This is a genomic window from Aliidiomarina minuta, from assembly GCF_003987145.1.
In the GTDB taxonomy this organism is placed as follows: Bacteria; Pseudomonadota; Gammaproteobacteria; order Enterobacterales; family Alteromonadaceae; genus Aliidiomarina; species Aliidiomarina minuta.
Map to the genome: position 1 here is coordinate 56,644 of NZ_PIPL01000001.1, position 57,671 is coordinate 114,314.

The window sequence follows — 57,671 nt, forward strand, 5'->3', positions numbered from 1 at the left end:
TGCCGGGCGCGCCAGGTCTTCTTGGTAGAGTAAGCGTCCAGAAATAAGCACTACAGTGGTGGGTGTAGCTCAGTTGGTAGAGCCCCGGATTGTGATTCCGGTTGTCGTGGGTTCGAGTCCCATCATCCACCCCATTTCCCCCAGATATATATGTCGGCGATTAGCGCAGTTTGGTAGCGCACTTGGTTTGGGTCCAAGGGGTCGCAGGTTCAAATCCTGCATCGCCGACCATTCTGCTTAACCTGCTATACCTAATCTTCCCTGTAGTTCATGTAAAAACGCCCGAACGCGTTTTGCATTAGTACCTAAATCCTGTTCTTCATTTCTTGATACACTGCGTACATCGACTACTGTAGACCGTCCGTCATGCTGTATTCGAATAACAATGTCCTGTTCAAATCCAAGCCAGCTTGTAGTATCTGAGGCTTCAATAATACCGCCGTCATTATCTACGGCAACCAGCTGCCAGCCCTTTGTCTGCACTACTTGCTGAGCTGCTCTGAAAACAGAAGCGGATGTGACGTTTGTATGAAGTGTTTGAATATCTGAATAATGCTGTCGTTGCAGTTCAGCGATCTGTTCTCCAGGGTATTCGTGAGGAACCCTTGCTTCCTGGCGACGTGAGAGCAGGGCGTCGAATTGCGGAGGGTTCTCGGTGTCGGTAGTGACATCAGAAATATGGGGTGCTTCACGGGCGTCTTGTAACGTTGTATAAGTCACATAAAAGCTAACTCCCGCAGACAGCAGGCAAAGTGCCAGTATGCCCTGCATAAAAGGCTTTCGCGGTCGTATTAGAATAGCGGCAAGTATGCCGCACAGGGCCCCGGCAACAGCGAGCACTGAGGCTAGCTGGAGCGCTTGCAGTGCTCCTTCCAGCTGTATTTGTCCAGATTGATAAAGCGGTCCGGACAGTATTGCTGTTGCGATGGCTACTATGGTTAAACATAACGCCAGAGCGAAACTTAAGGCTTTCATTCAGAATACTCCAGTAGACACCTTTTTATAAGACTAGCAGGAGTTGCTTCCGGGACTAAATATTCGGGTTAAAAGATCTTTGATTTCGTCGCTGCCCAATTCTCTTAACTGGCGCATATTCTGAACTGGGATCTGCTCGGCGTTTTTATGAGCGCGAATAGCGCGGGCCAGGGATTCTTCGCGTAAAATATGCAGAGCGGGCCAGGGCGAGCGATTCGTGTAGTTTGCCGGGTCCTGTTCCTCAGCATCGGCGAAAACGTAAGCCGGATGGAAGTTAGCCAACTGAAATACACCGCTGTACCCTTCAAGTTGTAAAATTTGCTGAGCGAATCCAGTTTGATTCAGAAAAGCATCAAAATTATCAACAAGCTGAGGCAGTATAATGAGACTGGTTTCGGTTTCAGGATTTTCATGAAGCCAGTTTAATTCCTGACTAAAAAGCTCATAAAAGCTGTTGTCGTCGTTGAAATTAAGAACTTCGTAACGAATTTTATTATTTTCCACTTCTTTGCGGGCAAAAGGGCAAATATTGAGGGGTACAATAAACTGAGCCACCCAATCACGGGTTTGCTGGGTATAAATATTCACTCGTAATCTGGCTCCAGACAAGCTGTAATATAAATGCGTTTGATAGCGATGAGAATATTATGCAAAGCTAGCTGAGTAAAGTAAGCTTGCGTAAGTGTTGAATTCTGCTTAGCTTTATAGATATCTAACAGCGTAAGTTTTAATGACAGAGGCGCATTATGAACGTTGAACAAGTGATTCAAAACCCAAGCAAATATTTTGAACATCCAGGAGAAGTTGCGACCACGCCAGGTTTGTCAGTAGAGGACAAGGTTAAGATCCTGGAAAGCTGGGAAATTGATGCAAATGAGATGTTAACGGCAGACTCTGAAAATATGCCAGATAAACGCAATGAGCAGTTAACTGATGATTTGCAGGCAATACGCACAACTTTAAGCGATTTACGCGGCAAGTAAAGGCGCGCCCAGCGCAACTGGGGAATTGAATTAGGAACTGGCATGACCACAAGAAGTAATAACTGGTCTGTGCAGACAACGTCCGCACAGGCTCTGGGCCTTATTGATCAAGGCACTAAATCTTTGGTTTTACCCACCTATAGCGCAACCACCTACCAACGAGATGCTGATAATCAGTATACCTCCGGTAATGTCTATTCGCGGGATGATAATCCAACTTATAAACCGGTTGAAGCGCTGTTAACAGAACTTGAAGAAGGCGCTGAGTCGTTACTTTTCAGCTCGGGAATGGCTGCCGCAGTTGCAGTATTTCAGGCACTTAAACCAGGTGACCATGTAATAGCGCCAAAAGTTATGTATTGGTCTTTACGAAACTGGCTGCTGGGGTTTGCCCGTGAATGGGGTTTATTGGTCGAATTGGTAGACACCACTGATTTGAAAGCTGTGGAAGCCGCCATTCAGCCTCAACAGACACGCCTGATTTGGCTGGAAACGCCGGGTAATCCTTTATGGACTGTGAGCGACATTGAAGCGATTGTCAGTTTAGCAAAAGCTGACAATATTTTATTGGCCGTCGACTCTACCTGTGCAACGCCAGTGCTCAGTAAGCCGCTGACATTGGGGGCTGATATCGTTATGCATTCAGCCACTAAGTATCTGAACGGCCACTCAGATGTGATTGCTGGTGCGTTAGTGACCAAGCGTCAGGATGACTTCTGGCAACGCATAAGAAGCCTGCGCAAACATGGCGGCGCGGTGCTTAGCCCACAGGACGCTACGCAATTATTGAGGGGCATGCGGACTTTATTTATCCGGGTGCGGGAATCCAGTAATAATGCACTGTGGCTGGCGCAACAACTGCAACAGTTGCCTCAGGTAAAGCGGGTCTGGTATCCGGGGCTGACCGATTTTCCCGGTCACGAGATCGCCTGTCGGCAAATGCCAGGAGGTTTTGGCGGTATGTTGTCTATTCAGGTTGAGGGGGGAGAACAGGCCGCTATAACAACGGCAGCTGAAACCCAACTGTGGAAACGGGCTACTTCGCTTGGTGGTGTGGAGAGTTTGATTGAGCATCGCGCCAGCGTTGAAGGGGCAGGAAGCCCGGTGCCTGATGACTTGTTGCGTTTGTCGACAGGTATCGAAAGCGCCGAAGACTTGCTTGCTGATCTTAAATCCGCTCTCGAATACGCGCATCATTAATGTTCCCAGTGCCTGCACAGCGCTTATCCCGTGAGCTGGTTATTAAGAAAAGCCGCTTTATTGCCTGGGCAGCGCCGGTAACCAGCCGCGATGAGGCGCTACAGTTACTTGCTGAGGCTCGCCGGGAATACCCTGACGCGGGTCATCATTGCTGGGCTTATGTGATTGGTAACCCACAGTCTGCTACCAGTGCCGCTATGAATGACGATGGCGAACCCTCAGGTACGGCTGGCAAACCTATTTTGAGTGTGATGCAACACAAAGGTATTGGTAACCTGGTGGTGGTAGTGATTCGCTACTTTGGCGGGGTTAAGTTGGGCGCTGGGGGACTGGTGCGGGCTTATGCAGGGGCCACTGAGAAGGTATTGTCTGAATTACCGTTAAAAACCGAGCAGCCGGTTACTGTCTGTATTCTTAATATGGACTTCTCACTTGAACAACTGCTGCGCCATTGGTTGCATACTGAGGGGGGAGAACTTCAAAAAGTCGACTATTCGGAGTCTGTGCAGTTAACGGTAGCTGTACCCAACGCCAAACTAAAAAGCCTGGAGCAATTCTGCCTGGGTTCAGGAATTGCTTTTCAGTTGTTTGCGGACGGCCTGAATGAGTGACTGAAACAGGCGCCGTTGACGGCGTAATAAGAGTAAAAATTCCGGATGCCATTGCACTCCAATCAGGAACTCTTCCTCCGGAGCTTCGATAGCCTGTACGATACCGTCAAGATCCCGACCGCTGATGATCATTCGCTGACCCACCTTATCAATACCCTGGTTATGTAAGCTATTGATACGGCACTGTCGACAGCCGAGATGCTTCTCCAGTTGAGTACGCGCCTCAACCTTCAGGGTTTTTAAAGGTAACGATGTCCAACGGTTAGAAGTCTTCTCACGTCGACTGCGTAGCTCCTGAAATAAGTTTCCACCGAGTTGCACATTTAATAGCTGAGCCCCTCGACAAATACCCAGTAATGGCATTTTATGTTCCAGTGCGTATTCAATAACCGCGCTTTCAAATTCGTCCCGTTGCTTATCATGTTTGGGTTTGACTTCTTGTTCGGCAGCATACAGCACCGGATCTATGTCGTGGCCCCCGGTAATCACAACCCCCTGGTAATCAAGACGGCTGATATTATCGCCAGGGCGCAATTGCAATGGTTGAGCTCCATACCAACGCACAATAGTTGCTACGCAAAAACGTGGCAGGAGGGCTCCCCGGGCAGGGCCGGTAATAGCTATAACGGGTTTATTTGGCATCAGTTAACCAATTGCTTCGTATTTGTTTTCGCCAGTCTCGTTTTGTTGGGGTTAGCCAGCGCTTCCAGAGTGGAGACTGAAGCCATTTTAAATAGGCGGCACAACATTCCTGCAGACGTTGTTCATCGTTGGCCAGTGCTTCTACCTGTAACCAGCCATTCCAGGCTAAATGAACTCCCCAGTCAGGCAGGTGTATCTCGCAGTTAGGAAGACGGTAATGGAAGGCGGGTCTCGACTTGATTAGTGGGTCCTGAGTATATTCACGTACCAGGTCGTCATCAATAAAGGAAAACAAAGGTAATAAGTCCAGTGCCCTGTTACGGGTTGGACTATCTTTAAGATAATCGATAATTAACGCTTTCTGATCCGGTTGATAATCAGCGGCCAGCACTTTCATCACGTATTTTCTGGGGAAAGGATCGACATAAGTGGTGATGCGTCGGGTCATGTTGATCGAAGCTTCTTCGTATAACCAGTCGTAAAGGCAGAGAAAAGCTTTGAGGTAATTAGTCAGAGTCGCTGCTTCAAGATTCGGGACTTCCGGATTAAGCTGCATACTAAAAGCATTAAGCACGCTTTCCGAAGTCCCTTTAGCACCGGCTTTGCGGAGTTTATCAATAAGTTCCTGCACTTCATCCAGTCGCTGCATTTCGATAGGAGGACTGACGAGTTCGTGTGGTACAAGGGGTTTTGAAAATAGCTTCAGCAGGCTTTCTATATCGTTGCCGATATCTCCTGACTCGCGTTTTTCTTTGCCCATCTTTTTCAACAGCTGAAAATCCAGCTCAACAATCCAGTCGCCAGCTTTATCGCCGGTAAGGGTATATTGATATCTGCTGCTGCGTTCTACCTTAAGGTTCAGATAGTCGGCAACTTCGGCGGCCAGCTGGTCAATGGACAACCCGCTCATTTCAAGTTCAACGCCGATACGTCTTGGTTGCTTGTCCATATTTAGCAATACTTCTGGCATAGCAATTTGCTCAGATTGCTTTGACATACAATGCCTCGCTAATAAATTTGTTAAATTTTAATAACTTCTGGGCGAGAGCTTAGCTCAACTTTACAAAATTGCTCGCCATAGTCGGAAAAGGCCTGGCGCCAGGAGGAACCTGGTACCTGTACCCGGGAGACTCCCATCGCAAGTAAGTCAGGCACTGAATAATAAAACCCCTGAATGCCTTCCTGCATACAACCTAAGTGTTCATCGTATCCATAAACCGTGATGCGTTGATCAACGCCGATGCGTTCAAAGAATCGAATTTCACGGCGTAAAAAGCGATCCAGGTATTGCTCGACAATATGCTGAACTCCAGGAATTAAATAACTTTGCCACTGTTGAGTCCAGCTTTCTTCAAGTGCACCCCCCGACCAGGCGACTACAGCACCTGGCTGCACTTCTTTGTTTGCTGCCGCGGTGAAAAGGTAATTTGCGCAGCTGTGCAGACATTCATTTTTGACAGAAATATCGAGTTGTTGACGATGTATCCAGCCACCGATCTGGATAGCTGCCAGCGGGTCGCCGCCGGGGCTGTCAACCTGGATACGGGTGAAAGTGTGCTCAGCGCTCAACTCACGCAGTTGCTGCACCACTTCGTTTGTAACAGGGCCATTGAGAAAAATAGATTCGCCATCAATATGTAACTGGCTCGCTGGAGTATCGTCGTAGGAACCTGAACTGCAGGCAGAGAGAAAAGCCGCGACAAAGCCAGCACACAGGAGGGGAGTACGTTTATCACCAGCTTTATCCATAGGGAGAACCTTTTTATTGTGAACAGCAAACTGCTGCTTGCTAACTTCTCGTTATTCTGTGGACTTGTCAATACTGAACTGCTGTACAAGTTTCTGGCTTAACGACTTTAGTTGCAGCTGACGCTCCATACTGTCCTCAAAAATTTGCTGATTTAAAGCAGACCATTCAGGGTGGGCACGAGCTTGTTCTAATTCTGCCGACAACTGCTTTTGTTGTTTCTCCTGGCTTTCTGGCACCTGTATTTGCAACGTCTGGATAGCTGCGTGACCTCGCTGCCTCAGCAGCTGGACAAGTTGCTTCTGGCGTTGTGCCAAAAGATGTAAAATACGGTCATCTACAGAAAGCAGGTGAAAGCCCCTGAATTTATCCTGTAGTCGTTGCCCGTAACCTTTCCAGGTTTGCCACAGGCCGCCTGCGGCGGCTCCTAAAGCAGTGCCTGCACCTAAAGTAGTGCCAACAAAAAGCAGATCGATACCAGCGCCGGCGGCCGCACCTGCCGCAGTACCTTTGCTGGCTTTAATACCAAAACGTCGTAATGTCTGCGGGTGAAAAAGATCGTCTTGCCAGCGCCCCTGACGAACGGCTAACTGGTCAAAAGTTGCGTCATCAGGGCGGAAATGAAAGAGGCGCAAAAGCCCCTGTACACAAGCGTGCTCACGTTTTCGTGTGTCGTCCTGCATAGCAGTAATTGCGGATTGCATATCACTCTTGTCAGTGCTTGCAACGCGACGGCGATAGGCAGCGCAGTCCATCAGTAATTCCGCTATAAGCATATTTGCCTGCTGCTGTTGTCGGGCCTGCGTGTCTTTATGTTCAGCAATAAAAGCCTGTAGTAATGCTTGTTGACCAGGCAGCAAGGCTTGCAGCTGACGAAAGATTTGTTCTTCACCACCTTCCGGTGGCGCTATGCTGTCGAACTCCACCCAGGCGTGCAGATTAACGTTCGCCAGCGCTTGTTGCCAGGCATGGCTATGATTCTCGGCACTGGCGGTGAAGTTAAGAACAGGCAGTAACGGACGACCACAACGAGTCATTATACTGAGTTCATCCTGAAATTTAGGTAATACAGGGTCGCGCACATCAATGACATAAAATGCGGCATGACTTTTTAGTAACTGGCGGATAACTTTGGCTTCCTGCTCAAAGCTTTGTTTTGCCTCGGGGCTATCCAGAAAACGTTGCATTTGCTGGGGACCGTCGTGCCGCGTATTTTCATTTTGCAGTTGTTGCAGGTAATCATAGAGACCAATACCATCTTCCAGTCCTGGTGTATCAAAGAGCTTTAACTGCTCTCCGCTGGCCAGTTTGAGACTGGCACTGGAGACATCCTGAGTGGTGCTCGGATTGCTTGCCACCTGACCAAATTCAGTATCATGTAACAAGGTTCGCAACAGCGAAGTTTTGCCTACGTTGGTATGGCCTACGACAGCGATAGTAAGTGCTTCATGTGGTTGCATGAGTATCACCTCCGTTGGTTACCCAATGTAGAGCCTGTTGCTCCTGTGAGTAGACCTCCAGCTGCAGTCTTTGCTGAAGCTGCTCGCTCCATGACTGACTGCGTTCAGGACGTAGTTGCGAATGATTAAGCCAGATTGCGGTGGGGCAGTAGCTACTGATTTCAGCGATGAAACGTATGCTGCCACGATCAGGTGAAAGGCGGGCGTCTACTACCACCAATACTTTTTTTACATTTCCTGCAGTAAGCTTTTGAATAAGCTCCTGTCTTTGCGCGCCACTGGCGATCATCCCCAGATTACCCACATGGTCAGGTAAATCTTTTATGCTGGGGATTTCGTGTTCAAGAGCAAGTAATAACGCCTGGCCACCTGAGTGTTGAGCTAGTTTTTGTCTACCTGCGGGTGCTGGAATGTTTCGGGGTGCCGGGTCAACGACCTGGGCCGGTTCATAACTAAGCCGGGCTTTCAGCTCTGCTATGCCCGGTAGTTGGTGATCCAGTTCTAAACGCCGCTTACGCAAGTGTCGAATGCTCTCACTGGCGCTGAGTAGTATTAGCCTGGGCAGCAGACCATAAAGCGCCAGGCAGGCCAATAGCCAGGTGGCGCTTTGACGGTGCAGCTCAAAACTCTGCTGCGTTCGTAACAGCTCTGCTGAAGGGGCTTCAATGTTGAATAATGCGGGCAAGGTATTCAGAATCTGAATCAACTGGTTGACTGCGCTTTCACTGAGCAGTGTAGTTTGCCAGGTGAATTGATACTCCTGTCCTATAAAGCGTAACCAGAGTATGAGCAGGGCCGACCCAAGCAGTACCGCCCAGAAGGCGTGGCTAATACTGGAAAAACCGGGTTTTAACAGCTGTTGACGATGACACAGGCTGATAAATGCCTGACTGACCGCGGATAATCTGCTGCTGCGAACCAGCCCATTTGCCAGCCGGAACAGAATGCCACCAACACCTTGTGTCGTATTGCTGGAGGTCAGCATGCTAATACACCAGATCAGCAACGTCAGAAAGTTAAGCGATAGCAGGATGATAAGAGCATCCAGTAAGCTTATCGCTGTATCACTTCGGGTTAGCACCGTATTGCCCAGACTTATGCCGGCAAAAACAGCGAATAAAATTAATAAACTAAGAAGCAGGGTTTTCAAGGTGGAGAAGAACTGCATTGGCTGAATTAATTCATGTTCTTCAGCTAACGAGAGGGCCCGTGTGTATATTTTATCGGCAAAACCTGCTTGTTGACGTGCTTTATTGAGGGCGCGGCTATCCGCACAAGGGCCCCAGTGAACTTCTCGTTGACGGATAACTTCAATAGTCCAGTGCTTTTGAAATGCGGAGTCTGCCATTCTGTTCACGGCCTTTTCTAAAAAGCTATTCTATAGGGCGTGTTATAACACGATTGCGGCCTTCTTTCTTAGCCTGATATAACGCCTGATCAGCATTTGCGATTAACCTGGTAGTGGTTATTTGTTTCACATCGTTTTCTAAGGGCAAGGCGCAGATGCCAACGCTAATGGTCAGTGAATTGGTAATTGTGGAACATGGATGAGTGATGGCCTGTTCTGCTAATTTAGTTTGCAGTTGTGCAAAGTCCTTTGCTGCCTGCTCGATTGTGCGGCCAGGCAAAATGATTGCGAACTCTTCTCCGCCGTAACGTCCAACCAGTTCACCACTGCGTTGAAAATGCTTTTGCAGTAAAAGGCTCAGGCTTTTTAACGCCGCGTCTCCGGTAGGATGGCCATAATGATCGTTGTACGCTTTAAACATGTCTATATCCAGCAACGCCAGACTTAAAGGGAGGCGCTGGCGTTTCGCACGACGCAGCTCCATATCGAGTGTATTATCAAAGTGGCGGCGGTTGGCGAGGCCGGTCAAGGCATCTTTTTGGGCCAGGTGTTGCAACCGTTGATTGACTGACATTAACTCTTGCCGGGTTTGTTCCAGGGACTCGAGGTAGCGCTGGCTTTGCAGCGCATTGGCTATCATTTCACCGACCAGTTTTATGCGCCGGATATCAGCTTCGCTCCACTGGCGCTGGCGGGCCACCATATCGCAGCCAACAAAACCGATAAGCTGTCCAGCTGCATACATAGCCACGCAAATCACAGACTGAATATCTTCCAGCCGGAAAAGGGCTTGTTCACTGGCTCCTGCCTCGGGGATTTTATCGACGTCGTGGATAACAAAAATGCCTTCCTGCCGAATGTGCTTAAAGAACCAGGGGAGTATGTTTTCCGTCAGATTCTGTAGTTCGTCGATATGCTGGGTAATACCTTCACGAACCCACTCGTGAGTGTTGCTTTGTTTATTAAGCTGGTTATTAAACTGGAATATGTACGTACGGTCGGCCTGACAAAATTCGCCAAGGGCTGCTAAGGTTTCGTTAATGCGCGGTTCGACATCTTTTTGCGAAGTATTAATAAATTGCGTGGATAACCTGGAAATAAGTTTATCGAATGCCAGGGTATCGCGCAGAGATATTTCTGCATTTAAAATATCTCCGGTCTCTGAGGCTTGTACAAAGAGGCGGTGATCACGGGGCTGAATACAGAGTAATCGCCATTCACCATCGGCTGTAGGTATGATTTCGCTTTGCAGGTGCAAAGGGCGGGAGTCAACCATCAGGTCTCGTCGGTTTATGTAGTCTCCGTTCATAGCTTGCTTGATAAGCGTAGCATCAAGGCATATCTTTTTGGCTGACGATGAAAGCTCGGGGTCCATTTCAAACTCGATTTTATTGAGCTGGGTTTGTAGATCCTGCTGCCCATTCAGAGATAATAATTTGTAAGCCGCCTGATTTGCCGTAGTAGCTGAAAACTGTTTCCCAGCACGGTGACATTGGTAGATAAGGCCTATGGGGAGGCGTTCGAGTAAAACCTGATAGTCACTAACCAGGAGCATGTATATTCCTTTTAAAAGCGTGTGAATTGTTATTATTTTATTAACTTTTATACTATGGTCTTAAATCTACGCGGCTACCGATAAATGTCAATTATGATGTTTAGCACAGAAAAGTTGCACAGGGTTCTCGACTACAGAGGTCTGGCTGGCTATAATGCCGCGTCAATTTTTAACGTGAGCTCATTAACGATGATCCGATGAGCCGCCATCCAAGTGATGCTGAGGTAGAATAGCAATGCAGGTTTCCGTAGAAACAACACAAGGTTTAGAGCGCCGCGCCACTATTTCTGTGCCGGCTGAAGTCATCGACAATGAAGTGAAAAAACAAGTGCAGCAGGAAGCGCGTCGTGCCCGTCTGGACGGTTTCCGCCCTGGCAAAGTTCCTGTGAGTGTTATTGAAAAGCGCTTTGGCGCGGCTATTCGTCAGGATGTTGCGGTGAAAGCCATGCAGCAGCACTATATTGAAGCCATGATGCAGGAAAAAATCAATCCGGCGGGCACTCCGAAGTTTGAGCCTAAGGTTGATGAGAAAGGTAAAGACCTCGAGTTCACCGCTATTTTTGAGGTGTACCCAGAAGTCGAACTTAAAGATCTGGAAAAAGTGGAAGTAGAAAAACCTGTTGTTGAAGTGACTGAACAGGATGTCGATAAAATGATCGACACTCTGCGTAAACAACATGCCGGCTGGAAAGAAGTGAAGCGGAAAGCTAAAAAAGAAGGCGACCGTGTAACTCTGGATTTCGTTGGCAGCATTGACGGTGAAGAATTTGAAGGCGGCAAAGCTGAAGATTTTGCACTTGAAATGGGTCAGGGTCGTATGATTCCAGGTTTTGAAGAAGGTGTTCAGGGTCTGAAAACTGGTGAAGAAAAAACCATTGAAGTCAATTTTCCGGATGACTACCATGCTGAAAACCTGAAAGGTAAAAAAGCTGAGTTCGCGCTGACTATCAAAAAGGTAGAAGAACAGGAATTACCTGAACTGACTGACGAATTTGTAGAACAGTTCGGCATCAAAGAAGGTGGTGTTCAGGCGCTGCGTGATGAAGTTCAGAAAAATATGGAACGTGAACTTAAGTCTGCAGTTAAAAACAAAGTCAAACAACAGGTAATCAAAGGCTTATTAGCCGCCAATGATGATATTGATGTACCAGCTGCTATGAAAGAGCAGGAAGTTGAAGCTTTACGCCAGCAAGCGCTGCAGCGCTTTGGTGATAATGCTCAAAACATGCCTGAGTTACCTGCAGAACTGTTTGAAGAGCAGGCTAAAGAGCGTGCTCAGATTGGTATCCTGTTAGGTGAAGTAATTCGTAGCAATGAACTTAAAGTTGATGATGAGAAAGTGAAAGAAATTATCGACATGACAGCTTCTGCTTACGAAGACCCGCAGGAAGTGATCGAGTACTACAAAACCAACGAACAGATGATGCAGCAGGTTCGCAACATGGCATTGGAAGAACAGGCAATTGAACTGATTCTTGAAAAAGCTAAAGTTAGCGACAAACCTATGCAGTTTGACGAAGTGATGAATCCTCCTCAGCAATAAGCATTTGCTCAATTTGCTGGGAATTGGTTTAATGGCTCGGGTGGGTTCACCCGAGCCATTTTTTTAAGGAGTTTTTCTTTATATGCAAAATTCGACACCAGATCCGATGGCAGCTTTAGTACCAATGGTTGTGGAGCAAACCTCCAAAGGTGAGCGCTCGTTTGACATCTACTCACGCCTGCTCAAAGAAGGCGTTATTTTCATGTGTGGACAGGTTGAAGAGCACATGGCCAACCTGATCGTGGCACAAATGCTGTTTCTGGAGTCCGAGAACCCGGAAAAAGATATTTATCTGTATATTAATTCACCAGGTGGCTCAGTCACTGCTGGTATGGCCATTTATGACACCATGCAATTTATTAAAAATGATGTGAGCACAGTCTGCATGGGGCAGGCCGCTAGCATGGGCGCGTTCCTGTTAAATGCGGGCACCAAAGGCAAGCGTTATTGTTTGCCCAACTCACGAGTTATGATTCATCAACCGCTGGGTGGTTTTCAGGGCCAGGCTTCTGACATTGAAATTCATGCACGTGAGATCCTATATATTAAAGATAAGTTGAACAGAATCCTTGCTGAGCATTCAGGGCAGGACATCGAACGGGTTGCTAAAGACACCGATCGTGACAACTTTATGAGTGCACAGGATGCGGTTGAATATGGTATCGTAGATTCAGTTCTGACCCATCGTGGTGATAAATAATTTAGTAGTGCTGGAGAGTTAAATGACAGATAAAACCAGAGGCGACAGCGATAAAGACGGTAAATCTCTTTACTGCACCTTTTGTGGCAAAAGCCAGCATGAGGTTCGTAAGTTAATCGCCGGGCCATCTGTATTCATCTGTGATGAGTGTGTAGAGCTTTGTAACGATATCCTGCGTGAGGAAATTAAAGAAATTTCTCCACAGCGGGAAGAGGATGATGTTCCTACACCGCACGATATTCGCAATCATCTGGATGAATACGTGATTGGCCAGGATCGCGCCAAACGGGTGCTATCGGTTGCGGTGTATAACCATTATAAGCGGCTGGTCAATTCAGGTATCTACGAGGACGTAGAGTTAAGTAAAAGCAATATTTTGCTGATCGGTCCTACTGGTAGTGGTAAAACGCTGTTAGCAGAAACCCTTGCTCGCTTTCTGGATGTGCCTTTTACTATGGCAGACGCAACTACACTAACCGAAGCCGGTTATGTAGGTGAAGATGTTGAAAACATTATTCAGAAGTTGCTACAAAAATGCGACTACGATCCGAAGAAAGCTGAGCGTGGCATAGTCTACATCGATGAAATAGACAAAATATCGCGTAAATCGGATAACCCGTCGATTACCCGTGATGTGTCGGGCGAAGGCGTGCAGCAAGCTTTGCTTAAGCTGATTGAGGGTACTATCGCCTCAGTTCCTCCGCAGGGTGGACGTAAGCATCCGCAGCAGGAATTTTTGCAGGTAGATACTTCGAAAATTCTGTTTGTTTGTGGCGGTGCATTCTCTGGCCTGGATAAAGTTATCGAGCAGCGTCTTGCTGTTGGCACCGGCATAGGTTTTGGTGCTCAGGTGAAGAATAAAAATGCACGCCAGGATGCTGATGTGCTGGCGCATGTAGAACCTGGGGATTTGATTAAATATGGTCTTATACCTGAGTTTATCGGGCGTCTACCGGTAGTGGCCAGCCTGACAGAGCTTGATGAAGAAGCTCTGGTGCAGATTTTACGGGAGCCGAAAAACTCACTGACGAAACAGTATTCTGCATTGTTCGCGATGGAAAATGTAGAACTGGAGTTCCGTGAGGATGCGTTGAAGGCGATAGCTGGTAAAGCTCTTGCCCGTAATACCGGTGCCCGAGGCTTACGCTCTATTGTCGAAGATATACTGCTGGGCACTATGTATGATTTGCCGTCACAGGATGATGTGACCAAAGTGGTGATTGATGAGACTGTTATTAAAGGTGAATCTGATCCTATTTTGATTTACGGTAATAACAAGAAAGATGCGCAGGCTTCTGGTGAGTAAGTAGAATTACTGAGCAGTCGTGAATAAAAAGGGCCATTTGAGGCCCTTTTTTTACGCTTGCTATTGAACTTTATCGGCCAGGCCTCATATTTAACACAGTAAAGATTAATTTGGCGCCGACATGGAGAAAACGATGACAGATAAAAGCGGCGAGCGCTTAAGCATTCCTGTGTTACCACTGCGTGATGTGGTGGTATATCCTCATATGGTTATTCCCTTATTCGTGGGTAGAGAGAAATCTATTCGCTGCCTTGATGCAGCTATGGATAAGGATAAACAGATATTTTTAGTAGCCCAGAAAGATGCCAGTGTCGATGAACCTGAAGTAGGCGATATCTACGATGTGGGTACGTTGGCCACTATCCTGCAAATGCTTAAATTGCCGGATGGCACTGTTAAGGTTTTGGTAGAGGGTAATCAACGGGCGCAGATTACGACGTATCAGGACGAAGAAGATGATTTTTTCCGTGCTGAAGTAGAACGTTTAGGTGTTGAGGCGTTAGCTGAGAAAGAAGAAGAAGTTCTGGTGCGCTCGGCAATGAATCAGTTTGAAGGTTACGTCAAGCTGAACAAAAAGATCCCACCTGAAGTGATTACTTCATTGCAGGGCATAGAAGACGCTGATCGTCTGGCTGATACCATGGCTGCGCATATGCCACTGAAACTCGGTGACAAACAAAAAGCGCTGGAAGTGATTAATGTGCGTGATCGCATTGAGTACCTGATGGCGTTGATGGAAGGCGAAATTGATATTCTCCAGGTGGAGAAGAAAATTCGTAGCCGGGTTAAGCAGCAAATGGAGAAGAGCCAGCGCGAGTATTATCTGAACGAGCAGATGAAAGCGATTCAGAAAGAGCTTGGCGAAGGTGAAGACGGAGTTGACGAATTTGAAGCTTTAGAGCAAAAAATTGAAGACGCTCAGATGCCAGAGGAAGCTCGGGACAAAACTAAAGCAGAACTGCAGAAGCTGAAGATGATGTCACCGATGTCGGCGGAAGCTACGGTAGTACGTGGTTACATTGACTGGATGACCAGTATTCCATGGACAAAACGCTCGCGGGTGAAAAAAGATTTAGCAAAAGCTGAGCAGGTATTGGATTCTGATCATTATGGTCTCGAGAAGGTCAAGGAACGCATTGTTGAATACCTTGCAGTGCAACAGCGTACCAGTAAAGTAAAAGGGCCTATTTTATGTCTGGTTGGGCCTCCTGGTGTAGGAAAGACCTCTCTGGGTCAATCAATAGCTAAGGCGACCGGGCGTAAATATGTACGCATGGCGCTGGGTGGTGTCAGAGACGAAGCTGAAATCAGAGGCCATCGCCGTACCTATATAGGTTCGATGCCTGGTAAGCTGATTCAAAAAATGGCTAAAGTCGGGGTGCGTAACCCGCTTTTCCTGCTAGATGAAATCGATAAAATTTCGTCGGACATGCGTGGCGATCCTGCATCGGCTCTGTTGGAGGTACTCGACCCAGAGCAGAATAGCAACTTCAACGACCATTACATGGAAGTTGACTATGACTTGTCTGATGTGATGTTCGTGGCCACTTCAAACAGCATGAACATTCCAGCGCCTCTGCTGGACCGTATGGAAGTTATTCGTTTGTCGGGGTATACCGAAGATGAAAAACTGAATATTGCTAAGCGACATTTGCTGGAGAAGCAAATGGAGCGCAATGGCTTACGTAAAAACGAGCTGACGATTCAGGATGACGCTATTACTGGAATCATTCGCCATTATACTCGCGAAGCCGGTGTGCGTAATCTCGAGCGGGAAATATCCAAGCTTTGTCGTAAAGCAGTGCGTAACATTCTGCTGGATAAGTCGATCAAATCAATCACCATCAGTGCTGCCGATTTGGATGACTATCTGGGTGTTCAGCGTTTTGACTTTGGTAAAGCAGAAGAGAAAAACCAGATTGGTCAGGTGACTGGACTGGCCTGGACTCAGGTGGGTGGCGAGTTACTGACTATTGAAGCCAATAACGTGCCTGGCAAGGGCAAGATGACCTTTACCGGCTCTTTAGGCGATGTCATGAAAGAGTCGATTAATACGGCCATGACAGTGGTGCGCAGTCGCTCAGAAGTACTGGGTATCGCAGAAGACTTTTATGAAAAACGCGATGTGCATGTGCATGTACCTGAGGGGGCAACTCCAAAAGATGGTCCTAGTGCTGGTATCGCCATGGTGACTGCTCTGGTGTCGTCACTTACCAGCAATCCTGTATTGTCTGATGTAGCGATGACGGGTGAAATTACACTGCGTGGTGAAGTACTGGCAATTGGTGGATTGAAAGAAAAACTGCTGGCTGCGCATCGGGGAGGGATTAAGAAAGTATTGATTCCGAAAGAAAATGAACGTGATTTGAAAGAAATCCCGGACAATATTAAGGCTGATCTGGAGATTCACCCGGTGCAATGGATAGATGATGTTTTACAGCTTGCTCTGGAGAAAAACCCGGTTACAAAGGGCTCTGGCAAGAAAAAAACGAAGAAAAACTAAGCACAACGCCGCTGTTTATCGAAAAAGTTGTTAAAAATGATGAAAAAGGCTTTTCATACGCGGCGACTGTGATAGCCTTAAGAAAGTTACTCAAACCCTTGCATAGCAAGGTACAGAGGACTTTTAGGAATCTTTAGTAAAGAATGTTTATACACTTGAACTAAAGGTATAACCTTGTTATAAACTTTTCTGGCCCATCTAATGGGTTCCATGGAACTCCATAATAACAATGTAAGGGGATGATACTGTGAACAAGTCTCAGCTTATTGACAAAATCGCAGCCGATGCTGAACTCTCAAAAGCCGCTGCAGGTCGCGCTTTGGACTCAATGATCGATGCAGTAACAGAAGCACTAAAAAGTGATGACCAGGTAGCTCTGGTTGGTTTCGGCACTTTCAGCGTTCGTGAGCGCTCAGCGCGCACTGGACGTAACCCGCAGACTGGTGAAACGATTCAGATTTCTGCAGCTAAGGTACCTTCTTTTAAAGCTGGTAAAGCGCTGAAAGACGCGGTTAATTAAGCAATAAAAAGTGTTATAGATTAGAGGCACCTGCGGGTGCCTTTAGTTTGGAGTGGTAGTTCAGTTGGTTAGAATGCCGGCCTGTCACGCCGGAGGTCGCGGGTTCAAGTCCCGTCCACTCCGCCATTTTTGTTAGCTAAAATATCACTAAGCTACGGTAATATGTTATTATCTGGCGCGGTGGCGAAGTGAAAAGCGCATCCTCACCGATGCGCTTTTTTTATAGCCGTTTTGAGTATTCACCACAGAGTGAAGCGAACTGACAAAGAGATGTGACTATGCTCGACAGGATACGTGAAGGTTCTAAAGGACCAGTAGCAAAGATAATCCTTTTTCTAATTATTCTTACCTTTGCTTTAACAGGGGTAAGTGGTTATCTGGGTGGCGGCGCCGAGGATCATGTTGCTGAAGTGAATGGCAGCAAAATCTCACGCATGGACTTTGATCGTGCGTACCAGAACGAACGCGCCCGAATGGAAGACCAGATGGGGGATTTCTTCGATACTCTGGCAGCCGATGAAAATTATATGCGCGAGTTTCGACAAGGTGTTCTTGAGCGTTTGATCGAGGAGAAGCTGGCCACTCAACTGGCGCGGGATCTCGGTTTTCGTCCAGGTCCGGACAGCATTCGCGACACTATTCGAGCTATGCCTGAATTTCAGATTGGCGGGCAATTTGATAACGACCGTTATGTGGCCCTGTTGATGAACGCTGGTTTTGAGCCGGCCGAGTTTCGTAACTACCTGGAAGGTGAGTTAGGCCGCACCATGTTAATGAGTGGTCTGGTAACCAGCGAGTTTGTTCTGCCTGACGAAATAACACAATATCAACGACTTCAGAATCAACGTCGCAGTGGCGAGTATATTCGTATTCCTGTAGATAGTTATAAAGATGATGTAGAGCTAACTGAGCAAAGCATTGAAGATTATTACTATGATAATCAGGAAAATTACGAGCGTGAAGAACGGGTACGTCTTGCTTATGTCGAGCTTGATTTTAATGAAATCATGCAGTCGATTGAGGTGAGTGAAGACGAAGCGCGTCAATATTACGAAGAAAATCCTGCACGTTTCACGCAGCCAGAACGTCGTGAAATTGCTCATATTCTGATTGAATTCGGTGATGATGAGGAAGCTGCACAGGAGCGTATTCAAAGTCTTGCTGAGCGCATCGCTGACGGCGAAGATTTTGCTGAGCTTGCCAGCACCTATTCTGACGATACTTTTAGCGGCGCTGAAGGTGGCGATCTCGGACAATTAGAGCGCGATAGCCTGGATCCGGACATTGAAGATGCTGGTTTTGCGCTTACTGAAGAAGGTCAGGTTTCTGATGTAGTTCGTTCTGATTTTGGTTTCCACCTGGTCAAGCTAACTCACTTACAGGAATCTGAGCAGGAAAGCTTTGCCGAAGCACGTGACCATATTATTGAAAACCTGCGTCATGAGCGTGCGGATACAGAGTACTTCAGACAGCAACAGGAACTGGCACGAATTAGTTTTGAAATGCCAGAAAGCCTGGAGCCTGCTGCAGAAGCGCTGGGCTTGAGCATTCAGGAAAGTGACTGGTTATCACGTCAGGGTAACGAGGAATTTAGTAGTCCAGAGTTGTTGCGCGAAGCATTCTCCGAGGATGTGACCGAGTATGAGCTGAACAGTGAATTGATAGAGCTTGAGCAACGCAGTCTGGTAGTGCGAGCGAGTGATTATGAACCTGCCACGGTAATGCCTCTGGCGGAAGTCCGAGATAGTATCGTGGAGACTCTGACTTTGCGAAAAGCTCAGGAAGAGGCGACTCGCTTTGCCAACCAGTTGCTGGAACAGTATCGGGCGGGAGAGATGCCAGCTGCGCTGAGCATGACTGAGTTTGAAAATCTGGCACGGGGTAATGCTGAATTACCTTCTGATATGCAGCGCACTCTGTTCCGCTTGCCGCCTCCTCAGGAAGGAGAAGTATCTGCGGATGTGGTGCAAATGCGCAACGGTGACGTAGCTATTGTAGCTGTTACTTCAGTTGAAGATGGTGAAGTGACTGAGCAGGGAAGGGATCAACTTCGCCAGCAACTGCAAAATCAGGCCGTACAAAGAGTTTATCAGGCTTTGGTAGATGGGTTGAAAGAACAAGCCAGTATTTCGCGTAACCTATAACCACAATTAGCTGGAAATAAAAAGCCGTAACCTGACCTGGGTTACGGCTTTTTTGTGTCTGGGTTTCGCTATCTGGCTTTCTATATTTGAGTGCTATTCGGCTGAGTACTAATCGGCCGGATAAAGAGGCGGTAGTTTAGCATCATCAGATTGTCGTTTGGACTGGTGATGCAGGCGTTGGATACTTTGCCATAACTTATCTCCTTGCTCCCAATTCAGCTCACGGCCGTTGTATAAGCATTGTTGCAGTATATGTATCTGGTGGTTTAATTCGGTATCCTGCAGTTGCCTGGCGAGACTATCCAGGTTGTTTAACTGGTTCTCTGGATGGCGACTGTTAGCCCAGTTGAGCAAGGCCTTACGTGCATCCCGGGCGTTGTTTTGTTTACACGCAAGTTTTAAGCGTTGCAAAGGTTTGCGACTGGGAGCCGGGACCTGACCGGAGCCTGCTTTCTCAGGTTTTGCTGCAGCAGATGTGCGCTGGCGCAGGTATAACCAGATGCAGCAAAGTAGTGTAATAAACCACAATGCGGCAAACAGGCTAGCTGCTGGACTCCACCAGTGCTGTGGCTGGTTAGCCGGGGTAGTATTCGTAGGTTGCTCTTCCTGGTCCAGGGGGGCAGCGTCACTACTGAATGTTTCTATATCCATAGCGCGAGGCGAGGGCACACCACCTGGTGGTGCAACGACTTCAACCTGACGTTCCGGGATACGCGCGGTTTCCTGCTCACCAGTTTCTGTATTCCACCAGTTCACCTCAATGGCGGGTAAGGTGAAGTTACCTTCTTCTGTGGCAATAATAGCTCCCCGAAAGCTCGCCTGAGCTATTCTCTCGCCCTGGGCGCTATAGCTTTCACGTTCGGTGCGTTCAGGGTAGTAACGTAGCTGAGCTGGATAGTCAGGCGATATATCTGGTAACTGTTCATCATGCACGCCCTGTGCAGTAATGGTAATGCGACGGGTGACCGGTTCTCCCAGAGTTAATTGCTTATCTTCTTCCCATTCGTCTTCTATAGCTACTTGCCGGCTGGGTAGCCAGCGGCCTTCATAACCGCTTGGCTGTGGTGCTACTTCCAATTCTATATCTGGTGCCAGAACAGTGACACTTTGTGGACGGCTGAACCCGGTAAAAGAACGCGGTTGTTGCTCTCTGACCTGACCGTCAAAACGACTTCCTTCAAGTACAAAGGAGCCACTGCGGCGGGGTGTCACAATGTAATTGCGGGTAATCACCCGGTAACGTTGGCCATCAATAATCTGCTGGCTTTCCTGATCCTGTCCCACTTGCTGAATATCTGAATTGTCGAGAGATGGGGGGCTGATACTGCCGCTTTCTAATTGATGTGCAATGTGCAGGCTAACCTTGTAGCGAATCTGCTGTTGAATATAAGGAGATGCAGTATCGACCTCGGCCGTCAGAAAAACTGGGCCCCGGCTACCAGTGTCTGCAGCCGACGGTTCTATCACTTCAATTTCAATAGCTTGCGTTCTATTGCCCTCAATTTCAAAGGAGGGGATCTGATAAGTACCGCTTTGTCGAGCGACCAGCGTAACTTGCCAGCGAGTCTGTCGACTCATTTGTCCTTGTATCAGACGAGTAGAGCGGTCAACCGAAGTTGCGCCAACTACAAAGTCCTGCATTAACGGAGCAGAGCGAAAGGCGGACTGAGGTAAGTCATCGTTAGCAGCGATAGTCAGCGTAAAAGACTCGTTCACAATGACCGGGTTTTTATCCACACTCGCGGTCACATTAATGGCCTGAGCCTGGCTCGGAAATGCCAGGCCGTAAAGGCTGAATGTCAGGAGTAATGTTAGTATTCTTACCACTGTTGCCGTGCTCCTCTAGGGGGTTGTTCTGTCTGGCGACGTTGGGCCTCGATGCGCATACGATTGCGCAACAGCGTGGCCGGATCATCAGGTATGCGACGCAATAATTGCTCAAGTTCCTCACGTTCTTCGTCTGATAAGTCATCTTCATCCGCTAGCTGAGCCTGAGCTTGCTGTAACTCTTCTTCGCTCATGCCTGGGTCATCATCAGAGGGTGCCGGTTCAGCCTGTTCTTCTTCATCGTTACCCGGCTCCGCTTCTTCTGTTGCATTTTCATCGGTATCGGCTTGCGCATCCTGTTGAGCATCGTGCTGATTATCACCCTGTTGTTCCTGCTCCTGGTTTTCCGCTTCACTGGGATCTGATTCTGCGTCGTCTTCGCCTTCACCTTCTGAGGGAGGTTGTTGTTCTTTCAGTTCATCAACTAACTGTTTGTTCTCTTCGGCTTGTTGCCAGCCAGGGCGACGTTGTAAGGCCTGGTCATAGGCGTCGCTGGCTTGTTCTAAGTCTCCGAGTTGGGCGTAGCTGTTCCCCCGGTTGTACCAGGCTTCGGCACTGTCGTCCCTGGAGAACTCCTGTATTGCAGTCTCGTATTCGCCAGCACGATAAAAAGCATTACCACGTCGCAAAGGGTCCTGGTAAAGTTCGGCAGCAGGTTCGTACTGGCCTTGTTCGTACAGAGCCTGGGCCCGTTGCTGCGTGTTTTGCAGCGAACGCATAACCGGATTTTCTGCTGCCTTGAGCGGGGGCGGTAGTAATAATAGCAAAGGTAACACTGACCAGAGTACCCCGCGGCGGCTAACGATAAGGGCCAGCGGCAATAGTAATAACGCCAGGTATGGGCCCAGATCCCGCCATTGGTGGCTATCTGCCGTGGACTCCTGGTCGCTGAGCTGTTCGTGGGCAGGTCCTTGCTCTAGCAGCCTCTGGATATCTCTGTTGTCAGCGCTTAAGCGGCTGTAGCGACCCCCTGTCTGGCGGGTGACACGGCTAAAGTAATCTGGATTTAGCTGAGCCATGACGATACGGCCCTGATTATCACGCAACATGTCACCACTTTGCAGGCGAATGGGGGCACCTTCACTTTGTCCTGCTGTTAACGCTGAAAGGCGATGTTGGTTGTTAGCGAAGAACTGATTGAGCTCCTGCATGTCATCACGGCTCATACCTGCAGATAACCAGTAAATTTCACCTTGCTGAATACCGCTGTCTTTAAGCAAACGATCGGCTTCCTGCATGGCTAACAAAGGGTAATTACCAGCGACCGGCATGATCTCGGGAGATAACCCAGGTAGCAGTGTGAGAATGTTGTTCACATCAGGAGTCAGCGGCGATATGGTAAACGCGTCACCAGCATAAGCAACAAGCCCAACCTGAGCCGCCTCAATGTTTTCCAGTAAGTCTATTGCTTTGTATTTCAGGCGTGTCAGCCGGTCGGGAGAAACGTCTGATGCGCGAGTAGATAAACTCATATCCATCACAATGACGACGCCTCTGTCGGTTTGCTGCAGTGGTACCAGGGTTTTTTCCCAGGTAGGGCCGGCGAGAGCAACCGAGGCTATAATCCATGCACTGCACACAAGAATAATAGGGCTACGGGATTTCTGCTCAGCTGGCTGCTTAACCAGTTGAGTTAATAAATGTGGGGCAATGAATTTCTGCCAACCGCTGTTATTACGCAGGTAACGGGATAACCAGGGTAGTAACAAAACGAGTACGACTATCGCCAGCAACCACAGCGGCCGTAAAAAATGAAAGTCGCTAAACACGTCGCCCTCCTGAAAGTACAGTCATACTGCATAAATGCAGTAATGCCAGGACAAAAGCTAAGGCCAGCGGCCAGTGAAATAAAGCTTTGCGCGGTCGCATTGAGTTTTCTTCGTCCTGAATCGGTTCTATTTGATCAATAAGACGATAGATTTGTTCCATCTCGGCACTGTTCCTGGCCCGGAAATACTGACCTCCACTGGCTTCGGCAATTTGATTAAGAAATACTTCATCCAAATCAGCACTGGGGTTGATACGGCGTTCGCCGAAAATACCCCTTACCACCATTTCTTCTGATCCTATACCTATGGTGTGAATTTTAACATCATGACTGGAGGCAAGATGAAGTGCTTCTTCGGCGTTAATGACGCCCGTATTTATCATGCCATCAGTTAACATGAGAACCACCTGTTCTTCTGATTCGCGCTCGGTAAAGTAACGAATACTAAGTCCTATAGCGTCGCCTAAAGCGGTACGTTGCCCTGCCAGACCAATTTGTGCTTCACGAGCGAGCTGGGCTACGGTATTTAAGTCACGGGTAATAGGTGCATATACATAGGCGCTATCAGCGTAAACAATAAGGCCGACCCGGTCTCCTTTTCTGCGTTCAATGAAGTCTGCCAGAATATGATGTGCCGCTTCCAGGCGCGTCGCTTGTCTGCCATTGAGGGTCATATCATCGGCCTGCATGCTGGCTGACAGATCCAGCGCTATCATGATTTCGCGGCGTTCTTCCTGCAGCGTCACCGGCTCGCCGACCCATTGTGGTTGAGCCAGTGCACTGAGCAGTGCCAGCCAGGTCAGAACAGGCAGTAACCATAAGCGCACTGATCCCGGTAGTTGGTGGTTTGAAGCCTGTATCAGGCGAGCGGCATTAGGCAGTGGTAAAGGGGTGCGTTGCTTACTGGCTACGGGAGTAAGATGACGTACCAGCCAGGGCAAAGGGAAAAGCAATAAAATCCACCACCAGGCAAATTCAAACACCTTTTGCCTCCTTAGGATGACCTGGGGGCAACGCATAACGTACCCACTCTTTCATTATGCTGCGGTAAGCCTCGATCTCCTGATTTTGTTGCGGCCGGTACAGAGCGTCCTGCCAGCCTTCCAGTTGCGCACTGAAGGCAGCCTGACGTTTAGCTGGCATTTGCTGAACCATAAATTCGAACCAGGCACGGCCTTGTAAAGGAGCTATTTGCTGACGTGGAAAATAAGCTAAAGCAGCGCGTTTGGTTAATAAATTAAGTTCACTTAAGCTGTTGCCGCTATGATTTATCTGTACTAAAGCTGCCCGTTTTGCGCGCAGCCGAAGGTAGCGCTTTGTCCAATAGTAAGCAATAAATATAATTGTGCTCAGGAACAGTAAAATGAGCGCCCACCAACCCCACGCAAGCGGCCACCAGCTAACCTCGGAAGCTTCTACAATATCGTGTAATGGTAGCTGCATCGACTTCATCGGCCAATCTCCTGCCACTGCAATGGAAGAGGGGTAGCTGAACTTAAAGTGAATACGGGTATCCTGGCCTGATTTAACAGCTGCAAGCGTTGGTTATACCATTGACTGGCCTTTTTAGCATATGCGTCATTAGTACTTTTTAAACCTAACCAGAACTCACGTTCAAAGTCGCCGTCCCGGGCGCTGACCTGAACCGGGGAGCTGGCTGGCAATTGCTGTTCCATGGGGTCCTGTAATAAAATAGCCTGTACCTTGTTATGGATACTTAATGCCCTCAGGGTTTCGACAGATCGGGTATTAAGTTCATGAAAATCACTCAGCAAATAAACTTCAGCACCGGTTTTAACCAGTTTTTGCAAACGCTGCAGGTTGTCATTTAAAGTCTGTGTAACAGGTTGACTGGAGAAATTCAGAGCCTGTTGATGTGATTCAACCAGACTATGAATGAAACGAAGAACACCTTTATCACGGCTTAAGGGTTTTACTTCCTGATGTTTATCATCGTTAAATATAAGCCCGCCGACACGGTCACCCCGGTAAGCAGATTGCCAGGCAATAGCGGCTGCCACGTGGGCCGCCTGCACTGATTTAAACAGCAGGCTGGAACCAAAAAGCATAGAATGACTAAAGTCAGTCATAATAAATACCGGGCGTTCTTTTTCCTCACGGAAAAGCTTCGTATGAGTTTTTCCGGTGCGAGCCGTAACGCGCCAGTCAATAGCACGAATATCATCACCATTCTGATAGTGACGTACTTCGTCAAACTCCATGCCCCGGCCTTTAAATCGACTCAGTGAAGCGCCTCCGCGACCACGGGCGGGAACCTTGCTTTTGCGGGTTCCTTGCATAGTGCGGTAACGTCTGTAGTTGAGCAACTCGGGCAAAGCTAATGTTGCTCCCTGGCTATGCATGATGCTTAGCCAGTCAGAAATACTCTGTTGCCGGGTGAATAGAGCTTTATTCATAGTTTAAGGCGCAGGAACCAGGTTGAGAATTTTGTCCAATACCTGATTAGCACTGACACCATCGGCTTCAGCCTGATAACTTAAAATAAGTCGGTGACGTAGTACGTTATAAGCGACGGCGGTTACATCATCAGGAGTAACAAAGTCACGGCCTAATAACCAGGCCCGGGCCCGGGCGCAGCGCTCCAGGGCAATAGAAGCGCGAGGGCTGACACCGTATTCTATCCAGCTGGCTAAAGTCTCGTCATAGGCAGCTGGCTGGCGGGTAGCTATTACCAGTTGCACGATATAATTTTCCACCGCAGGCTCTATATGCAGGCTCATGGTCGCCTGACGAGCGGCAAAAATGGCTTTTTGACTAAGAGGTTCTGGCATATCGCTTTCCCCCCTTATGCTTTCGTTGCGCGTTAATTGCAGTATACGTCGCTCAGTAGCTGCATCCGGATAATCCAGCACCAGATGAAGCAGAAAGCGATCCAGCTGAGCTTCAGGCAAAGGGTAGGTACCTTCCTGTTCAATAGGGTTCTGTGTCGCCATAACGGTGAATAGCGGCGGCAGTGCGTAGGTCTTTTTGCCCACCGTTATCTGTCGTTCCGCCATAGCCTCAAGTAACGCTGATTGTACTTTAGCCGGTGCCCGGTTAATTTCGTCCGCCAGTATTAAGTTATGAAATAGCGGACCTGGCTGAAATTTGAAGTCGCCGGTTTCGGGGCGATAAATATCAGTACCGGTTAGATCCGCAGGTAATAAGTCCGGAGTAAACTGGATGCGATGAAAGTTTGCTTCAATACCTTTTGCTAAAGCGTTGATGGCGCGTGTTTTAGCCAGACCTGGAGGACCTTCAACTAATAAGTGCCCATCCGCCAGTATGGCTATTAATAAATGCTCGGTTAATTCAGGCTGACCAATGACCTGACTATTTAAAAAATCGCGCAATTTGCGGAAGGCGTGCACTGCCATGCTATATCCTTATTTATTGTCGTAGTCGGTTTCTTTATCTTCTTGGAATGACTAGTCTTAAAGAAAATTCAGTCACTCTGATACCTGTTTACGCAGTTAGTTCGCGTTATAAGGCCAGTGTACAGAAAATCAATGGTTTAAATCTGTTAAATTTACAGTTAGAATCAGGTAATTTTTCGTGGTCTGACCAGTAACCGTAAAAGGGGAGTTCTATGTCAGCTTCAGCACAGTCTTTAGTTACCGCCAAAGGTGATCGTATTGCCATAGTGGCGGGTTTACGTACGCCTTTCGCTAAACAAGCTACCTATTTTCACGGTGTACCCGCACTGGATATGGGCAAAATGGTGGTTCAGGAACTTATCTCACGAACCGATCTGGATGCCGAGCTGGTACAGCAACTGGTGTTTGGTCAGGTTGTGCAAATGCCTTCAGCGCCAAATATTGCCCGGGAAATTGTATTAGGCACCACATTGCCAGTAAGCACTGACGCTTACAGTGTAAGCCGGGCCTGCGCAACCAGCTTTCAATCCGCAGCCAACATTGCCGAATCAATGCTGGCAGGTAATATTTCGGTTGGTATAGCTGGGGGGTCTGATTCTTCCTCGGTATTACCGATAGGGGTTTCCCGTAAGCTGGCTTTGGCTTTGGTTGATTTGAATAAAGCCCGTAGTACCGGGGCAAAGCTGAAAATACTTAAGCGTCTGGGTTTAAAAGATCTGATGCCGGTCCCACCAGCTATTGCTGAATATTCTACTGGACTTACCATGGGCGAGACTGCCGAGCAGATGGCAAAAAGTCATAATATAAGTCGCGAAGATCAGGATAAGCTGGCGCATCGTTCCCACAATATGGCGCATCAGGCCTGGGAAGATGGCAAGTTAGCACATGAAGTGATGGCTGCGCACGTAGCACCTTATGATGATTTCCTGGAGCGCGATAACAATATCCGCAGCGATTCGAAAGTGGAAGGTTACGCCAAACTGCGCCCTGCATTTGACCGTAAACACGGCTCAGTAACAGCGGCTAACTCGACGCCATTAACGGACGGCGCTGCGGCGGTACTGATGATGACGGAGAGCCGGGCAAAAGAACTGGGGTATAAACCTTTAGGTTATATCCGCAGTTACGCTTTTACGGCTATCGACGTATGGCAGGACATGCTGATGGGTCCTTCGTATGCAACGCCTGTCGCACTGGAACGAGCGGGTATGCAACTGGGTGATTTGGATCTGATTGAAATGCACGAAGCTTTCGCTGCTCAGACTCTGGCTAATGTGAAAATGTTTGCCAGCCAGAAGTTTGCACAGGAAAAACTGAATCGTAGCCAGGCAATTGGCGAAATTGATATGGATAAGTTTAACGTGATGGGTGGTTCTATTGCCTATGGTCATCCTTTTGCCGCTACTGGTGCGCGAATGATCACACAGACACTTAATGAATTGCAGCGTCGCGGTGGTGGGGTAGGTTTAACCACCGCCTGTGCGGCGGGTGGACTGGGTTCCGCAATGATACTGGAGACTGAATAATGAGTGAGCAAAAAGCATTTACCTTAGAAAAGCGTGACGACGGCATCGCTATTATTACTATTGATGTGCCGGGTGAAAGCATGAACACCCTGAAATCCAGTTTTGCTGATGAAGTGACTGATTTACTGGATGATATTGAAAATGATAGCAGTATTAAGGGCATCGTATTTGTCAGTGGTAAAGCTACCTCTTTTATAGCTGGTGCTGACATTCGCATGATCGCGGATTGTAGCTCGGCGGCTGACGCAGAAAGTCTGGCGCGGCAGGGACAGGCGTTATTTGACCGTGTAGAAGAACAGAAAGTACCAGTGATTGCCGCTGTGCATGGTGCCTGCCTGGGCGGAGGCCTGGAGTTAGCGCTGGCTTGTCATGGTCGGGTTATTAGTGATTCAGATAAAACCGTAATGGGATTGCCTGAAGTGCAGCTGGGTCTTTTACCTGGTTCTGGTGGTACTCAGCGTCTGCCTCGTAAGGTCGGTATTCAGCAGGGCCTGACCATGATGCTGACCGGTAAACAACTGCGTCCTAAACAAGCAAAAAAATATGGCTTAGCCAATGATGTGGTACCGCAAAGTATTTTACTGGAAGCGGCTATTGAGCTGGCAAAAAAAGGCAAACCTAAGCCTTCAAAGCCAAATCATGGCCTGGTGCAAAAAATTCTTGAAGGGCCTTTAAGTTCAGTGCTTTATAAAAAAGCGCGGGAACAGGCACAGAAAAAAGCACAGGGTAATTATCCGGCTATTGATCGCATCATAGACACTGTGTCTCATGGTATCAGCAAAGGCATGAAAGCGGGTCTTGAGCTGGAAGCCAAAAACTTCGGCGAGCTGGCGATGACGCCGGAATCGAATCAGTTGCGCAATATTTTCTTTGCTACCACTGAAATGAAAAAAGAAACCGGTGCTGATGGGGTTAAGCCAGACAAAGTTAAAAAAGCAGCGGTGTTAGGCGGCGGTCTTATGGGTGGCGGTATTGCCCATGTCAGCATTAACAAGGCGAAAGTGCCGGTACGCCTGAAAGATATTAATCAGGAAGGCATCAAGAATGCTTTGCATTATCATCATAGTCTGTTGAAACCCAAAGTTAAGCGCAAAATCATGCGCCAGGCAGAGCTTGAAAAACAAATGCTGATGCTGAGTACTACGACCGATTACAGTGGTTTTAAAGACGTCGATATCGTTAATGAAGCGGTATTTGAAGATCTGGATCTGAAGCAGAAAATGGTTTCAGATATTGAACAGAATGCCCAGAAAAGCACAATTTTCGCGACTAATACGTCTTCGTTGCCGATCACTAAAATCGCGGCTAAAGCAGAGCGTCCGGAGCTGGTCATCGGGCTGCACTATTTCTCCCCGGTCGAGAAAATGCCATTGGCAGAGATTATCACCCACCCTGGAACGTCGGATAAAACCATAGCGACGACAGTTGCTTTTGCTCGTGCCCAGGGTAAAACACCGATTGTGGTGCGTGACGGTGCTGGTTTTTATGTGAATCGTATTCTGGCTCCTTATATGAACGAAGCGGCACGTCTGTTACTGGACGGGGAGCCGATTGAGCATATTGATAAAGCGCTGGTTAAATTTGGTTTCCCGGTTGGGCCTATCACTTTGCTGGATGAGGTAGGTATTGATGTAGGTGCCAAAGTGGCTCCTATACTGGTAGATGCTTTGGGCGAACGTTTTGAGTCGCCGACAGCTTTTGACAAATTGCTGGACGACGGCCGTAAAGGTCGTAAAACTAAAAAAGGTTTTTATAAATACGAAGGCGGGAAAAAAGGCAAAGAAGTGGATAGCAGCGTTTATAAGATTCTTGACGTTTCCCCTTCGCAGCAGCTTGACCGTGAGCAGATAGTTGAGCGCACTATCTACCCGATGCTGAATGAAGCCGCCTGGTGTCTGCAGGACGATATTATCAATTCGCCACGGGATGGTGATATTGGTGCTATTTATGGGATAGGTTTCCCTCCTTTCCTGGGTGGGCCTTTCCGTTACATGGACAGTCTGGGCATAAAGCAGGTCGTGGAGAAGTTGCAGGCACTGGAAAAAGAACAGGGCGCTCGTTATGCACCTTGCGACCTGTTAGTGCAAATGGCTAAGGACAATACCCGCTTTTATTCTTAATGGGTGACTACTGATGTGAACGGCTTGTTGCTTTTAGCAAGCCGTTTATAGCGAAAGGCGCAATGTGCCGGCTCGCTGTATTCTGTATAATGGCTTTAGCGTTGCCCAAATCAGACAACAGGAGTGGTTATGATAGTACTACCCGTAGTCAGTATCCTTTCAGCCCTGTACTTTTATATACAGGCACTGAAAAACGCGATGCATCCGAAACGCTGGGGATTCTTAGGTTTGTGCCTGGGGCCTCTTGTGTGGCCTTTTTTCTCCACACATAAGCGTATGCACGAGTTGCGTCATAAAGTAGCTCAGGCGTGTTGTTTTAAGGCTTAATTCAGTCGTCTTCCGGGGTATCTTCAGTCTCCTTTATGGGTTCACAGGTTAAGAACATACTGGATGCACTTTGTAGCATGCGCTCTACTGCGAACTGAACCAGTTGCTGCAGGCTAATGCGGCTTACTTCTGCTGCCAGCTTATCAGCTAAATCAAAGTTATAGTCTTCAATGCCAATGCTTGTCCATAACCTCTGGGCGCGTATTCTCAGACTTGGATCTTTATCTTCCAGGTGGGTTAACACGCTTTGTTTAGCATCTTCCCAACTGTCATTATCTAATGTCGGTAGCTGTTCACAAAATTGCTGTATAAACTGGTCAATCGCCGACTCCATAGTCGCTAGTTCAGCATGTGGCGACTGCACGTAAAAGAGCAGACCAGGCCTTCCATTCATCGGTACATAGCTTGAGCCCACCATATACCCCAGCTGTTGCTCAGTGCGTAGCTGAGAGAAGAATCCTGGTGACACCAGGTGATTGAGTAACAGAAAGCTGGCTTTTTCTACCACAGATTGCGATTGGCCCTGACAAAATAAGGCGACCGCTTTGTCGGGGTGGGGCAGGTAGCTATAATTCAGTTCACGTTTACCGGGCTCCAATAAGCGGACTTCGCGCAACGGGCCTTGAGCGGGTTGACGCTTTAAACGTAATTTCTGGGTCACCAGACTGGTTAGGTGGCGGGCGGTTTCAACTGGCCAATCGCCGTGAATCAGCATACGTACATTCATATCTGAAAATAAAATGGGCAGCTGTTGACGGAAAAAGTCTTCCGTAATTTCAGGCATGGCAGATGCCAGCCCTTGTGCTGTGAAACAGCCTCTTTGCAGCTCCTGATTGAGGATAGTGAACAAATGATTTATTGGTTTATGTCGATTTACCGCCAGCCAGTTGTGATACAGGCTATGCTGAATAGCGTTGAAGTGCTGTTCGGCAAATTCGAAATTGGTTAACTCGCTAAGTATGCGTGATAACAACGCGGGTTGCTGCTCAGAGAAACCACTTAAATGAATACTGATACCGGACTGTTGTGGATAGAGGTTAAAGTTAATGCCGGCAATTTCGGCGTCGTAACAACGTTCATTCAGTTTGTCCAGAACCAGTTCACACCATAACCGGCTGCAGGCAAAAGCACTGCGTCTGACGGTTGCGTGAGGCAGACTTAATGACAGGTAAAGGTGCCCTTTCGGAACCCTGAATTGGGCATCCTGAAGATGCCATGCCTGTAATGACGCGACACTGGGCACTAAAGCTGGTTTATGGCGAACCGGTTCACGCAGGGGCAACGGGTTCTGGCGCTCAGGAATAAAGGGGTTTGCTGGTGGTAACCGAAGATTGCTGTTTTCGAGCGGGCTTGCATAATAGGCCAGTTTCTCTTCATCGATGTCATGAATGCTGTACGCAGTTTCATATAGTTCAGTGGTCTGGTTGACCGGTAAAGATTGATGAATGAGAGTAACTCGCGCCTTCTCTGGTTGCATGACCTGTAGCAATTCATGTGCTTTATCAATGTTCAGGTTGCGCATCAGGTAATCGCCGGTAATGCTGTGCTCTGGCTCATAATGCAGCATATTGATAGCTAGCTGAGACGCTAGATCTAAGGTTCGGATACCTTCCTGAAAACGAAACGCGAGGCCTATCATCTGCTGGCGCTCGGCATAATAATGCTTTTTTAATCCATGCTCTTTAACCAGAGCTATACCATTAAAAATAAGGCATATTACTTCATCGATCTGCTCAAGGCCGTTTTCTGTTAGCTGAATATTGAAGTTAAAGTCTTTAAAATTACTACCACTCACGCCACCGCCAGCTGACAGGGCAGTGGCCCAACCTCGTTGTCTCAATTCGGCACAGATGCTTCCCTGGCCTTCATAACCAAGAATATGGGCAAGGAAGCTGGTGGTCTTGTAGGGGTAATCGTCATTAATACTGGGAAATGGGAAAGAGAGTATTAAACGACAAGCTTGTTTTAAAGGTCGGACATGAATGCGTACACCGAGTTGTTGCTCGGTGTATAAAGGAACCTGCGGATAGTTAAGTTCTGCACCCCCTTCAGGAATAACAGAAAACCACTCTGTAGCTAATTGCTGTAACTCCGATAATGACTGAGGTCCGGCAAGAACAAGGCTTAGATGTTCAGCCTTATACCAGTCGCTAAAGAACTGTCGCAGCCTTTGCGCGGTAGTTTGCTGATCGCTATCGGCCAGAGTGTGTGCATTACCCACTGAAAATTTGGTAAACGGGTGTTCCGGGTTAGCGGTTTCTTTATGAACCTGATAAAGGCGGCGAAGCTCATCGGTCAGCTTCATTCGGTATTCAGACTCAACGGCCTGCAATTCTTTATCTATCCATTTCTGCTCGAATAGGGGGGCGATGAAAAACTGACTGAATCGGTCCAGGGCGGCAGAAAAATACTCAGGTTGGATATCAAAATAAAAACTGGTGTGCTCGGTGCCTGTCCAGGCATTGTGATGACCACCATGCTGACTAATAAAGTCGCCGTAATCAGATGGTTGTGGATATTTAGCGGTGCCCATAAAGAGCATATGCTCGAGAAAGTGAGCAAGTCCCTGCATTTCTTCAGGATCCTGAAAGTGGCCGGCATTGACACCGACTGCTGCTGCGCTATGAATGGCTTGTTCGTCATGCACTAAAATAACCCGGAGGCCGTTATCCAGCGTCAGGTACTTATAATCACGGTGATCATAAGGACTTTTTTCAGGGCGAAAATGGTCATCTGAAACGGCTGTGCCGGACATAAAAATCCTTACTTTTGAATGGAGGAATGATCATTCGGTTATAGCAGGATAAACATTAAAAACACAGCTTTAGCAGAGGGTTAGACCCTCTGCAGAGGATTGCTTATTCTGTCAGGGGCACGTCAAACTGTTCATGTTTGTCGAAGTCACCAGAGATACCTGTGAGTAAATCATTGTCGAATTGGACGGATAATTCACGGGTAACTATGTCACCCCGGCCTGGCTTAAGGCGGTACATATAAATCCAGGTATCGTCGCGGAAGCTGTCTTGCAGAACCGGACTGCCCAACACAAACTGAACCTGCTCACGAGTCATACCGACGCGCAGGTTGTCGACGTCGCGTTGCTCAATAAAGTTACCCTGTGGAATATTTATTTTATATACCCAGGGGTCAATTACTGCACAGGCAGAGATACCTAAAATAATAATACTTAAAATAACTGCTTTCATGTTTTACCACTTCATTAGACGCTTATAAGGATGATAACGAAAGCGAAAGAGCATTACTACCGCACTTCGAAGATATGTCCATACACCCGCTGATTGACTACTCGCAGTCTTAAAAGTTCTCGATCAATTACATTAACTGGCCAATAATTCCTGTGCGTTCGCCATCGCCTTCTCAGAAATCTGGTCTCCGCCTAGCAGGCGCGCTAGTTCAATGACCCGTTCGTCGCCCTGAACAGCGAGCATAGTGGTCTCTGTAGAGTCTTTAGAGTGAATTTTCTGTACACACATTTGCTGGTTTGCTTTTGCGGCTACCTGAGGTAAATGCGTTACGCAAATAACCTGGGTAGATTGACCTAAAGTACGTAATAAATTACCCACGGTCGCAGCAGTAGGACCACTGACTCCGACATCAACTTCGTCGAACATGAGGGTAGGTGTGCTTGACTGGTTCGCGGTAATTACCTGGATGGCGAGACTGATACGCGATAACTCACCTCCAGAGGCTACTTTATTTAGTGGCTGCAACGGCTGGCCAGGGTTGGTGCTGACCAGAAAGTTAATCTGTTCCATGCCCAATGCGCTGGCATGTTTGTTATCAGTATTCAGTTCCACTTTAAATTGCGCCGCTTTCATATTCAGGCCGTGCATGCTCTGACTGATACGTTTACCCAGGTCAGTTGCCGCTTTTTGCCGACTACGGGTTAGTTTTTCTGCAGTGTTCTGGAAAGCATGGGCTGCCTGTTCCAGCTCTTTATCTAAACTTTCAGCACGGGCGTTGCTATCGCTTATCTGTTGTAACTCCTGCTCCAGACTGGCTTGTAATTCTGGTAATTGTTGCGGTGCAATCTGATGTTTTTTCGCCAGTTGCATCGCTGTGGTCATGCGCCGTTCCAGCTCAGCCAGTTCTTCCGGATCAATATCAATAGCATCCTGATAATGGCGTAATTCACGCACGGCTTCTTCAACCTGCACACCGGCTTCGCTCAGCAGATTAACAATAGGCTCAAGTTGACTATCCACTGACTGCTGTTGGGCCAGTCGCTCGATAACAGTTTGCAGCAAGGAAAAAGCGTTGTTATGTTCGCCATCGTACAAAGAACTTAAGCTGAATGCGGCTTCATCACGCAAGGTACTGGCATGGGCCAGGCGACGATGATCGCTCTCTATTTGAGTAAATTCATCGGGTTGTAGTGCAAACTCTTGCAGTTCTCCAACCTGGTAGTTGAGTAACTGGCGACGTGACTGCAACTGTTCACGCTGTTCGTTTAGTTGCTTCTGTTCACGGCGCAGCAGCTGCCACTGTTGCCATTTGTCGCGGGTATCCTGAAGTAACTCATGATGCTGTGCATAACCATCAACTAACTTTAACTGGTGGTCATTGTGAGTAAGTAACTGGTGTTCGTGCTGACCATGAATGTTAACCAGTAGCTGGCCAAGAGCTTTGAGCAAATTCATCGGCACAGGCGCACCATTGATGTAGCCTTTGGAGCGTCCTTCTGCTGTGAGTGTCCGGCGCAGGATGCAGTCTTCATCGACGTCCAGCTCATGTTCGGTGAGCCAGCGTATAGCGGTCGTATTCGCATGAATATCAAAAACGGCTGTAATCTCAGCTTTATCGGCACCGGGACGAACCATTGCCGCTTCAGCTCTTGCGCCCAGACACAGACCTAAAGCATCCAGCGCTATTGATTTACCGGCACCGGTTTCACCGGTAATAGCTGTCATTCCTGCTTTTAATTCGATATTCAGATCTTTAACAATAGCGAACTGGCGAACATGAAGTTGCGTTAACATAGCAAAGACTCCGTTACTGAGTATTTATACAGTAACTATATACAGTGTTTATACAGTAGTGCAACTTTTTTTAAGGTAGTTAGCAAATTACTTATTAAAACAGGCGGCTTCCCCATTTTAGTTTGTTGCGCAATACGTGGTAATAGTTGTAATTCTGTGGATGTATCAGGCGTAACTGGCGCGGGTGTTTTTGAATCAGAATATCGTCACCGGGAGCCACAGCCAGAGTGACATGACCATCGCAGCTGATGTGCAGTGGGTCATTATTGGAAGCAATGCGGATTCGGATAGAACTATTACCATCGACAACAATTGGACGGCTGCTCAGGGTATGGGGAAACATAGGTACCAGCGTCATAGCATCCATATGCGGATTCAGAATAGGACCGCCTGCTGAAAGAGAGTATGCTGTGGACCCCGTTGGGGTGGCAATAATCAAGCCGTCAGAACGCTGGCTGAACATAAACTCTTCGTCTACGTACACCTCGAATTCGATCATATGAGCGACTTTATCTGAATGCAGCACGACTTCATTAATTGCATTATTGCGACTGGTTTCTTTACCGTTTCTGGCCACGGAAGCGGATAACAGATAACGAAACTCGGTTTTGTAGTGACCTTCAATAACTTCCAGTAGTGGCCCTACCGCATCATCAGGGTCCAGATCGGTCAGAAATCCAAGATTGCCACGGTTAACTCCGATTACCCCTACCTCGTAGCGGCTCAGAATACGTGCGGCTCCGAGCATATTGCCGTCGCCTCCCACTACGACAGCCAAATCGGCCTGCTCACCAATTTCCTCAATGGTGCACACTATGGCATCTTCGGGCGTATTGAGTTGCAGGTAACTGTTTTTTTCAAGTAGTAGGCGATGACCTGAACCACTGAGTGCCTGGTAAAGTTTTAGCAAGGTATGCTGGGCTTCTGGCATATCCGGCTTACCCAGCAGGGCAATGCGCTGAAAAGGAGTTGAAGTTGCGGTTGTCATCAAAGTTCCAGTTGTAAGTTTGACTTTAAGCTACGTTTTTTAGTCGGCTAAATCAATACTGCGTTAAATCAGTTTGTAATTTGCGCTTGAATAGCTACGAAGCGCCCCCATTATCACCTCATGCATTTAATGAATAACCTTAGTTGAGGGAGTCAGACATGACTAAGCCAGGTAATCCTGAACAATCCGAGAAGCAGTCTTCTGCAGAAGAACAGGAACTGCAACAGGACAATAGTGAAGAAAATGAGCAGGGGCGTTCTGACCAGCGGATAGCTGAGCTGGAAGCGGCTTTGTTGAGCGTGAAAGCAGAAGCTGAAGAACGCAAAGATGCTGCGTTGCGAGCCGCTGCGGAATCTGAGAACGTGCGGCGCCGGGCGGCTCTTGATGTAGAAAAAGCGCGTAATTTTGCGCTTGAGAAATTTGCCGCAGAGTTATTGCCAGTAGTCGATAACCTGGAGCGGGCTTTGCAGGCTATTGATCAGGAAGATGATAGCACTAAGAACGTAGTGGAAGGCATTGAGATGACTCACAAGAGCTTTCTCAGCACCTTACAGAAGTTCGGTGTAGAAGAGGTAAACCCACAGGATCAGCCATTTAATCCGGAACATCATGAAGCGATGGGTATGCAGGAAAACGCTGATGTGCCAGCAAATACCGTTATCGCGGTGATGCAAAAAGGCTACCTGTTAAATGGTCGCTTATTACGTCCAGCGATGGTGATGGTATCTCGCGAAGCAACCGGTGGTGTTGATACCACTGCTTAATGTCCCCATATAGCGGACAAGTCAGAAAAAAGCCCTTGCTAAGGGTATTGAAATTAATCACAGGCATCCCCAGATAAGGGATATCCCAGAAACAAATTAAAGAAGTGTTGGAGAGAATTATGGGTAGAATTATTGGAATTGATTTAGGTACTACCAACTCGTGTGTGGCGGTATTGGATGGTGACAAACCTCGCGTTATTGAAAATGCTGAAGGCGATCGTACTACACCGTCAATTGTGGCATTCACCAATGAAGGTGAAACTTTAGTAGGCGCGCCAGCAAAACGCCAGGCCGTGACGAACCCGCAGAATACAGTGTATGCGATCAAGCGACTGATTGGCCGTCGTTTTCAGGACGAAGAAGTGCAGCGCGATATCGGTATTATGCCGTTCGGCATTGTTAAAGCTGACAATGGCGATGCCTGGGTAGAAGTTAAGGGTGAGCAAAAAGCGCCACCGCAGATTTCTGCTGAAATCCTCAAAAAGATGAAGAAAACTGCCGAAGATTACCTGGGTGAAGAAGTAACGGAAGCTGTGATCACAGTACCCGCTTACTTTAACGATGCTCAGCGTCAGGCAACTAAAGATGCTGGCCGTATTGCAGGCCTCGACGTTAAACGTATTATTAACGAGCCTACCGCAGCGGCACTGGCTTATGGCATGGACCGCAAGCGCGGTGACAATGTCATTGCTGTGTATGACTTAGGTGGCGGTACTTTTGATATCTCCATCATCGAAATAGATGAAGTTGAAGGCGAGCATACCTTTGAAGTACTGGCGACCAATGGTGATACCCACTTAGGTGGTGAGGATTTTGATAACAAGGTTATCAATTATCTGGTTGAACAGTTTAATAAAGACCAGGGCATTGACCTGCGTAAAGATCCATTGGCCATGCAGCGTCTGAAAGAAGCCGGTGAAAAAGCAAAAATCGAGCTTTCTTCTGCTCAGCAAACTGAAGTGAACCTGCCTTATATTACGGCAGATTCCAGCGGTCCTAAGCATTTAGCTATTAAACTGACTCGCTCTAAGCTGGAGTCTCTGGTTGAAGAGTTGATCCAGAAAACGCTTGAGCCGTTAAAAAGTGCTTTAGCAGATGCTGACCTTAAAGTGGGTGATATCAACGACATCATTCTGGTGGGTGGTCAGACTCGTATGCCTAAAGTGCAGTCGGTAGTGACTGACTTCTTTGGCAAAGAGCCACGTAAGGATGTTAACCCTGATGAAGCAGTAGCTGTAGGTGCAGCGGTTCAGGCTGGTGTATTGCAGGGCGATGTTAAAGACGTATTGCTGCTGGACGTATGTCCGCTGTCGCTGGGTATTGAAACCATGGGCGGTGTGATGACTCCGCTGATTGAGAAAAATACCACGATTCCGACGAAGCAGTCACAGACCTTCTCGACGGCAGAAGACAACCAGTCAGCGGTTACTATTCATGTGTTACAGGGTGAACGTAAGCGTTCAGCGGATAACAAATCGCTGGGACAATTCAACCTGGAAGGCATTCGTAGTGCCGCACGAGGTACTCCGCAGATCGAAGTCACCTTTGATATTGATGCGGATGGTATTCTGAATGTGTCAGCGAAAGATAAAGACACAGGTAAAGAACAGAAAATTACCATTAAAGCTTCGTCTGGTCTGAGCGATGATGAAGTCGATCAAATGGTGCGTGATGCTGAAGCCCATGCTGAAGAAGACAAGAAGTTTGAAGAAATGGTGCAGACACGTAACCAGGCTGACGGTTTAGTACATGCGACCCGTAAACAAATGGAAGAAGCTGGCGATGCCTTGACTGAAGACGATAAAGCGCCGATTGAAACTGCTATCTCTGAGCTTGAAAGTGCTATTAAAGATGGCGACAAAGAGCAGATTGAGAGCAAACAGCAGGCCTTAATTGAAGCTTCCGCTAAGTTAATGGAAATTGCTCAGCAGAAAGCGCAGGAGCAAGGCGGTGAAACTGGTGCTGACCCGGAAGCGGCAAACAACGCTGCGGATGATGTAGTTGACGCAGAGTTCGAAGAAGTTAAAGACGAAGATGACAACAAAAAGTAAGTTGTTATAAGCAACTTCTGATGACACGGGCGTTAGCGTAATAGCTACGCCCGTGTGTTTGTAAACAGCAAGGTGATTTATGGCAAAACCGGATTATTATGAAGCCCTGGGCGTCGCAAAAGACGCTGACGAGCGGGAGATAAAAAAAGCCTACAAACGTATGGCGATGAAATTTCACCCGGATCGCACCAAAGGTGATAAGGACCTGGAGGCTAAATTCAAGGATGTGAAAGAAGCCTATGAAGTACTGAGCAACCCGGGTAAACGCCAGGCGTATGATCAGTATGGCCACGCAGCCTTTGATCAGTCACGTGGTGGTTTTGGTGGTGCAGGCGGTGGCGCCGGTGGTGCTGATTTCTCAGACATATTTGGTGATGTATTTGGTGATATTTTTGGCGGTGGTCGCCGGGGCGGTCCGCAAAGTCGCGGTCAACGCGGTGCTGATCTTCGCTACAATCTGGATATGTCACTGGAAGAAGCCGTCCGCGGTAAAACAGTGGATCTGGAAATACCAACCTTAGCTGAGTGCGGTGATTGTGGTGGTAGTGGCGCTGAAAAAGGCTCTAAAGCTGAAACCTGTGACTATTGTCATGGCGCTGGTCAGATTCAGATGCGTCAGGGCTTTTTTGCCGTGCAGCAGGCCTGTCCAAAATGTGGCGGTAGCGGTAAAATCATTAAAAACCCATGTAAAAGCTGCCATGGCGCAGGTCGCGTAGAGAAAACTAAAACTCTGAATGTGAAAATTCCTGCGGGTGTTGATACCGGTGATCGTATTCGTCTTTCCGGCGAAGGCGAGGCAGGAGAGCACGGGGCGCCGTCCGGAGATCTTTATGTTCAGGTAAATGTACGTGAACACAGTATTTTCAAACGTGACGGTAGTAACCTGCATTGTGAAGTACCGATTAGCTTTACCCATGCTGCATTAGGTGGCGAGGTTGAAGTGCCTACGTTAGACGGTAAAGTGAAATTGAAGATACCGACTGAGACACAAACTGGACGTTCATTCCGGCTGCGAGGAAAAGGTGTTACTTCAGTACGTAACGGGGTTACTGGCGATCTGATTTGCAAAGCGGTGGTAGAAACACCAGTCAACCTTTCTGATGCTCAGAAAGCTCTGCTAAGAGAGCTTGATGATTCGATGGGTAAAGGCGATGAAGCGGCTCGTTACCGGCCTAAAGAGCGCGGTTTTTTTGATGGTGTTAAAAAATTCTTTGATGATTTGACCCGTTAATTGCGATTCTCGTTAAAGTGATGAAAAAAGGAGTGCTTTGATAGCGCTCCTTTTTTACTTTCAGCTACATTAGAATATACTCAGATAACGTATTCATAGTTTACTTAAGGTGTATATGAAATTAGTCACGAAAAAGCTAGCGCTTACGCTAGTGAGCCTGTGTGTCCTGGCTGCCTGTTCTACTTCCCCGACGGGGCGTTCGCAGCTGACTCTGCTTCCTTCTTCGCAGCTCAACTCAATGGGCGCTGACTCTTTTCAGCAAATTAAGCAACAGGAACAGGTTTCTGACGATCCAGCGGCCAACGCTTATGTGCAATGCCTGACCGATGCCATTGTAGAAGTTTTACCCGAAAAGTATGCAGACCAAAGTTGGGAAGTCGTAGTTTTTGAATCTGAAATGGTCAATGCTTTTGCTCTACCCGGTGGTTATCTCGGTGTTTACACAGGTATGATTCGCCTCGCTGAAAACCAACACCAGTTGGCAGCAGTGATGGGTCATGAAGTGGGTCATGTAATGGCTGAACATAGTTCCGAACGTTTATCCGGAAATCTGTTGGTTGGCGGACTACTCATGGGTGCCGATTTTGCGCTTTCTGACCGCCCAACTTCGCAGCGCGCTCTTATTATGGCTGGGCTGGGGTTAGGTGCTCAGGTAGGTTATATGCTTCCTTACAGCAGAGCTCATGAGTCTGAGGCTGATGAGATAGGTCTGGATTTGATGGCTAAGGCGGGTTTTGACCCTGAAGAAGCGCCTAAGTTATGGGAACGAATGCAAGAGATGTCAGACGGTGGGGGTCCCCCTGAGTTGCTTTCGACGCATCCGTCACCATCTACCCGTATCCGAGCTTTGAGTCGTCAGGTTCCGGATGTTATGGGTGATTATGAGGCGCGTCTTGCACAGGGGCCAGCTCCTCAATGCGAGCGTCCTGCCTGGGCTGACGAGCCGGTCGAAGAGGGCTAAACAAAAGGCTATAAGTCAGAACAAAACGTGCTTGTTGGTAAGCCGTTACCTGAATTAAGGTGACGGCTTTCTTGTATTAGCCGGGTGCGTTCAGATGATCAAAATATGGTTTGCTATTCCTTTCTGGCAACGGGTGTTAGGTGGTTTTGCTGCAGGTGCGCTATTAGGCGTTGTGGCAGCTGATACTGCGGTGCAGATGCAGCCGTTGGGCCAATTATTTATTCAGGCAATTCAGATGCTTGTCGTGCCTCTCATCTTTTGCGCTATCGTCAGTGCTATTACCAGTTTGCAGGCGCACACTAATGTAGCGCGACTGGCGACTAAGACCATCGGCCTGTTCCTGTTTACAGCCTTTCTGGCCAGTTTAATCGGGCTGGGAGTGGGCACCGCTTTTGATTTAACACCTGCTACCGAACTAACCGCAGCCGAGGTGACTGAACGCGATATCCCGGCATTCAGTCAGGTGCTGCTCAACTTTGTGCCCAGTAATCCTTTTGCGGCCATGGTCGAAGGCCGGGTACTGCAAATCATTGTGTTCGCGGCCCTGGTGGGCATAGCCATCAACCAGCTAAAAGAGAAAGCAGAACCGGCGCGGGCTTTTTTCAGCTCAGGTGCTGACATTATGTTCCAGATCACCCGCATGGTGCTGGAGTTAACTCCGATAGGTGTCTTTGGCCTGATGGCCTGGGTAGTGGGTAGTTATGGCCTGGAAACTCTAATGCCCCTGGGTAAATTTATTGTCGCTATTTATGTGGCCTGCCTGATACATATTGTCTTCGTATACGGTGCGCTGGTTAAGTTTGGCGCCAGAATGAATCCCTGGCATTTCCTGAAGGCGATATTTTCCACTCAGGTTGTGGCCTATACGACTTCAAGCAGCTATGGCACCTTACCAGCTACTTATAAAACCACGACAGAACGCCTGGGTGTTAATAAAGACTACGCCAGTTTTTCACTGCCTTTAGGCGCGACTATTAATATGGACGGTTGCGGTGGTATTTATCCAGCGATAGCGGCTATTTTCATCGCACATCTTTATGGCATTCCGCTGGGGGTGACTGAGTACATAATCATCACTTTAACAGCTACGATAGCGGCGGTAGGAACGGCTGGCGTTCCTGGCTCTGCGATGGTGATGTTGACCGTGACGTTGACAGCGGTGGGCTTGCCTCTGGAAGGCATCGCATTTATTGCCGCGGTAGACCGAATTATAGATATGATGCGCACCGCCACGAATGTAACCGGTGATATGGTAGTGTCTAGCGTAGTTGCACGTTCTGAGGGATTAATTGATGATTCCGTTGTGTTAGATACAGAGTCGGCAGAACTAACTGAAGCCAGGGAAAGTCACTGATGGTATTTGTCAGTCAATAGCCCTGGTGGGCGAACATTCCAGTTTAAAACTACAACTTTCAAACCCGCAGCGAATAACTGCGGGTTTTTTTATGATTCTATGTTGTGCAAAAGACTTACTTCTATACTAATGATATTGATAATCATTATCATTAAGGTTATTCTATTTTCCCTTTTCAGAAGTAAATCGAGAACATTATCATGTCGCATTCACGCTTAATTATGCAGGCATTATCCATCAGTAGCTGTGTGATGATGCTGACAAGTAACCTGGCACTGGCCAATGAAGAGAAAGAAGAGGCTACCACCGAGAAAAGCAGTACCTATGTTGAAGTGATTACCGTGCAAGGGGAGAAACGCAATCGATCGATGCAGGAAACCACCAGCAGTGTCGCCGTAACCACGGCGCAGCGGATTGAACAGGAAAACTTAGTTGGGTTATCGGATGTGCTCAGTCGCACCGTGAATGTCTCGCAAATGTACGGTGAGCGCGGGTATACCATACGTGGCATCAGCGATGAATCCAGTTCAGCCAATCCACTCGCGACTATTTATGTGGACGGAGCCGCTATCCCAGGTCAAATCAATGATGCCGCTCCGACCGACCTGTGGGATATTGCTCAAGTCGAGATACTTCGCGGACCGCAGTCGACAGTTCAGGGAGAGAACTCATTAGCGGGCGCTATTATTCTGCGTACCCAGGACCCGACTATGGATTGGTCAGGTAAAATTCGCGGGCAATGGTCAGATCCCAATGACCGTCGTCTTGCTTTTGCTGGCGGCGGCCCTTTACTGGATGATCAACTGGCGTTCCGGTTGGCGGTAGAAAAACGTGATTTTGATGGTTTCATTTATAATCCAACCCTGGATACTCAAGAAGATCCGGTCGACTCTCTGGTCAGCCGTTTTAAACTTTTGTGGACCCCCGATTTTCTGCCCGGGCTCACGGCTCGTTTATCCTTGATGCGCGATGACCGTGAAGGTCCCTACATGTTTAATTATGCGCGTATTGATGTCGATGATTTTTATGATAACCGGATAAATACTTCGAATCGTCCCAATACATCTGATGTGACGACGGATGTTCAGACTCTGGAAGTTGACTACGTTTTTAATCAAAACTGGTCATTATCTTCGGTGAGTTCTAAAACAGATTCTGATGCACTGCGTTTCTTTGATATTGACGTAACTGCAGAAGATATTTCATATGGTATGTTTGATGAAGCGTTCAGCAATCGCTCGCAGGAATTTCGTTTGCAGTTTGATTATCCTGCGGTCAGTGGCCTGGTAGGGGCTTATTGGTCATCACGAGAAATTGATAGTTATGCAGATCGCATGGCTACGCTACCCACCCCAGTAAATACTATAGTTACTGTATTGGAAGGAAGCGGAGTTGATAGTGACACGGCAAATCAATTTGCCAATCAGTATGCTGAGGCACTTCCGCAAATTCCAGTGGCTTATTTAAGCGATGGTCCCAGTAAATCGACCAATCGTTCGGTATTTGCCGATATTGAATATCGACTGCTTGATGATGTGGCCTTGTTAGCTGGTTTTCGTTATGACAATGAAGAATATACTTTCCAGTCGACGACCTCCGCGGATTTTTCCGGCGTATTGCCTGACCCAGGCGATTATGGTGCCGAAGACTCCGCTTCCTATCGCCTGATTACCGGCATTAATAATGCGGTATTAGATATGGTCGCTCGTGCAGGCAGTGAAACTCCTGCCAGTACACGTGATTTCAATGCATTTTTACCTAAATTAGGCATACGCTGGGATTATGCCGAGGATGATTCGCTGGCCTTTACTGTGCAACGCGCCTATCGCTCGGGTGGCAGTGCTTTTAACCTGGCGCGTGGAGAAGTTTTTGCGTATGAACCTGAGTATACCACCAACTATGAGTTTGCCTGGCGTAGTCGGTTAGCCAACAATTTGTTTATCAGCAGTAACCTGTATTACGTGGACTGGACCGATAAACAGGTGAACGCGCAGTTTGGACTCAACACCTATGATTCGCACACCGTAAACGCGGGCAGAGCACACCTGTATGGAATTGAGCTGGAAACCCGCCAGTATCTGAATAACTACATCGACTGGTATGCTTCTTATGCGTATTCCCGGACTCAATTCGATGAATTTGAAGTGGTGGACGGGGCGACCATTAATGATCATGCAGGTCGTGAGTTTATCTTCGCCCCTAAACATACCGCGGCGCTGGGAATGAATCTTTACTGGGGGCAAAACTGGACTGCGAATGTGAATGCGAACTATCGTAGTGCGGCATTGATGAGTACCGGAAGTGACAATAAAGCTGACGCCCGCACAGTTGTTAATAGCAAATTAAGCTATGAAACTCTGGACTGGTCGGTGTATTTATTTGCTAACAATGTGTTTGATAAAACATATATCGAATACCGTAGAATGGATATTCCATATGCTGTTTTAGGGGCACCCCGTGTGGTAGGGATTGGTATGCAATACCAGTTCTGAGAATTGGGTGCGTTGTGGATGCATAGCCTCAGTCAGACTGGTAGACTGTTTGTCTCCAATTTAAGCAGGTGAGATCATCGTGAGTACAAGGGTCAAAATAGCCGTTTTAGGCGCTTCAGGTCGCATGGGTCAACAGTTGATTAAAGCCATTCTGGCGGATTCGGGCAGCGAGCTGGTAGCAGCGGTAACCCATAGCCAGTCATCAGCCTTAGGTAAGGATGTAGGTAGCCTGATAGGCACGACCGAAGCTGGTCTGACCGTTACCCATGAGCTGACAGCGGCAGCCAAAGCAGCGGATGTGTTGGTGGATTTTTCTTTACCGCTGGCATTAGCCGGTAATCTGACGGTAGCCAAACAAACAAAAACACCAATTGTTATTTGCACTACCGGGTTGAGTGAGCAGCAAAACCAGGATTTACAGCGGGTAGCTGAAGAAACCGCAGTCTTGTACGCGGCTAACACCAGTCTGGGTGTGAATTTGTTACGCGAGTTAGTACGTACTGCCAGTAAGGCGCTAGGTACTAAAGCAGATATTGAAATTCTGGAAGCGCACCATACGGCGAAGCGTGATGCACCTTCAGGGACAGCACTGGCTTTAGGAGAGGCTGCGGCAGAAGGCCGCAATCAGGTACTTAGCGACGTGGCCGAATATCAGCGTAACTTTAGCGACCAGGCTCACCGGCCAGGTAGCATTGGTTTTGCGACCTTACGGGCTGGCGATATTGTAGGTGAACATACTGTATATCTGGTGTTAGGTGGCGAACGTCTGGAGCTCACGCACCGGGTGGCAGATCGTAAAACCTTCGCTGAAGGGGCCCTGAATGCAGCACTTTGGCTGAATGGCAAAAAGGCAGGCTTTTATAGCATGAATCATGTTTTGGGACTGGACGAATAGTTGTAAATTCTGTAAACTATTTGCAATTTGTCGAGTACACATGATCGTGTCGTTGTGACAGAGAAACACTGCATAGTTAATGCAAAACGGGGAAGTCAAATTTTTGATTTTACCCGTTTTTTTATGTTCGGAGGTTACCTTGAGCATTACTGCGAGAAAAGCCGCGCGAAAAGCGATACTGGTTCTCGCTGACGGCACTGAGTTCCATGGTACGGCCATTGGAGCTACGGGACAGGCCGTTGGTGAAGTTGTTTTTAATACCGCCATGACAGGCTATCAGGAAATATTGACTGACCCCTCCTACGCTGAACAAATAGTTACTCTCACTTACCCCCATATAGGCAACTACGGCACTAACGATCAGGATATAGAATCCGAACAAGTCTGGGCCAAAGCATTAGTTATTCGTGATTTATCTTTATTAGCCAGTAACTTCCGCAATCAACAATCTCTCGACGATTATCTGAAAGCCAATAATATCTCCGGTATTGCCGATATCGACACACGTCGGTTGACCAATCACCTGCGTACGCACGGTGCTCAGGGCGGCTGTGTGTTAAGCGTTGAGTCTGGAGAAGTTCCCGATATTGAGCAGGCAAAACAGGCCGCTGCCAATTTTCCAGGTCTGAAAGGAATGGATTTAGCCAAGCTTGCCAGTTGTGAGGCGGCACATCCCTGGACTGAAATGTCCTGGCAACTTGAGCAGGGCTATAATACGCAAAAAGACACCGATTTTCATGTAGTCGCTTATGACTATGGTATTAAGCTGAATATCCTGCGTATGTTGGCGGATCGCGGTTGTCGCATTACTGTGGTACCGGCGCAGACACCCGCTCAGGAAGTGTTGGCTATGAAGCCGGATGGGGTTTTCTTATCGAATGGTCCAGGCGACCCTGCAGCCTGTGACTATGCAGTGCAGGCGATTAAAGTATTTCTAGAGAAATCTTTACCGGTATTTGGTATTTGCCTTGGTCATCAGTTACTGGCGCTGGCGTTAGGGGCTCAGACTGAGAAAATGAAATTTGGTCATCATGGCGCCAACCATCCCGTACTCGATATTGAACGGGGTGTGGTTATGATTACCAGTCAGAACCATGGTTTTGCCGTGCAGGAAAGCTCTTTACCGGCGAACCTTAAAGCCACCCATAAATCACTCTTTGACGGCTCCTTGCAGGGCATTCACGCGACGGATAAACCGGCCTTCAGTTTTCAGGGACACCCTGAAGCCAGTCCAGGACCGCATGACGCTGCCCCCTTGTTCGATCATTTTATCGAACTGATGCAGGAACATACCGCCAAGCAGCCTGAACAGGCTTAATATGCCCTTGAGTGACAGAGGATAACGACGCTTTATGCCAAAACGTACAGATATAAAAAGCATTTTAATCATAGGCGCTGGCCCTATCGTAATAGGTCAGGCCTGTGAGTTTGACTACTCAGGTGCTCAGGCGTGCAAGGCTTTGCGCGAAGAGGGTTACCGGGTCATTCTGGTCAACTCGAATCCAGCCACTATTATGACTGATCCTGAAATGGCCGATGTGACTTACATCGAACCTATTCAGTGGGAAGTGGTTGAAAAAATCATTCAGATTGAAAAGCCAGATGCCATCTTACCTACTATGGGTGGGCAGACGGCGCTGAATTGTGCGCTTGAGCTGGAGCAGTACGGTGTATTGGAAAAATACAATGTTGAAATGATAGGTGCTACCGCCGATGCGATAGGCAAAGCGGAAGACCGTGATCGTTTTGATAAAGCTATGAAAGCTATTGGTCTGGAAACACCGCAGGCTGAAATTGCCCACAGTATGGAAGAAGCTTTCGGAGCTCAGGAACGTCTGGGTTTTCCCTGTATTATCCGACCGTCTTACACTATGGGCGGCAGCGGCGGAGGCATAGCCTACAACCGTGAAGAATTTGAAGAAATCTGTCGTCGTGGTCTGGCACTGTCACGCAACAATGAGCTTTTGATCGACAAGTCGCTGATTGGCTGGAAAGAATATGAAATGGAAGTGGTGCGGGACAAAAATGATAACTGCATCATTGTCTGTACCATCGAAAATATCGACCCTATGGGTGTGCACACCGGTGACTCTATCACCGTGGCTCCGGCGCAAACCCTGACCGATAAAGAATTTCAGATCATGCGTAATGCCGCCATGGCTGTACTGCGTGAAATCGGCGTCGAGACAGGCGGTTCCAACGTGCAGTTTGGCGTTTGCCCGGATACCGGTCGCCTGGTGGTTATTGAGATGAATCCCCGAGTCAGCCGTTCATCGGCGCTGGCCTCTAAAGCGACAGGTTTCCCAATTGCTAAAGTGGCGGCCAAGCTGGCGGTGGGTTACACCCTGGATGAGCTGGAAAATGAGATCACCGGTGGCATAACGCCTGCTTCATTCGAACCGGCCATTGATTATGTAGTGACTAAAATTCCACGCTTTAACTTTGAGAAATTTGCCGGTGCCAATGACCGTCTGACGACACAAATGAAATCGGTAGGCGAAGTCATGGCGATAGGGCGCAACCAGCAGGAATCCTTGCAAAAAGCCATGCGTGGTCTTGAGTTAGGGTTCAGTGGATTTGATTCACTGGTTGACCTGACTGACCGTGAAGCAGCCAAAGCCACTATTATTCGTGAGTTAAAAGAACCCGGTGCTGAGCGTCTTTGGTATATAGGTGATGCGTTCCGTTTTGGTCTGAGCGTAGACGATGTCTTTGAGTTAACTCGCATTGACCGCTGGTATCTGGTGCAGATAGAAGAACTCGTTAAGCTTGAAGACGAAGTCTGTCAGCTGGGCATGGCCGGCCTCGACGAAGACACTTTACGTTATCTGAAGCGCAAAGGCTTTGCGGATGAGCGTTTGGCCAGTCTGCTGGATGTCAGCGAAGGCGAAGTACGCAAGCGACGTGAGCTGCATTCCATCTTCCCCGTGTACAAACGCGTTGATACTTGCGCTGGTGAGTTTGCCTCAGAAACCGCTTATATGTATTCAACCTATGATGAAGAATGCGAGTCCCGGCCGACTGATCGCGATAAAATCATGGTGATCGGTGGTGGTCCTAACCGCATTGGCCAGGGCATTGAATTTGATTACTGCTGTGTGCATGCAGCGCTGGCGATGCGTGAGGATGGTTATGAAACCATCATGGTGAACTGCAATCCGGAAACGGTTTCTACCGACTACGACACCTCGGATCGTCTGTATTTTGAATCTATTACGCTGGAAGATGTACTGGAAATTGTACGTATTGAGAAACCTAAAGGCGTCATAGTGCAGTATGGTGGGCAGACTCCACTTAAGCTGGCACGTGAGTTGGAAGCTAACGGCGTGCCTATTATAGGCACCTCACCGGACTCTATTGACCGCGCTGAAGATCGCAAAAGATTCCAGACAGCCGTTGAGCGTTTAGGCTTAAAACAGCCTGAAAACTCAACAGTCACTAATTATGATGAGGCTATGGTTGAGTCGCGTCGTATTGGCTATCCGCTGATAGTGCGTCCTTCCTATGTACTGGGTGGTCGTGCCATGGAAATTGTTTACGATGAGCCGGATCTGCGCCGTTATCTGACGGAAGCGGTAAAAGTGTCAAATGACGCACCTGTGTTACTGGACCGCTTTCTGGATAATGCGATTGAAGTGGATATTGATGCCATTTGTGATGGTGAAGATGTGCTGATTGGCGGCATCATGCAGCATATAGAACAGGCAGGCGTGCACTCCGGTGACTCAGCCTGTTCGTTGCCGCCGTATTCACTGAGCGATGTGTTGCAGGCAGAACTGCGTGAGCAGGTGCGTAAACTGGCCTTTGAGCTTAATGTACGTGGCCTGATGAACACTCAGTTTGCGATTAAAGAAAACGATATTTATCTGATTGAAGTGAATCCGCGTGCTGCACGTACGGTGCCTTTTGTGTCTAAAGCCACGGGTGTGCCTTTAGCGAAAGTAGCGGCCCGGGTGATGGCAGGTCAGAGTCTGAAAGAGCAAGGGTACACAAACGAAGTGATACCGCCCTATTATTCAGTTAAAGAAGTGGTGGTGCCTTTTGCCAAGTTCCAGGGCGTAGATCCTATTCGCGGTCCGGAAATGCGTTCCACGGGTGAAGTCATGGGCGTAGGTGAGAGCTTTGAAGAAGCTTATGCCAAGGCTAACCTGGCCTGTGGTCAGGCACTGCCGCGTAAAGGCAAGGCTTTGCTCTCAGTGCGTGAAGGCGATAAGAGTCGGGTCACTGATTTGGCTCGTGGCCTGATAGCACTTGGTTTTGAAGTCGAAGCCACCGGTGGAACCGGGGCCTGGCTGAAAGACCAGGGTGTTACCTGCAGCATCGTAAATAAACTGCAAGAAGGGCGCCCGAATATTGTTGATGCTATTAAAAATGGCGAGTATAGCTATATAATCAATACCGTTGAAGGTCGCCAGGCGATTGAAGATTCGGTTTACATTCGACGTGAAGCGCTATTGAATAAAGTGATATACACCACCACGTTAAATGCAGGGTTTGCTACAGTTAAAGCACATACTGTAGATGACCGGGCTCGGGTGAGTTCGGTTCAGGATTTACATAAGAGGGTAAAGGAAGCATGACAAATATTCCAATGACTGTGGATGGTGCTGAGGCATTGCGTGCAGAGTTAAAGCGTTTAAAGTCAGAAGATCGACCGCGTATTATTCAGGCTATCGCGGATGCGCGTGAGCATGGAGACCTGAAAGAAAATGCGGAGTATCATGCTGCCCGTGAACAACAGGGCTTCTGTGAAGGTCGCATTCAGGAAATCGAGGCAAAACTGTCCAATGCCCAGATTATTGATGTGAAGAAAATGCCGGATACTGGAAAAATTGTATTTGGTGTCACTGTCTCTTTGTTTAATACCAGCAATGACAATGAAGTGCGTTATAAAATAGTGGGTGACGATGAGGCTGACATTAAGAAAAACCTGATTTCAGTGAACTCTCCGATTGCGCGAGCGCTTATAGGTAAGCAGGTTGATGACGTCGCAGTAGTAGCTACTCCGAATGGAGAAGTTGAGTATGAAGTTATAGCGGTTGAATATATCTAGTCACCCCTTTATGGCCTTATGAGCAAAAAACCCGCTAGTTAGCGGGTTTTTTTATTTTTATAAAACAGATTATTGTCATAGCGAACGATCTTAATTATTGGCAGAATCATCTTCTAACAAACGTCTTAACTCCGCCTGTCTGGCGGCTCTCTGTTCCTCGTTACCTGGTTTTTGTAGCTGGTAGGCCGGTATATCCGGAAAAACCTCAGCTACTGATACACCAAGAGCTTTTGCTATTGCGAGAGCCACTACCTGAGATTTTGCCTGTCTGGATGCCACTTTTGAAATCAGGGAAGGACTCTTTCCAATGACCTCGGCGAGCATGCTGAAATCGAACCCTCGGGCAGCAAGTTCTTTTTTTATTTGATCTTTTTTCATTTTTGTAATTACATAGTAGCTCAAGCGGAGTTCAAATAGAGTTCATGCGAACATAAAATATTATTCAAACGAAGATAAATGACAAATAAAACACAACAGGGTGCGAAAATCAAGCTGGAAGAGCCCTCGCTTGATGAATATATGGAGCGTTTGGGGCAGCTCGCGGGTGAGCGGAAAGTTGCTGGCATTCTGCGCTGGATGGATGCGAGTCCTTCTAGCTATGCGAATTGGCGACGGCGCGGGACTATTCCCTATAAAACGATAGTCAATGCTTTGTTACGTAGGCGTTTGTCGCTGGACTGGTTCTTCTCCCCCTATATGCGCCTGGATATCCCGTCGTTACCAGATGCGCACGTGAGTGAGGGTCTGCGACAGTATGCAGCCGAACATGTCGAACAACCTGATTCAGAGCTCGTCATTAAAGCATTCAGTCAGTGCCAGGCATTACTCAAACGCTATAATGTAACGCCATCAGAGGAGTTTTTACGGATGATGCTGGATATGTATTTTAGCCTTGGCGAAGGTCAGACTGAGCGGGTGGAAGTGTTAGAGCACCTGGCCCGTAGTCTGGCAAAGCTGGAGAGCGATTTACCAGGTACTGAGCCAAGTGAAGCCTGACTAGCGAGGAAGTTTGATGTCAGGTTCCTGAGCCGGGCGGTACAGGATCAGAGTTTTACCAATAGTCTGGACAATAAAAGATCCGGTTTCACTGGCGATAGTCTGGTGCACAGCGTTGCGTAGTTCTTTGTCCTCTTCTGGCACTTTTACTTTAATCAGCTCATGGTGCTCTAGTGCACTGTCAATTTCAGCTACAACCCCTTCGGTTAGCCCATTATTGCCCAGCATTACAACGGGTTTGAGTGGATGTGCCAGTCCTTTCAGGTACTGTTTTTGTTTATTTGATAAGTTCATGTAGCGTCTTTCCTGTGCTTAACGACGGGAAATGGCCTTGTAGTTACCAAATTCCCTTGAATTTAAGGTATTCTACCGCCATCTGTACTAGTGAGCCAGTCAATTGAAGAGGTCTTTGCTGCTCTTATGGGAAAAAAGAAACGTACAGCCAGCAGTCAGCGCTGGCTAAAAGAGCATTTTGATGACGAATACGTTAAAAAAGCGCAAAAGCAAGGCTTGCGCTCACGTGCCGTTTTCAAATTAGAGGACGTTCAGCAGCGCGATAAGATCCTAAAACCAGGGCAGACCGTAGTTGATCTGGGGGCTGCTCCAGGTGGGTGGTCTCAGTTTGTGGTAAACATTCAGCAGGGCAAGGGTCAGGTGATAGCCTGTGACATATTACCCATGGACCCTATTGCTGGTGTCGACTTTCTGGAAGGCGACTTCAGGGAAGAAGCGGTGCTTAATGCGCTGCTTAATCGCATCGGCGGCGCCAAGGTGGATGTTGTACTGTCGGATATGGCGCCGAACATGAGTGGTAATAAGACAGTGGATCAGTCACGCTCTATGTATCTGGTTGAGCTGGCGCTTGATATGTGTAAGCAGGTGTTAAAACCTAATGGCAGTTTTGTGGTCAAAGTTTTCCAGGGTGCAGAATTTGATCCTTTCCTGGCTGATGTCCGAGCGTCCTTTAAAACAGTGAAAGTGAGAAAACCCGACTCATCAAGAGCACGATCGCGCGAGGTCTTCCTGGTGGCGAGCGGCTATAAATTATAGTAGTCTATGCTGATGGCATCCCGCGTGGCGGGGCTATCAACTAGCATTAAGGTAAAGAGGTAATTGCGTTGAGCGATATGGCGAAAAATCTAATCCTCTGGTTAGTTATTGCAGTTGTGTTAATGAGTGTCTTTCAGGGCTTTAGCCCAACCGGCACCACAGCACCTGCGTACGACTACACCAAGTTTGTACGTGAACTGAATCAGGGGCAAATCCGTGAGGTTACTATTGACGGACGGGTGATTACCGGTACCGATACCAGTAATCAACAATTCAAAACCATCATGCCAATGCAGGATCAGGCATTGCTGGATGAAATGATTGAGCGCAATGTAACCGTGCATGGCACCGAGCCAGAAAGCCCAAGCATGCTGGCGTCTATTTTCATTTCCTGGTTCCCGATGTTGCTGCTTATCGCCGTATGGATATTCTTCATGCGTCAGATGCAAGGCGGTGGCGGTGGTGGCCGTGGCGCTATGTCCTTTGGTAAGAGCAAAGCACGCCTGATGGCAGAAGACCAGGTGAAAACTACCCTGGCTGATGTGGCCGGTTGTGATGAAGCCAAAGAAGAAGTCGGCGAGCTGGTTGATTACCTTAGCGATCCCAATAAGTTCCAACGTCTGGGCGGTCGTATTCCGACCGGCGTATTGATGGTCGGTCCTCCGGGAACGGGTAAAACTTTATTAGCCAAAGCTGTGGCTGGTGAAGCGAAAGTACCTTTCTTTACCATTTCAGGTTCTGATTTCGTAGAAATGTTTGTCGGTGTGGGCGCATCCCGAGTGCGTGACATGTTTGAACAAGCCAAGAAGGCAGCGCCTTGTATTATTTTCATCGATGAAATAGATGCGGTGGGTCGTCAGCGTGGTGCTGGTTTAGGTGGTGGTCATGATGAGCGTGAGCAGACACTGAACCAGATGCTGGTTGAGATGGATGGTTTTGAAGGTAATGAAGGTATTATTGTCATTGCTGCGACTAACCGTCCTGACGTATTGGATCCGGCGTTGCTGCGCCCAGGCCGTTTTGACCGTCAGGTTACCGTAGGGTTACCGGATGTCCGTGGTCGTGAGCATATTCTTAAAGTACATATGCGCAAAGTGCCTATTGGCGATGATGTGGATCCTGCAGTGATAGCCCGTGGTACGCCTGGTTTCTCAGGTGCCGATCTGGCCAACCTGGTCAACGAAGCTGCTTTATTTGCGGCTCGTGGGGACCGTCGGACTGTGTCTATGGGCGAGTTTGAGAAAGCCAAAGACAAGATTCTGATGGGCTCTGAACGTAAGTCGATGGTCATGACGGAATCTGAGAAAGAGATGACGGCATACCATGAAGCGGGCCACGCTATTGTAGGTCGCCTGGTTCCTGAACATGACCCTGTATATAAGGTGTCTATTATTCCGCGTGGTCGTGCTCTGGGCGTTACTATGTATTTGCCTGAGCGGGATCGTGTCAGTCACAGTAAACAACATCTGGACTGCATGCTGTCGAGTCTGTTCGGTGGCCGTATCGCAGAGCAGATTATTTATGGCGATGAAAAAGTCACCACAGGTGCTTCAAATGACATTGAACGCGCTACTGATATTGCCCGTAAAATGGTTACTCAGTGGGGTCTTTCGAGTAAAATGGGGCCGTTGCTCTATGCCGAAGATGAAGGCGAGGTTTTCCTGGGCCGTTCGGTAGCTCAGAATAAACAAATGTCGGACGAAACTATGCGCGCTATTGATGCTGAAATTCGTCAAGTCATCGATAAGAATTATTCGCGGGCGAAGAAAATTCTGGAAGACAATGTCGATATCCTGCATGCCATGAAAGATGCGTTAATGAAATATGAAACTATTGATGTAACGCAGATTGATGATCTGATGGAACGGCGTGAAGTGCGCGCCCCCAAAGACTGGCAGGAAGCAGATAACGATAACCCGCCTTCAGGACCATCTGCCAGCGCTGGCGATGATGATAAAGAGCGGGGTAAGTCAAAACACCCTGATGGTTCGCTGGATTTAGATAACCCGGACGGGTCTCCAGCTAAGTAATTGAAAAAGCCCCGAACAGGGGCTTTTTTATGGAGTTTCTATGCATGGTAGTACTGCGATGACTGAGGTTATGGGCATACTTAATGTTACCCCGGACTCATTTTCTGACGGTGGTAACTTTAATACCCTGGATAAAGCATTGTTTCAGGCTGAGCGTATGCTCAGTGAAGGGGCCACCTGGCTGGATGTGGGTGGTGAGTCGACCCGCCCGGGAGCAAGCGCGGTATCACTGGAGGAAGAGCTGGAGCGGGTTATACCTGTTATTAAAAGCATTACAGAGCGTTTTGCGGTGTCGGTTTCCGTGGATACCAGTAAGCCTCAGGTTATGACAGCCGCCGTGGCCGCAGGTGCCAGCATGATCAATGATGTGAATGCTCTACGTTCGGAAGGAGCGTTAGCAGCAGCTGCAGCTACTCAGGCTCAGGTATGCCTGATGCATATGCAGGGGGAGCCTCGCAGTATGCAACGTAACCCGAGTTATACTGATGTGCTTGGTGAAGTGAAAGATTTTTTGCAACAACGAGTTACAGCCTGTGAACAAGCTGGTATTCAGCGTTCACAGATATTACTGGACCCTGGATTTGGTTTTGGCAAAAGTGTGCAGCATAATTACCAATTGTTGCAGCGTTTACCGGAGTTACAGGAATTGGGGCTGCCTTTATTAGTTGGGCTGTCCCGTAAATCAATGTTGGGCAAGGTAACCGGGGCTGAAGTGAGCCAGCGGCTGGCAGCGAGCGTGGCAGCCGCTACTATTGCGGCGATGAAAGGTGCCCGAATTGTGCGGGTACATGATGTTAGAGCGACTGTAGAGGCTATGCAAGTCGTGTGCGCAACCCTACAAGAGGAGTATTAATTACAATGGGGAAGTATTTTGGGACTGATGGTATTCGTGGGCGTGTGGGTAGTGACCTGGTTTCTCCTGAATTTGTGCTGAAACTGGGCTGGGCTGCGGGTAAAGTACTGGCAGCGGAAGGCAATACTAAAGTTTTAATTGGTAAAGACACCCGTATTTCTGGCTACATGCTGGAGTCGGCTCTGGAAGCAGGATTGTCGGCCGCCGGAGTGGATGTCGAGTTATTAGGTCCTATGCCAACACCAGCTATCGCTTATCTGACTCGTACATTCCGGGCTTCAGCGGGCATTGTTATTAGTGCTTCGCATAACCCTTATTATGATAATGGCATTAAGTTTTTCTCCGATACCGGACATAAACTGAGCGATGAGTCAGAGGCGCAGATTGAGGCTATGCTGGAACAGCCTATGGATTGCGTCGACTCAGAAGCTTTAGGGCGTGCTTCGCGCATTCAGGACGCGCCGGGTCGTTATATCGAATTCTGTAAAAGCGTTTGCCCAGGTGATATATCCCTGGCAGGTATTAAGCTGGTTGTGGACTGTGCTCATGGTGCCACTTACCACGTTGCCCCTAGTGTCTTCAGAGAGCTTGGAGCAACTGTCTATGAAGTCGGTACTCAACCAGACGGTCTGAATATTAATCATGAGTGCGGTGCTACTCATCTGGATCTGCTGGCTCAGACAGTACAGCAAAAAGGGGCCGATTTAGGATTGGCGCTGGATGGCGATGGTGACCGTATTATAATGGTTGACGGTCAGGGCCGGGTTATTGATGGTGACGAAATTGTTTATGCCTTAGCCAGAGAAGCTTTGTTAAGCGGCAATCTGGAAGGTGGCGTAGTAGGTACCCTGATGAGCAATATGGGGCTTGAACTAGCGCTGGCGGATTTAGGTATTCCTTTTGTGCGGGCTAAAGTGGGTGATCGCCATGTCATGGAAGCTTTACGTACAAATGGCTGGAATATTGGTGGTGAAGGTTCCGGCCATGTAATCAATTTGCGTTACCATAGCACTGGCGACGGTATTATTGCTGGTGTGCAAATACTGGCCGCGATGGTTAGGAAAGAACAGGGCATCCGTGAGTTATTGCAAGGCATGAAAAAGCTACCTCAGGTTCTGATTAACGTAAAACTGAGCGGCGATGAAGATCCTATGTTGTCGCAGGCGGTGCAATCAGCGGTTACTGAGGTTGAAGAAGCACTCGCTGGGCAGGGACGGGTATTATTACGCAAATCAGGTACTGAACCTTTGATTCGGGTGATGGTAGAAGGTCAGAATGAGAAAGTAGTAAAGGCTTATGCACAACAGATAGCAGCGGAAGTGAGTGCGGCCAGCTGAGCGCTTTTTTAAGTCTGGATACTTGTAAGTTGGGCTCAGGTTAGGTACTATCACGGCCGCTTGAAACGAGGGATACGACAACGATGCGACAGTCTTTAGTGATTGCAAATTGGAAGCTTAATGGTGATTTGGAACTGGTAAATTTCATGGTTTCAGCCCTGGCTTCAGAATCCTATACAGCTGATGTAGTGATTTGTCCCCCAGCTCCTTATCTGTCGGCGTTGCAGCAACGCACTCAGAATACAGAACTGGCTGTCGGCGGACAGAATTGCAGCTCGTTTCAGCAAGGTGCTTACACCGGCGAAATTTCAGCTTCGATGCTGAAGGAAGTGGGTTGTGAATATGTGCTGGTTGGGCACTCTGAGCGTCGCTCGCTATTTGCAGAAGACGACCAGGTGGTGGCCAGTAAACTGGTAGCAGCACAAGAAGCTGGT

The 57,671-nt window shown here is 48.1% G+C and carries 47 protein-coding genes and 4 tRNA genes (2 of these 51 only partly in view); 31 read left to right on the top strand and 20 right to left on the bottom strand.

Annotation, left to right across the window (positions count from 1 at the left end):
- The 3 genes from CWE09_RS00275 to CWE09_RS00285 form a co-directional block, all read left to right on the top strand.
- A tRNA-Arg gene (locus tag CWE09_RS00275) sits at positions 1–14 on the top strand; it begins 63 nt to the left of the window's first position.
- Between the two features lie 44 nt (positions 15–58).
- A tRNA-His gene (locus CWE09_RS00280) sits at positions 59–134 on the top strand.
- Between the two features lie 20 nt (positions 135–154).
- A tRNA-Pro gene (locus CWE09_RS00285) sits at positions 155–231 on the top strand.
- A 6-nt stretch (positions 232–237) separates the two neighbouring features.
- Here CWE09_RS00285 and CWE09_RS00290 read toward each other — a convergent pair.
- Positions 238–975, bottom strand: coding sequence for a DUF1499 domain-containing protein (locus CWE09_RS00290; RefSeq protein ID WP_126801914.1), 738 nt, complete (start codon positions 973–975; stop codon positions 238–240).
- A 33-nt stretch (positions 976–1,008) separates the two neighbouring features.
- Positions 1,009–1,563 carry a DUF1415 domain-containing protein gene (locus CWE09_RS00295; protein ID WP_157982780.1) on the bottom strand — a complete coding sequence of 185 codons (555 nt, stop codon included), beginning with the start codon at positions 1,561–1,563 and terminating at the stop codon, positions 1,009–1,011.
- Positions 1,564–1,721: 158 nt separating this feature from the next.
- On the opposite strand from CWE09_RS00295, the gene CWE09_RS00300 reads away from it, so the two are divergent.
- Genes CWE09_RS00300 through CWE09_RS00310 form a run of 3 tightly spaced genes read left to right on the top strand, consistent with a single transcriptional unit; the run spans position 1,722 to position 3,769 of the window.
- On the top strand, positions 1,722–1,958 hold the full coding sequence (locus CWE09_RS00300) for a hypothetical protein (RefSeq protein WP_126801916.1): 237 nt from the start codon (positions 1,722–1,724) through the stop codon (positions 1,956–1,958).
- A 42-nt stretch (positions 1,959–2,000) separates the two neighbouring features.
- Positions 2,001–3,158, top strand: coding sequence for a trans-sulfuration enzyme family protein (locus tag CWE09_RS00305; protein WP_126801917.1), 1,158 nt, complete (start codon positions 2,001–2,003; stop codon positions 3,156–3,158).
- On the top strand, positions 3,158–3,769 hold the full coding sequence (locus tag CWE09_RS00310; protein WP_126801918.1) for a YigZ family protein: 612 nt from the start codon (positions 3,158–3,160) through the stop codon (positions 3,767–3,769). Before CWE09_RS00305 ends, CWE09_RS00310 begins: the two co-directional genes overlap by 1 nt.
- On the opposite strand, the gene CWE09_RS00315 is transcribed toward CWE09_RS00310, so the two are convergent.
- The 6 genes from CWE09_RS00315 to CWE09_RS00340 are packed head-to-tail and all read right to left on the bottom strand — an operon-like array spanning position 3,725 to position 10,521.
- Positions 3,725–4,411, bottom strand: coding sequence for a gamma-glutamyl-gamma-aminobutyrate hydrolase family protein (locus CWE09_RS00315; protein WP_126801919.1), 687 nt, complete (start codon positions 4,409–4,411; stop codon positions 3,725–3,727). The genes CWE09_RS00310 and CWE09_RS00315 overlap by 45 nt on opposite strands.
- A complete protein-coding gene (locus CWE09_RS00320; protein WP_126801920.1) occupies positions 4,401–5,408 on the bottom strand; it encodes an amidoligase family protein in 1,008 nt (335 codons plus the stop codon). Before CWE09_RS00320 ends, CWE09_RS00315 begins: the two co-directional genes overlap by 11 nt.
- 23 nt (positions 5,409–5,431) lie before the next feature.
- Positions 5,432–6,160, bottom strand: a complete 729-nt coding sequence (locus CWE09_RS00325) for a Clp protease/crotonase-like domain-containing protein (RefSeq protein WP_126801921.1) — start codon at positions 6,158–6,160, stop codon at positions 5,432–5,434.
- A gap of 51 nt (positions 6,161–6,211) precedes the next feature.
- On the bottom strand, positions 6,212–7,618 hold the full coding sequence (locus tag CWE09_RS00330) for a GTPase/DUF3482 domain-containing protein (RefSeq protein ID WP_126801922.1): 1,407 nt from the start codon (positions 7,616–7,618) through the stop codon (positions 6,212–6,214).
- Positions 7,605–8,966, bottom strand: coding sequence for a DUF2868 domain-containing protein (locus tag CWE09_RS00335; protein WP_126801923.1), 1,362 nt, complete (start codon positions 8,964–8,966; stop codon positions 7,605–7,607). Before CWE09_RS00335 ends, CWE09_RS00330 begins: the two co-directional genes overlap by 14 nt.
- Positions 8,967–8,991: 25 nt before the next feature.
- Entirely contained in the window at positions 8,992–10,521 is a 1,530-nt protein-coding gene (locus tag CWE09_RS00340) for a sensor domain-containing diguanylate cyclase (protein WP_126801924.1), read from the bottom strand.
- Between the two features lie 235 nt (positions 10,522–10,756).
- On the opposite strand from CWE09_RS00340, the gene tig reads away from it, so the two are divergent.
- The 7 genes from tig (at position 10,757) to CWE09_RS00375 (ending at position 19,237) form a co-directional block, all read left to right on the top strand.
- Positions 10,757–12,064: a trigger factor gene (tig, locus tag CWE09_RS00345; protein WP_126801925.1), complete on the top strand. Its 1,308-nt coding sequence runs from the start codon at positions 10,757–10,759 to the stop codon at positions 12,062–12,064.
- Positions 12,065–12,146: 82 nt separating this feature from the next.
- Entirely contained in the window at positions 12,147–12,764 is a 618-nt protein-coding gene (gene clpP / locus CWE09_RS00350; RefSeq protein WP_126801926.1) for an ATP-dependent Clp endopeptidase proteolytic subunit ClpP, read from the top strand.
- Positions 12,765–12,786: 22 nt separating this feature from the next.
- Positions 12,787–14,070: an ATP-dependent protease ATP-binding subunit ClpX gene (gene clpX, locus CWE09_RS00355; RefSeq protein ID WP_126801927.1), complete on the top strand. Its 1,284-nt coding sequence runs from the start codon at positions 12,787–12,789 to the stop codon at positions 14,068–14,070.
- A 133-nt stretch (positions 14,071–14,203) separates the two neighbouring features.
- Positions 14,204–16,573 carry an endopeptidase La gene (gene lon / locus CWE09_RS00360; protein WP_126801928.1) on the top strand — a complete coding sequence of 790 codons (2,370 nt, stop codon included), beginning with the start codon at positions 14,204–14,206 and terminating at the stop codon, positions 16,571–16,573.
- A 247-nt stretch (positions 16,574–16,820) separates the two neighbouring features.
- Entirely contained in the window at positions 16,821–17,093 is a 273-nt protein-coding gene (hupB, locus tag CWE09_RS00365; RefSeq protein WP_126801929.1) for a nucleoid-associated protein HU-beta, read from the top strand.
- Between the two features lie 49 nt (positions 17,094–17,142).
- A tRNA-Asp gene (locus CWE09_RS00370) sits at positions 17,143–17,219 on the top strand.
- A 152-nt stretch (positions 17,220–17,371) separates the two neighbouring features.
- Positions 17,372–19,237 carry a SurA N-terminal domain-containing protein gene (locus CWE09_RS00375; RefSeq protein ID WP_126801930.1) on the top strand — a complete coding sequence of 622 codons (1,866 nt, stop codon included), beginning with the start codon at positions 17,372–17,374 and terminating at the stop codon, positions 19,235–19,237.
- 108 nt (positions 19,238–19,345) lie between these two features.
- Here the strand turns inward: CWE09_RS00375 and CWE09_RS00380 are convergent, their stop codons facing one another.
- From CWE09_RS00380 to CWE09_RS00405, 6 genes are read right to left on the bottom strand one after another with little or no spacing between them, the layout of a single operon-like run.
- Positions 19,346–21,064 (bottom strand): BatD family protein, encoded by a 1,719-nt coding sequence (locus tag CWE09_RS00380; RefSeq protein WP_126801931.1) that lies wholly within the window; start codon positions 21,062–21,064, stop codon positions 19,346–19,348.
- Positions 21,058–22,833, bottom strand: a complete 1,776-nt coding sequence (locus CWE09_RS00385; RefSeq protein WP_126801932.1) for a vWA domain-containing protein — start codon at positions 22,831–22,833, stop codon at positions 21,058–21,060. Before CWE09_RS00385 ends, CWE09_RS00380 begins: the two co-directional genes overlap by 7 nt.
- On the bottom strand, positions 22,826–23,815 hold the full coding sequence (locus CWE09_RS00390) for a VWA domain-containing protein (RefSeq protein ID WP_157982781.1): 990 nt from the start codon (positions 23,813–23,815) through the stop codon (positions 22,826–22,828). The genes CWE09_RS00385 and CWE09_RS00390 overlap by 8 nt, the downstream gene beginning before the upstream one ends.
- Positions 23,808–24,284, bottom strand: a complete 477-nt coding sequence (locus CWE09_RS00395) for a DUF4381 domain-containing protein (RefSeq protein ID WP_126801934.1) — start codon at positions 24,282–24,284, stop codon at positions 23,808–23,810. Before CWE09_RS00395 ends, CWE09_RS00390 begins: the two co-directional genes overlap by 8 nt.
- On the bottom strand, positions 24,281–25,249 hold the full coding sequence (locus CWE09_RS00400; protein ID WP_241974275.1) for a DUF58 domain-containing protein: 969 nt from the start codon (positions 25,247–25,249) through the stop codon (positions 24,281–24,283). The genes CWE09_RS00395 and CWE09_RS00400 overlap by 4 nt, the downstream gene beginning before the upstream one ends.
- Positions 25,250–25,252: 3 nt before the next feature.
- On the bottom strand, positions 25,253–26,209 hold the full coding sequence (locus tag CWE09_RS00405; protein WP_126801935.1) for an AAA family ATPase: 957 nt from the start codon (positions 26,207–26,209) through the stop codon (positions 25,253–25,255).
- A gap of 212 nt (positions 26,210–26,421) precedes the next feature.
- Here CWE09_RS00405 and fadI point away from each other — a divergent pair, with 212 nt between their 5' ends.
- Together fadI and fadJ are read left to right on the top strand one after the other, a co-directional pair.
- Complete coding sequence (gene fadI / locus CWE09_RS00410; RefSeq protein ID WP_126801936.1) at positions 26,422–27,735, top strand: acetyl-CoA C-acyltransferase FadI; 1,314 nt, start codon at positions 26,422–26,424, stop codon at positions 27,733–27,735.
- Positions 27,735–29,855, top strand: coding sequence for a fatty acid oxidation complex subunit alpha FadJ (gene fadJ, locus CWE09_RS00415; RefSeq protein ID WP_126801937.1), 2,121 nt, complete (start codon positions 27,735–27,737; stop codon positions 29,853–29,855). Before fadI ends, fadJ begins: the two co-directional genes overlap by 1 nt.
- Positions 29,856–30,183: 328 nt before the next feature.
- Here the strand turns inward: fadJ and CWE09_RS00425 are convergent, their stop codons facing one another.
- From CWE09_RS00425 to nadK, 4 genes are all read right to left on the bottom strand, one after another.
- Entirely contained in the window at positions 30,184–32,937 is a 2,754-nt protein-coding gene (locus CWE09_RS00425) for an insulinase family protein (RefSeq protein ID WP_126801939.1), read from the bottom strand.
- A gap of 103 nt (positions 32,938–33,040) precedes the next feature.
- Positions 33,041–33,388, bottom strand: coding sequence for an outer membrane protein assembly factor BamE (locus tag CWE09_RS00430; RefSeq protein ID WP_126801940.1), 348 nt, complete (start codon positions 33,386–33,388; stop codon positions 33,041–33,043).
- Between the two features lie 132 nt (positions 33,389–33,520).
- Positions 33,521–35,182: a DNA repair protein RecN gene (gene recN, locus CWE09_RS00435; RefSeq protein WP_126801941.1), complete on the bottom strand. Its 1,662-nt coding sequence runs from the start codon at positions 35,180–35,182 to the stop codon at positions 33,521–33,523.
- Positions 35,183–35,276: 94 nt separating this feature from the next.
- Complete coding sequence (gene nadK / locus CWE09_RS00440) at positions 35,277–36,170, bottom strand: NAD(+) kinase (protein ID WP_126801942.1); 894 nt, start codon at positions 36,168–36,170, stop codon at positions 35,277–35,279.
- Positions 36,171–36,328: 158 nt separating this feature from the next.
- Between nadK and grpE the strand changes: the two genes are divergently transcribed.
- The 10 genes from grpE (at position 36,329) to greA (ending at position 50,971) form a co-directional block, all read left to right on the top strand.
- Positions 36,329–36,934 carry a nucleotide exchange factor GrpE gene (gene grpE, locus CWE09_RS00445; protein WP_126801943.1) on the top strand — a complete coding sequence of 202 codons (606 nt, stop codon included), beginning with the start codon at positions 36,329–36,331 and terminating at the stop codon, positions 36,932–36,934.
- Positions 36,935–37,053: 119 nt separating this feature from the next.
- On the top strand, positions 37,054–38,985 hold the full coding sequence (dnaK, locus tag CWE09_RS00450; protein ID WP_126801944.1) for a molecular chaperone DnaK: 1,932 nt from the start codon (positions 37,054–37,056) through the stop codon (positions 38,983–38,985).
- A gap of 79 nt (positions 38,986–39,064) precedes the next feature.
- Positions 39,065–40,216, top strand: a complete 1,152-nt coding sequence (gene dnaJ / locus CWE09_RS00455) for a molecular chaperone DnaJ (protein ID WP_126801945.1) — start codon at positions 39,065–39,067, stop codon at positions 40,214–40,216.
- Between the two features lie 115 nt (positions 40,217–40,331).
- Positions 40,332–41,177: a M48 family metallopeptidase gene (locus tag CWE09_RS00460; protein WP_126801946.1), complete on the top strand. Its 846-nt coding sequence runs from the start codon at positions 40,332–40,334 to the stop codon at positions 41,175–41,177.
- A 94-nt stretch (positions 41,178–41,271) separates the two neighbouring features.
- Complete coding sequence (locus tag CWE09_RS00465; protein WP_126801947.1) at positions 41,272–42,531, top strand: dicarboxylate/amino acid:cation symporter; 1,260 nt, start codon at positions 41,272–41,274, stop codon at positions 42,529–42,531.
- A gap of 200 nt (positions 42,532–42,731) precedes the next feature.
- Positions 42,732–45,023: a TonB-dependent receptor gene (locus tag CWE09_RS00470; protein WP_126801948.1), complete on the top strand. Its 2,292-nt coding sequence runs from the start codon at positions 42,732–42,734 to the stop codon at positions 45,021–45,023.
- Positions 45,024–45,102: 79 nt separating this feature from the next.
- On the top strand, positions 45,103–45,918 hold the full coding sequence (dapB, locus tag CWE09_RS00475; RefSeq protein ID WP_126801949.1) for a 4-hydroxy-tetrahydrodipicolinate reductase: 816 nt from the start codon (positions 45,103–45,105) through the stop codon (positions 45,916–45,918).
- Positions 45,919–46,057: 139 nt separating this feature from the next.
- Positions 46,058–47,236 (top strand): glutamine-hydrolyzing carbamoyl-phosphate synthase small subunit, encoded by a 1,179-nt coding sequence (gene carA, locus CWE09_RS00480; protein ID WP_241974276.1) that lies wholly within the window; start codon positions 46,058–46,060, stop codon positions 47,234–47,236.
- A 34-nt stretch (positions 47,237–47,270) separates the two neighbouring features.
- Positions 47,271–50,498, top strand: coding sequence for a carbamoyl-phosphate synthase large subunit (gene carB / locus CWE09_RS00485; protein WP_126801951.1), 3,228 nt, complete (start codon positions 47,271–47,273; stop codon positions 50,496–50,498).
- The gene (gene greA / locus CWE09_RS00490; RefSeq protein WP_126801952.1) at positions 50,495–50,971 is read left to right on the top strand and encodes a transcription elongation factor GreA; all 477 of its coding nucleotides are present in this window, start codon (positions 50,495–50,497) and stop codon (positions 50,969–50,971) included. The genes carB and greA overlap by 4 nt, the downstream gene beginning before the upstream one ends.
- A 90-nt stretch (positions 50,972–51,061) precedes the next feature.
- Here greA and CWE09_RS00495 read toward each other — a convergent pair whose 3' ends face one another.
- Positions 51,062–51,349: a helix-turn-helix domain-containing protein gene (locus CWE09_RS00495; RefSeq protein ID WP_126801953.1), complete on the bottom strand. Its 288-nt coding sequence runs from the start codon at positions 51,347–51,349 to the stop codon at positions 51,062–51,064.
- 78 nt (positions 51,350–51,427) lie between these two features.
- Between CWE09_RS00495 and CWE09_RS00500 the strand changes: the two genes are divergently transcribed.
- Positions 51,428–51,967, top strand: coding sequence for a hypothetical protein (locus CWE09_RS00500; protein WP_126801954.1), 540 nt, complete (start codon positions 51,428–51,430; stop codon positions 51,965–51,967).
- On the opposite strand, the gene yhbY is transcribed toward CWE09_RS00500, so the two are convergent.
- The gene (yhbY, locus tag CWE09_RS00505; RefSeq protein ID WP_126801955.1) at positions 51,968–52,261 is read right to left on the bottom strand and encodes a ribosome assembly RNA-binding protein YhbY; all 294 of its coding nucleotides are present in this window, start codon (positions 52,259–52,261) and stop codon (positions 51,968–51,970) included.
- 126 nt (positions 52,262–52,387) lie between these two features.
- Between yhbY and rlmE the strand changes: the two genes are divergently transcribed.
- The 5 genes from rlmE to tpiA form a co-directional block, all read left to right on the top strand.
- Positions 52,388–53,017, top strand: coding sequence for a 23S rRNA (uridine(2552)-2'-O)-methyltransferase RlmE (rlmE, locus tag CWE09_RS00510; protein WP_126801956.1), 630 nt, complete (start codon positions 52,388–52,390; stop codon positions 53,015–53,017).
- A 68-nt stretch (positions 53,018–53,085) separates the two neighbouring features.
- Complete coding sequence (ftsH, locus tag CWE09_RS00515; protein WP_126801957.1) at positions 53,086–55,047, top strand: ATP-dependent zinc metalloprotease FtsH; 1,962 nt, start codon at positions 53,086–53,088, stop codon at positions 55,045–55,047.
- A 40-nt stretch (positions 55,048–55,087) separates the two neighbouring features.
- On the top strand, positions 55,088–55,900 hold the full coding sequence (gene folP / locus CWE09_RS00520) for a dihydropteroate synthase (RefSeq protein WP_126801958.1): 813 nt from the start codon (positions 55,088–55,090) through the stop codon (positions 55,898–55,900).
- Positions 55,900–57,237 carry a phosphoglucosamine mutase gene (glmM, locus tag CWE09_RS00525; protein ID WP_126803875.1) on the top strand — a complete coding sequence of 446 codons (1,338 nt, stop codon included), beginning with the start codon at positions 55,900–55,902 and terminating at the stop codon, positions 57,235–57,237. The genes folP and glmM overlap by 1 nt, the downstream gene beginning before the upstream one ends.
- 83 nt (positions 57,238–57,320) lie before the next feature.
- Positions 57,321–57,671: the start of a triose-phosphate isomerase gene (gene tpiA, locus CWE09_RS00530; protein ID WP_126801959.1), read on the top strand. Its footprint extends 387 nt past the window's final position; the window shows 351 of its 738 coding nt (coding positions 1–351); the start codon lies at positions 57,321–57,323; its stop codon lies beyond the right edge, outside the window.

Coding starts and splice junctions, on each gene's coding strand:
- CWE09_RS00425 (WP_126801939.1), bottom strand. CDS start 32,937: ATGTCCGGCACAGCCGTTTCAGATGACCATTTTCGCCCTGAAAAAAGT.
- fadJ (WP_126801937.1), top strand. CDS start 27,735: ATGAGTGAGCAAAAAGCATTTACCTTAGAAAAGCGTGACGACGGCATC.
- CWE09_RS00315 (WP_126801919.1), bottom strand. CDS start 4,411: ATGCCAAATAAACCCGTTATAGCTATTACCGGCCCTGCCCGGGGAGCC.
- lon (WP_126801928.1), top strand. CDS start 14,204: ATGACAGATAAAAGCGGCGAGCGCTTAAGCATTCCTGTGTTACCACTG.
- recN (WP_126801941.1), bottom strand. CDS start 35,182: ATGTTAACGCAACTTCATGTTCGCCAGTTCGCTATTGTTAAAGATCTG.
- folP (WP_126801958.1), top strand. CDS start 55,088: ATGCATGGTAGTACTGCGATGACTGAGGTTATGGGCATACTTAATGTT.
- CWE09_RS00330 (WP_126801922.1), bottom strand. CDS start 7,618: ATGCAACCACATGAAGCACTTACTATCGCTGTCGTAGGCCATACCAAC.
- nadK (WP_126801942.1), bottom strand. CDS start 36,170: ATGACAACCGCAACTTCAACTCCTTTTCAGCGCATTGCCCTGCTGGGT.
- CWE09_RS00470 (WP_126801948.1), top strand. CDS start 42,732: ATGTCGCATTCACGCTTAATTATGCAGGCATTATCCATCAGTAGCTGT.
- CWE09_RS00310 (WP_126801918.1), top strand. CDS start 3,158: ATGTTCCCAGTGCCTGCACAGCGCTTATCCCGTGAGCTGGTTATTAAG.
- clpP (WP_126801926.1), top strand. CDS start 12,147: ATGCAAAATTCGACACCAGATCCGATGGCAGCTTTAGTACCAATGGTT.
- CWE09_RS00500 (WP_126801954.1), top strand. CDS start 51,428: ATGACAAATAAAACACAACAGGGTGCGAAAATCAAGCTGGAAGAGCCC.
- CWE09_RS00430 (WP_126801940.1), bottom strand. CDS start 33,388: ATGAAAGCAGTTATTTTAAGTATTATTATTTTAGGTATCTCTGCCTGT.
- carB (WP_126801951.1), top strand. CDS start 47,271: ATGCCAAAACGTACAGATATAAAAAGCATTTTAATCATAGGCGCTGGC.
- CWE09_RS00340 (WP_126801924.1), bottom strand. CDS start 10,521: ATGCTCCTGGTTAGTGACTATCAGGTTTTACTCGAACGCCTCCCCATA.
- CWE09_RS00400 (WP_241974275.1), bottom strand. CDS start 25,249: ATGAATAAAGCTCTATTCACCCGGCAACAGAGTATTTCTGACTGGCTA.
- grpE (WP_126801943.1), top strand. CDS start 36,329: ATGACTAAGCCAGGTAATCCTGAACAATCCGAGAAGCAGTCTTCTGCA.
- rlmE (WP_126801956.1), top strand. CDS start 52,388: ATGGGAAAAAAGAAACGTACAGCCAGCAGTCAGCGCTGGCTAAAAGAG.
- CWE09_RS00465 (WP_126801947.1), top strand. CDS start 41,272: ATGATCAAAATATGGTTTGCTATTCCTTTCTGGCAACGGGTGTTAGGT.
- dnaJ (WP_126801945.1), top strand. CDS start 39,065: ATGGCAAAACCGGATTATTATGAAGCCCTGGGCGTCGCAAAAGACGCT.
- tig (WP_126801925.1), top strand. CDS start 10,757: ATGCAGGTTTCCGTAGAAACAACACAAGGTTTAGAGCGCCGCGCCACT.
- CWE09_RS00290 (WP_126801914.1), bottom strand. CDS start 975: ATGAAAGCCTTAAGTTTCGCTCTGGCGTTATGTTTAACCATAGTAGCC.
- CWE09_RS00305 (WP_126801917.1), top strand. CDS start 2,001: ATGACCACAAGAAGTAATAACTGGTCTGTGCAGACAACGTCCGCACAG.
- CWE09_RS00325 (WP_126801921.1), bottom strand. CDS start 6,160: ATGGATAAAGCTGGTGATAAACGTACTCCCCTCCTGTGTGCTGGCTTT.
- CWE09_RS00375 (WP_126801930.1), top strand. CDS start 17,372: ATGCTCGACAGGATACGTGAAGGTTCTAAAGGACCAGTAGCAAAGATA.
- CWE09_RS00335 (WP_126801923.1), bottom strand. CDS start 8,966: ATGGCAGACTCCGCATTTCAAAAGCACTGGACTATTGAAGTTATCCGT.
- CWE09_RS00495 (WP_126801953.1), bottom strand. CDS start 51,349: ATGAAAAAAGATCAAATAAAAAAAGAACTTGCTGCCCGAGGGTTCGAT.
- greA (WP_126801952.1), top strand. CDS start 50,495: ATGACAAATATTCCAATGACTGTGGATGGTGCTGAGGCATTGCGTGCA.
- fadI (WP_126801936.1), top strand. CDS start 26,422: ATGTCAGCTTCAGCACAGTCTTTAGTTACCGCCAAAGGTGATCGTATT.
- CWE09_RS00320 (WP_126801920.1), bottom strand. CDS start 5,408: ATGTCAAAGCAATCTGAGCAAATTGCTATGCCAGAAGTATTGCTAAAT.
- CWE09_RS00300 (WP_126801916.1), top strand. CDS start 1,722: ATGAACGTTGAACAAGTGATTCAAAACCCAAGCAAATATTTTGAACAT.
- dnaK (WP_126801944.1), top strand. CDS start 37,054: ATGGGTAGAATTATTGGAATTGATTTAGGTACTACCAACTCGTGTGTG.
- CWE09_RS00460 (WP_126801946.1), top strand. CDS start 40,332: ATGAAATTAGTCACGAAAAAGCTAGCGCTTACGCTAGTGAGCCTGTGT.
- CWE09_RS00395 (WP_126801934.1), bottom strand. CDS start 24,284: ATGAAGTCGATGCAGCTACCATTACACGATATTGTAGAAGCTTCCGAG.
- CWE09_RS00405 (WP_126801935.1), bottom strand. CDS start 26,209: ATGGCAGTGCACGCCTTCCGCAAATTGCGCGATTTTTTAAATAGTCAG.
- yhbY (WP_126801955.1), bottom strand. CDS start 52,261: ATGAACTTATCAAATAAACAAAAACAGTACCTGAAAGGACTGGCACAT.
- clpX (WP_126801927.1), top strand. CDS start 12,787: ATGACAGATAAAACCAGAGGCGACAGCGATAAAGACGGTAAATCTCTT.